This is a genomic window from Pseudomonas sp. UMAB-08, assembly GCF_900095225.1.
GTDB lineage: Bacteria > Pseudomonadota > Gammaproteobacteria > Pseudomonadales > Pseudomonadaceae > Aquipseudomonas.
In genome coordinates, this window is the sequence record NZ_LT607440.1 from 1 (window position 1) to 47,768 (window position 47,768).

The window sequence follows — 47,768 nt, forward strand, 5'->3', positions numbered from 1 at the left end:
AGGGTCAAACCTGTCGTAAGCCCGTGCCGGGCTTATTCGCAGACAAGTCAGCTCCTACAGATTGTAGAAACCCCACCTTACATTTCAATCAGTTACATCTAGTTTGATGGGAAGAGGCGTGCCTGCGAATAGATCATGAAATCCACTACAAAAGATACCTGACCAGTAAATACCGGGAAGCTTCCTACGTATCTAAAAGAAGTTCCTGATAGTCGGCCCTGCAATTAATAGCCAAATTCTCGCAACGTCAGCGAGAGGCTAAATTCCGATGCGTAAATCTTTAGTCGCTATCACTGTTTCATGCCTGACCTCCCCTGTCTGGGCCGACAGCTGTCCACTTCCACTCTTGCAATCAAAGGCGCTGCCTTATGAGCAGGGTCACGACATGCCCGTTACCACGGGCCCCTACCAATTTAATTTGCCTGAAAAACCGACTGCGCTTTTGGCGTTTGAAGGCGTGATGGCTGTCTATCCGGAAAAAGAATATGTCAGCTACCAGTTTGTCTCGGATAAAAGGGTCGCTCACATGCTGCCCCAACTCACCACTCGCAAGCTTTCAACCGCCGCACTTGATCGATACGTATACGGCGTTGACTCCCTCGACGATCTAAACGCAAGCGATCAGAAACTCATCGAAGGAATGCGCGCTGACCTGAACCTTGACTGTCATGCCGAATTGACGCTTTACAGCGTAGGCAAAGGCGTTGACGTCATATTTCAGGACGCATCCCGTTCCGATGCTGAATATAGAATGCTGTACTTTTCAAACGATTCGACCCACCTCATTAGCGTGAAGGGAACGAGAGAAAGAGCGTTAACCGTTCTAAAAAGCATCAAGAAAAGGAAGTTGTAAAAGCTAACCTGCCTGCGAAGAAGTCATCACGCCCACCATCTGACCCCACGGCATACAACTTGCTCCACCCCCGGTTGTTACCCACCGCCGGAATTCGCTCATGCTGCATTCCCATCTCACCACCCTCAACGCCGTGTCGCTGGTGCTCAGCACCTTCCAGGCTGAAGGTTTGTCCAGCGACGCACTGCTGGCAGGCAGCGGGATCACTGCTGCGGACTTGGGCAGGACTGATATTCGTATCGCCACCCACCAGGAAATGCAGGTCTGTGCCAATGCCGTCGCACTGCGCAAGGAGATCGGCCTGGAGTTGGGACGGCGCATGCATGTGTCGTCCTATGGCGTCCTCGGTTACGCCCTGCTCACGAGTGCCACCTTAGGTGACGCCCTGCGCCTGGCGCTGATGTATCCGGCGCTCTTGGGAACACTGTTCGAACTGCGCTTGCGTGACGATGGCGACCGCGTCTGGTTAAGTGCCAGCGATTATCGCGACAATGAATCGTTGGCAGTTTTTAACGCCGAGCTGTGCCTCGCCTCGCTGAAGGTCATTTGCGATGACTTGCTCGGCAAGCCGCTGCCATTGCTCAGCGCGCGTTTCGCCCACGATGCGCCTGATTACACCGCCAGTTATCACGAAAGCTTTGCCTGTCCGTTGCAGTTCAACACTCCGACCCGTGATCACGCCTTCGCCTTCGACAAATGCTGGCTTGAGCAGCCGTTGCCGCTGGCGGACCCGATCACCCATCGCGACATGCATGAACGCTGTCGGCGGCAAAATATCGAGTTCACAGGTCGCCAGGCCTGGCTCGAACGCATCCGCCAATTGCTCGCGGCTCAACTTGCCTGCGCACCTGGCCTCGGCGGTCTGGCGCAACAGATGAACTGCTCGGAGCGCACGTTGCGTCGGCACTTGCAGGCACTCGGTAGCAGCTACCAACAATTGCTCGACGAGCTACGCTTCGAGCGAGCCAAGCACTTGCTGCATGAGGCTCGGCTACCGATCCATCGCATTGCCGAAGAACTGGGCTTCAGCGAGACCGCGAGCTTTCGTCACGCCTTCCTGCGCTGGAGCGGCGTCGCGCCCAGCCACTTCCGATTCTGATGCCGTCTGCACCCTCGCCTCGGTTTAGGGCGTGATGCCTCAATAAGGGGCGATATCCGGTCAGTGTTATTGGCCATATTTATCCCCTTTTGGCCGTTGCCGTCGTTCACTGATCAGCAGTGCGCCGCAAGAATAAGGCACAGCCACAGCCCTAGGGGAGAATAAGAAGATGCTGACGATCTACTCGGATGATCATCACCTGCACCACGGTCGCTGCGAACTGATAGACGGGCAACTGATGCCCTGTTTTGAAATGCCCTCGCGCGCCGACCACATCCTGCAACGCGTACAGGCACGCCACCTTGGTCCGGTCGAGGCGCCGCGTGACTTTGGTCTTGAACCGCTGAAGCGCATTCACAGCGAGGCGTACCTGACGTTTTTCCAAGGCGCATGGCAGCGCTGGGCCGAGCTGAAACACGAAGGCGACTTGCTGCCCTTCACCTGGCCTGCCCGAACCTTGCGCGAAGTGATTCCCACCAGCCTGTTAGGCCAGTTGGGCTATTACAGCTTCGATGCCGGCGCACCGATTACCGCCGGCACCTGGCAAGCCGTCTATAGCGCAGCGCAAGTCGCATTGACCGCTCAGGCCGCCGTCGAAAATGGCGCTCGTAGCGCGTTCGCGTTGTGCCGACCGCCCGGCCATCACGCCGCCAGCGATGTGATGGGCGGTTACTGCTACCTGAATAACGCCGCCATCGCCGCTCAGGCATTTCTCGATCAGGGTCGGCAGAAAGTGGCGATTCTGGATGTCGACTACCACCACGGCAACGGCACTCAATCGATCTTCTATTCCCGCAACGACGTGCTGTTTACCTCGATCCACGGCCATCCCGAAGCCGAGTTCCCCTTCTTCCTCGGTTACGCCGACGAGCATGGCGAGGGGCCGGGCGAAGGCTTCAACTTCAACTATCCGCTGGCCGCCGGCAGTGACTGGGACCACTGGAGCGCCGCGCTGGAACAGGCCTGCACGCAAATCGAGGCCTACACCCCGGACGTGCTGGTGATCTCCCTCGGTGTCGATACGTTCAAGGACGATCCGATCTCGACGTTCAAGCTCGACAGCCCGGACTACCTGCGCATGGGCGAACGCATCGCCCGTCTCGGCTTACCGACGCTGTTCGTGATGGAAGGCGGTTATGCCGTCGAAGAAATCGGCATCAATGCCGTGAATGTGCTGGAAGGTTTCGAAAGCGTCTGACCCCACCGACTTATCAGGAAGATGACCATGAACAGACTCAAACGTCTTATTGCACCCGCCCTGTGTGCTTCCCTGCTCTGCGGCGTGGTCCAGGCCGAAGAACAGCGCACGCTGCGCGTTTACAACTGGTTCGACTACATCACCCCGCAGACGCTGGTGGACTTCCAGAAAGACACCAAGACCAAATTGATCTACGACATCTTCGACACCAACGAAGCGCTGGAAGCCAAGCTGCTGACCGGCAACTCCGGGTATGACGTGGTCGTGCCGTCCAACGTGTTCCTGGCCAAGCAGATCGAGGCCGGGGTATTCCAGCCGCTGGACCGCAGCAAATTGCCGAATTGGCCACACCTCGACCCCAAGCTGATGAAACTCCTGGAAGCCAACGACCCGGGCAATAAATTCGCGGTGCCCTACATGTACGGCACCATCCTGATCGGCTTCAACCCGGACAAGGTCAAGGCTGCACTGGGTGACAATGCACCGGTCGACAGCTGGGACCTGATCTTCAAGGAAGAGAACATCAGCAAGCTCAAACAGTGTGGCGTGGCCCTGCTCGATTCACCGTCTGAAATCATGCCGCTGGCCTTGCAGCACTTGGGCCTGCCGCCAAACAGCACCAAACCGGCCGACTACGCCAAAGCCGAAGCGCTGATGTTGAAAATCCGTCCGTACATCACCTACTTCCATTCATCGAAGTACATGGCGGATATCGCCAATGGCGACATCTGCGTGGCCGTCGGGTACTCGGGCAGCTTCTCGCAAGCGGCCAACCGCGCCAAAGAAGCCAAGAACGGCGTGGTCGTCGACATGCGCCTGCCTAAAGAAGGTGCCCCGATCTGGTTCGACATGCTCGCCATCCCTAAAGGCGCCAAAGACCCTGAGGACGCCTACACCTTCATCAACTACCTGCTGCAACCGAAGGTGATCGCACCGATCAGTGATTTTGTCGGCTACCCGAACCCGAACAAGGACGCCACTGAAATGGTCGATCCGGCGATTCGCAACAACCCGAATCTGTACCCGACCGAAGCGGCGATGAAAACCCTCTACACCCTGCAACCCCTGACGCACGATGCGGAGCGTGCACGAACCCGCGCCTGGACCAAGATCAAGTCCGGGACCTGATGCTGGAACGGACTTGCTCGTGATGCGGTATGGCTGACATGCCGCATCACACCTTTCATGAATAAATTCGCCCCCACTGGAAGCTCGTAAGGTTTGTCAGGCTTACGCTTTCCAGGCGTGCCGCAACGTGGCCAACGCCTCGTGAATACCGGGTTCGGGCACGGCCGCAAATCCCAATACCAAGCCCGCCCGGTCATCCACGGGTGCGCTTGAGTCCGGCAGCCAGTAGTCGCTCAGCGGGTTGATTTCGACGCCGACACCTGCGGCCTTGGCCACCAGTTCGCGCTCGCGCGCCAGGCTGTCCACGGGCACAGCGACATGCAGCCCCGCCACCACTTTAGGCATCGCCCCGCACCCAGGCACGTCTTCAGGCCAGCCTGCCAACAGCGCATCACGACGACTCAAGGCCGCACGGCGCATGCGCCGGATGTGCCGCTGGAAATGCCCGGCAGCAATGAATTCAGCCATCACGGCCTGAGTGCTGACTTCGGAGTGCCGCATGTCCAGGGCCCGCCGCTGACCGAACGCACTCACCAACCCCAACGGCAGCACCAGATACCCCAGGCGCAACGCCGGAAAGGCGATCTTGCCAAAGGTGCCGACATACAAAACACGCCCGTGCCGATCCAGTGCCGCCAAGGGTGCCAGGGGCGCACCGCTATAACGGTACTCGCCGTCGTAATCGTCCTCGACGATCCAGCCTTGGGTGCGCTCGGCCCAGGCCAGTAATTCAAGGCGCCGCGCCAGGCTCATCGTCACGCCCGTGGGGTATTGGTGCGACGGTGTGACGTAGGCCAGTGTGTAATCGCCTTGCGACAGCGAAGTGCACTGCATGCCCTCGTTATCCACTGCAATACCGTGCAAGCGCGCACCGGCGATGGCGAACGCATGGCCGGCTGCGCGATAGCCGGGATTCTCCACCGCGACCGCATCACCCGGCGCCAACAGCAGCTGTGCACAAAGGCTGATCGCTTGCTGCGCGCCACTGGTGATCACTATTTGCTCAGCGCTGCAGTGCAAACCACGCGAGCTGCGCAAATACGCTGAAATCAATTCACGCAGGCGCCAGTCCCCGGCCGGCTCACCGTACCCCAGCTTCCCCAGATCCGGCTTTCGCCAGAAAGCCGCGTGTAACTTGCCCCAAACATCGAACGGGAACAGGTCAAACGCTGGCACACCCACCCGAAAAGCCCGCGGCGCATCGCCCTTTGGCTGGGGCAAATGATGCTGCTGCAGAAGGTTGAGCGCCGGGCTGTGGATAACTTTACTGGGTGAAAAACCAGGCATTTCGAGTGTTTTTGTGGATAAACCTGTGGGTAAGACTGTTGATAACCCTGTGGATGGTTTTGTGGATAAGTAATTTGAGGTGCGCTTCGTTGCACTTGGCTTTGTGGGCAATTGCGCAACGTAAGTGCCATCGCCGATACGGCCTTCGATGAAACCCTCGGCGTAGAGCTGGTCATAGGCGCGCATCACACTGTTGCGCGAAATGGACAGCGACGTCGCCAGATCGCGAGTAGCCGGCAGGCGCGTGCCACTGCTCAAACCACCGTCGAGAATCCGCTGGCGCAAGAGTTGATACAGCTGCCGACTTAGCCCGCGGCGACGATCAAGTTCGATACCCGCAGGGTTGAACGGAAAAGACAGCGCGCTGGCGGACATGACATTGGCCCTACGAAATTGGCATGGAATGGCTCTTACAACCAACCAATAGCCTGCCTAGGATTTAGCCATCAGCCAAGGAAAAGCTTTATGTACATACCTCGCGCATTCAACGAAGACGACCTTTCAACCCTTCATCGGCAAATCGAAGGCACGCGTTTGGGCATTCTCGTGACCCATGGCGCACGTGGTCTTCTGGCCAACCACATCCCGCTGCTGCTCAGTCCTGAGCAAGGGCCTTACGGAACTCTGTATGGGCACCTGGCCAAAGCCAACCCGCAATGGCAGGAGATGGAGAGCGGTACCGAGGCCTTGCTGATTTTCCCTGGCCCGGATGCTTACGTCAGCCCGTCGTTTTACCCGAGCAAGGCTGAACACGGCCAAGCGGTCCCGACCTGGAATTACCTCGCGGTCCATGCTTACGGGCCTGCCGAGGTGTTCCACGATGCCCATCGCCTTCGCGATCTGGTTCGCGCGCTGACAGAGAAGCATGAAGCAGGTCGCGCCACACCCTGGACGCTAGAGGACGCACCTGCGGACTACATCGACAAGATGCTCGGCGCCATCGTCGGCTTTGCAGTGCCTATCAGCCGGCTGGAGGGCAAACGCAAGCTCACCCAGAACCGCAACGCACCCGATATTGCCGGCGTGCGTGATGGCCTCGCCGCGAGCTCCGCGCCCAATGACAACGAAATCGCCCGATTGATGCGCTAAGGAGAAGCCTGTGACCGCTATCCAGATCCGCCCCGTCACCCCGAACGATCACGCTGCATGGCTGCCGCTGTGGAAGGCGTACCTGACGTTTTACAACACTGAGCTCGCCGACAGCGTCACTGAAAGCACCTGGCAGCGCATTCTCGACCCCAGCGAGCCAACCAATGCCGCGCTGGCCTGGAGCGATGGCAAAGCCGTCGGCATGGTCCATTTCATCTACCATCGCTCCAACTGGAGCATCAAGAATGCCTGTTACCTGCAGGACTTGATCGTCGTGCCGGAGCAGCGTGGCACCGGCGTCGGGCGCCAGTTGATCGAATTCGTCTACGCCACGGCGCGCGAAGCCGGCTGCGACAAGGTTCATTGGTTGACCCACGAAACCAACGCCACGGCGATTCAGCTGTATGAACGCATCGCCGAACGCCCTGGCTTCATCCAATTTCGCAAAGCACTCTAGGACTGGAACCTGCTCATGCCCACCACTGAACTGCACTGGCAACCCGCGACGCTCCCGGACAAAAGTACGCTTGAAGGCCGCTTCATCCGCCTGGAAAAACTCGATCCGGCGCGCCACGGCGACGATCTATGGGCTGCACTTCAAGGCCCAACCTCGGACCCGGCGTTGTGGGACTATTTGCCCTACGGGCCGTTTTTCGAGCGAAGCGAATTCGATGCGTGGCTGAGTCGTCATGCCGCCGACATTGATCCGTGGTTCTACAGCGTGGTCGATCAGCAGACAGGCGTTGTCGACGGCTACCTGAGCCTGATGTCCATCGTTCCTACCCATGGCCGGATCGAAATCGGTCATGTCATGTTTGGCGCCGCCATGCAGCGTACGCCCAAGGGTACCGAGACGATTTACGTGCTGGCCAAGGCAGCGTTTGCCCTGGGCAATCGGCGCCTGGAGTGGAAATGTGACGACGGTAATCAGCGCTCCAAACGAGCCGCCGAGCGCTTCGGTTTCACCTTTGAAGGCACCTTCCGTCAGCACATGGTCATCAAAGACCGGAACCGCGACACCACGTGGTACTCAATCACCGACAACGAATGGCCAGCACTCCAGGCAGCGTTTGAAGGCTGGCTGGCAGTGGATAACTTCCGGGATGGCCAGCAAGAGAGAACGCTGGAGAGCTTCCGGAAGCGGTGAAAGCTCATCGCGGGCAAGCCCGCTCCTACGGCGCAGTTCATCGTGTAGGAGCGGGCTTGCCCGCGAAAAGGCCGGCACGGCCTTCCGGGGCCAGTGAAACCAACCCGGCTAGTAAAAAAATCCGAAAAAAAAAGGGGAGCCACATGTGCTCCCCCCAGAGTAAACCGTTAAACGCTTATCGAATCAGCCCTCAATTTCGACCAGGATCTCAACCAGGATTTCGCCCGGATTGACCCGGTCGCCTTTGGCGACGTGGATCGCGAAGACCTTGCCGGCGATGGAGGCCTGTACTTCGGTCTCCATTTTCATCGCTTCGCTGATCAGTACAGCCTGACCGGCTTTGACGATGTCGCCTTCCTTGACCAGTACATCGACGATATTGCCCGGCATGGTGGTGCTGACATGGCCCGGCGAACTGGCTTGAGCGCGTTTGCCGATACCGCCACCGACAAACTCGTTGAGGGGCTCGAACACCACCTCTTCCGGCATACCGTCGATGGTCAGGTAGAAATGACGCTTGCCCTCGGCCTTGACGCCGACGCCGGTAATGTCGACGCGGTAGCTTTCGCCGTGCACATCGATCACGAATTCGGTCGGTACGCCCTCGCCGCCCACCTTGCTCACGCCACCCGCTTCAGGGATCGGCAGCAACACTTCAGGGGTCAGGGTGCCGGCTTCGCGTTCTTCGAGGAATTTGCGTCCAATGTCCGGGAACATTGCGTAGGTCAGCACGTCCTCTTCAGACTTGGCCACCGCGCCGATTTCCAGTCGCAGCTTGGCCATCTCCGGCTTGAGCAAGTCAGCTGGACGCACATCGATCAGCTCTTCGTTACCGATGGCCTGACGGCGCAGCGCTTCATCAACCAGGCCTGGTGCCTTGCCGTAGCCGCCTTGCAGGTAGAGCTTCACTTCGTTGGTGATGGTTTTGTAGCGCTCGCCAGCCAGCACGTTGAAAAACGCCTGAGTACCCACGATCTGCGAGGTCGGGGTCACCAGCGGCGGGTAGCCGAGGTCTTTACGCACTCGCGGGATCTCGGCGAGCACTTCGCCCATACGGTTCAGCGCGCCCTGCTCTTTGAGCTGGTTGGCGAGGTTGGAAATCATCCCGCCAGGCACCTGATTGACCTGCACTCGCGTGTCGACCGAGGTGAATTCGCTTTCAAACTGGTGATATTTTTTACGCACGGCGTAGAAGTAAAGGCCGATTTCCTGCAACAGCTCCAGACTCAAACCGGTGTCGAATTCGCTGCCCTTGAGCGCAGCAACCATCGACTCGGTGCCTGGATGGCTGGTGCCCCACGCGAAGCTGGAGATCGCGGTGTCGATGTGATCGGCGCCGTTTTCAATCGCCTTGAGCTGACACATCGCGGCCAGGCCGGCGGTGTCGTGGGAATGGATGAACACCGGCAGCGACAGTTCAGTCTTCAGCGCCTTGACCAGCTCGCCCGTGGCATACGGTGTCAGCAGGCCCGCCATGTCCTTGATCGCGACCGAGTCGCATCCCATGGCTTCCATTTGCCTGGCCTGAGCCACGAAAGCGTCAATGGTGTGAACCGGGCTGGTGGTGTAAGCGATAGTGCCTTGGGCGTGCTTGCCCGCCGCCTTGACCGCTTCGATGGAGACTCGCAGGTTGCGCACGTCGTTCATCGCATCAAAAATGCGGAACACGTCGATACCATTGACCGCCGCCTTGGCGACGAATGCACGTACCACATCATCGCTGTAGTGACGGTAGCCCAGCAGGTTCTGGCCGCGCAGGAGCATTTGCAGGCGGGTGTTAGGCAACGCCGCGCGAAGCTGGCGCAGACGCTCCCACGGGTCTTCCTTCAAAAAGCGTACGCAGGCGTCGAACGTGGCGCCGCCCCAGACTTCCAGCGACCAGTAGCCGACTTTGTCGAGCTTGTCGCAGATTGGCAGCATGTCTTCAGTGCGCATGCGGGTGGCGAGCAGCGACTGGTGGGCATCACGCAGGATGGTGTCGGTTACAAAGATTTTTTTGCTCATTGTTGTATTCCTCACAGGCCTGCGTGGGCGGCAATGGCGGCGGCGATGGCCAAAGCCAGCTCTTCGGGTTTGCGCTTGATCGAGTAGTTGGTCAGTTCGGGATGGCTTTCAACAAAGCTGGTGTTGAACTGACCGCTACGGAATTCCGGGTTACGCAGGATTTCCTGGTAATACGCGGCAGTGGTCTTGACCCCTTGCAGACGCATGTCGTCCAGGGCGCGCAAGCCACGGTCCATGGCCTCTTCCCACGTCAGTGCCCAGACGATCAACTTCAGGCACATCGAGTCGTAATACGGCGGGATGGTGTAGCCGGTGTAGATCGCCGTGTCGGTACGCACACCAGGACCGCCGGGTGCGTAATAACGGGTGATCTTGCCGAAACTGGGCAGGAAATTGTTTTTCGGGTCTTCGGCGTTGATCCGGAATTGCAGGGCGAAGCCACGGTGAATAATGTCTTCCTGCTTGACCGAGAGCGGCAGGCCGGAGGCGATGCGGATCTGCTCACGGACGATATCGATACCGGTGATTTCTTCGGTGATGGTGTGTTCCACCTGCACCCGAGTGTTCATCTCCATGAAGTACACCTCGCCCTCGGCGAGCAGGAACTCCACGGTGCCAGCGTTCTCATAGCCCACAGCCTTGGCTGCGCGCACAGACAGGTCGCCGATGTAGGCGCGCTGTTCCGGGGTCAGTTGCGGGCTGGGGGCGATTTCGATCAGCTTCTGGTTACGGCGCTGGATCGAGCAATCGCGCTCGAACAGGTGCACGACATTGCCAAAGCTGTCACCGAGGATCTGGGCTTCAATGTGCTTGGGATTGACGATGCATTTTTCGAGAAACACTTCCGCAGAACCGAATGCTTTGGTCGCTTCCGAAATCACCCGAGGGAACGCCTGCTCCAGTTCTTCACGGCTGTTGCAGCGTCGGATACCCCGACCACCGCCGCCCGACGTGGCTTTGAGCATCACCGGGTAACCAATGCGCTCGCCTTCGACCAGAGCCTCAGCGATATCGGCGACGTTGCCTTCAGTACCGGGCGTCACCGGTACGCCGGCCTTGATCATGCTGCGGCGTGCTTCGGTCTTATCGCCCATGCGACGAATGACTTCTGCCGACGGGCCAATGAATTTGATCCCGCGTTCAGCACAGATGTCCGCCAGTTCGGCGTTTTCCGAAAGGAAGCCATAACCGGGATGCAAGGCATCACAACCGGTTTCTACCGCGAGGTTGACCAGCTTGCGCGGGTTCAAATAACCGGCGAGCGGTTCGGCACCAATGCTGTGCGCTTCGTCAGCCCGTTTGACATGCAAGGCATGGCGGTCGGCGTCGGAATAGACCGCAACCGAGCGAATGCCCATCTCGGCGCAGGCGCGCACGATCCGGACAGCAATTTCACCGCGGTTGGCGATCAGGATTTTTGTTATCACTGGCGTTTCCTCGACCGTTAGAACAGACGAACCGGCTGGGCCGGTCGGCGTGTAGCCGCGTGTTGCATACGGTTACATTGCGATAGCCACCCTATGCCTGAAGAGGGATTAACAAAAATCAATAAAAGTTGGGCCATGCATAAGTAAAACCTTATAGTTGGCTTTCCAGTCATCTTCAGAGGGAGGTAATTTATGCGTAAGTCATTGATGCGTATGACATTGCGTCAATTACGGACGTTCAATGAGGTGTGTGACCTAAGGTCTTACAGCCGCGCTGCCGATGAAATGGCCCTCACACAACCGGCCGTCAGCCTACAGATTCGTCAGCTGGAAGAGCTGATTGGTCAGCCGCTGTTCGAGTATGTCGGCAAAAAGCTGTACCTGACGGAGGCCGCCGAAGCGCTACAAGCCGCCAGCAGAGACATTTTTGGGCGCCTGGAAAACCTGGATATGCAGTTGTCGGACATGCAGGGCTCGCTGCAAGGGCAACTCAAACTGGCCATCGAATCCAGTGCCAAATACTTCGTGCCGCATCTGTTTGCCGCGTTTAAGCGCCAGCACCCCGAAGTGATGCTGAACCTCACGGTGGTCAATCGCGCACAGGTGATCAAACGCCTGTCGGATAACCGTGATGATCTGGCGATCATGTCGATGGTGCCGCAGGACATGGGGCTGGAGTTCATGCCCTTCCTCAACAACCCGATCGTCGCGGTGGCGCCGTCGGACCATCCGCTGTGTCAGGTCGAGCAATTGACGCTGAAGGACCTTGAACCCTATCCCCTGCTGATCCGCGAACCCGGCTCAGGCACGCGCAGAGCCTGCGAGGAGTATTTCAAGGAAAAGCGCGTGCACTTCACCCAAACCCTTGAGGTTTCTTCGGCTGAAGCCCAGCGCGAATGCGTGGTGGCGGGGCTGGGCGTGGCGTTATTGACTCGCCATGCACTGAACCTGGAGCTGGCCACCGGCACGCTGCGCGAGCTGCCGGTGGCCGAATTGCCGCTGTACCGCAGCTGGTGCGTGGTGCAAGCCAAGGCCAAACGGCTATCGCCGGTCGCGCATGCCTTTCTGGCGTTCATCCGCACCGAACGCGCGCAGATCAGCCAGCTTGCTGAGCGTTTCGACGGGAGCCTTCCGAGGCCGTCTGCCACACATTGAGTGAGCCAAACTCGCCAACATCACCCAACTCGACATAGTCGGAAAACTTCTGCGCCAGCTTGCGCTCCTCGGAATAGCTTTCGATCGCGCGACGGAATTCCATGCGTCGCTGATCTTCCTGCTGTCGCCGGGTATTTTTGGACGTATTAGCGGAGGTAGCGCTGGTGGCGCGCTGCTGCGAGTCATCGTAGTGCCTAGGCATATCCTGTCTCCCATTGCGTTTGCGGGAGCTTGAGCATGATCGCCGTCAATGACGGTTGCACGGCGATAAGATGACAGGACGATGAAGCTTTGCGCTGTTGCAATATTACGAAGACGAGACGCCGGGCAATCAGTCGTCGAGCGCCTTGACCGACTTGGGGGACAAGCGAAGGCTGCGCAGACTGCGCTTAACGCTTTTAAGGTGGTTGACCAGACTGGGGCCGCGCGCCATGGCAACGCCCATCGCCAGCACATCGATCACCACCAGGTGGGCGATACGCGAGGTCAATGGCGTATAGATCTCGGTGTCTTCGTGAACATCGATGGCCAGATTGATCGTCGCCAACTCCGCCAACGGGGTCTGGCTCGGACACAAGGTCACCAGCGTGGCGCCGCTTTCACGGACCAGATTCGCAGTGATCAGCAGGTCTTTCGAGCGCCCGGACTGGGAGATGCAGATCGCGACGTCGGAGGGCTTGAGCGTCACCGCCGACATGGCCTGCATGTGCGGATCGGAGTACGCCGCCGCCGTCAGCAGCAAGCGGAAGAACTTGTGCTGCGCATCCGCCGCCACCGCGCCGGAAGCGCCAAAACCGTAAAACTCCACGCGCTGGGCCGACGCCATTGCGGTCACCGCCAACTGCAACGCGTGGGGATCGAGATGCTCTCGAACCTCCATCAACGTGTGCAGGGTGGTGTCGAAAATTTTCAGGCTGTAATCGGCAACCGAGTCGTCTTCATGGATCGCGAACTGACCAAAGCTGGCGCCAGCGGCCAGGCTTTGCGCCAGTTTGAGCTTCAAGTCCTGAAAGCCGGTACAGCCAATGGCACGGCAAAACCGGACGATGGTGGGCTCGCTGATACCGACGTTGTGCGCGAGGTCAGCCATGGAGCTGTGCATCACAGCCGCAGGGTCAAGCAGCACGTGGTCGGCAACCTTGAGTTCCGACTTACGCAGCAGATGGCGTGACTGGGCGATGTGGTGCAACAGGTTCAAAGGGCTGGACTCGGTCAGTAAGGCTTGGGCGGGATGTAGCAGACTTGTAGTTATACTACATGCCCTGCGGCCCGCCCAGCTAAACGAGCTCGGTTTGGCGATCTGCAACCTTTCCGCGCCCTCATCATGCCGGCGCGGGCTTGCCTGCGAACCCGGCAAAGCAGTCCGTCAGGCACACCGAATCGGGGCCTTCGCAGACTCGTCAGCCCGGAGGGGACCATGCTTGCTGCGCATGCTCGCGCAACAAGCGTGTCGCAGCCTCCGCATCCACCGGACGACTGATAAGGTAGCCCTGCACTTCGTCGCACTCGTGAGCTTTGAGGAAGTTCAGTTGTGCCTCGTTTTCCACACCTTCGGCGACGACTTTCAATTCCAGGCTGTGGGCCATGGCGATGATCGCGCGGGTGATGGCTGCGTCTTCGGTGCCTTCGCCCAAACCACGAATGAACGTCTGGTCGATTTTCACGTAATCCACGGGAAAGCGTTTCAGGTAACTCAGCGACGAATAGCCGGTGCCGAAGTCGTCGATGGCCAGTTTCACACCCAACTCATGCAGCTGATGGAACGTAGCGATGATGTGCTCCACGCCATCGAGCAGCTGACTCTCAGTCAATTCAAGCTCAAGGTAGCGCGGTGCCAGGCCGGTTTCTTCAAGCACCTGGCGGACCAGACTGACCAACTTGCCTTGACGCAATTGATGGACCGACAGGTTGACCGACACCCTGATCGGCTCCAACCCCTGTCGCTGCCATTCACACGCCTGCCAACAGGCCTGGCGTAACACGAACTCACCAATCGGCCCGATCAGCCCGGTCTCTTCGGCCAGCCCGATAAAGTCCCCGGGCGGCACCATGCCCATCGTCGGGTGCAGCCAGCGCACGAGTGCCTCGGCGGCGTTCAAACGGCCGGTCGCCAGACACAGCTTGGGCTGGTAGAACACCTGCAGTTGATTGTCGTCGAGGGCCTTGCGCAGCTGATTTTCCAGCTGCAGACGCTCCAGCGTGCTGGCTTGCAGGTTTTCGGTATAGAACTGGAAATTATTGCCACCCAGATGCTTGGCATGCTGCATGGCCATGTTCGACTGACTGACCAGCGCCGAGATTTCTCGGGCCGAGTCTGGCAACAGGCTGATGCCCACTGACGCGCTGACCACCAGCTCATGCCCGGCCACCGACAGAGGCAGCCGTAACTTGGCCAGCAGGCGACTGGTGACCCGAGCCAGACTGGACAGGTTGCCGTAGGCATCGAACAACACCGCAAACTCATCACCGGATAACCGCGCAATGGTGTCAGCCTCGGGCAATGCGCTGGTCAGGCGCCGCGCCACTTGCCTCAACAGTTGATCGGCGACTTCGTGGCCCAGACTGTCATTGAGTAGCTTGAAGCGATCCAGATTGATGTGCAGCAACGCCAGGCTTCTACCGCCCTGTCGCACGCGCTGACTGGCTTCACGCAAGCGCTCCTTGAACAACGAGCGGTTAGCCAGGCCGGTCAACTCATCGTAGTGCGTCAAGTAGCGCATACGCTCTTCGAATTCGCGCCTTGCCGACAGGTCGGCGAAGAAGCCGACAATGTGGCTTACATTGCCCCGCACATCGCGCACTACGTTCAATTGGAGCCATTGCGGATACAACTCGCCATTTTTGCGAGTTTCAACCAGTTCGCCCTGCCAGCTATCGGTTTGCTCCAGCGATTCGTGGATCGCTTGAAAATGGCGCCGGGCATCGCGGCTGCACGCCAGCTCAGTGACCTTGCGTCCCTTCATGTCTTCCTGCGGGTAGCCGGTCACTCGGCTGAACGCCCGATTGACCGCCAGCAGGGTGTATTTCGGATCAAGGATGACAATGCCTTCGCTTGCGGCTTCGAAGACTGTGGCGGCCAAACGGCGCTGTTCTTCCAGCTGCTTACTCGCGCTGATGTCGCGGCGGGTGCCGAGCATGCGGATCACCCGGCCATCGCTGCTGCGCTCGACGGCGCGGCCACGGTCCTCGATCCAAACCCAACGCCCGGCGCCATGCCGGAAGCGATAGGCAACTTTATAATCGTCCGTACGCCCCTTCAGATGCTCGATCATCGCGTGTTGCATCAACGGCAAATCTTCGCGGTGTATGCGCGGTTTGAGGTGGCGGAGCATGGCGGTCACGTGTTCGGGCTCCAGGCCGAACAACGCTTTGATCTGCGTGTGGTGGACTTCATCGGTCTGCAGATTCCAGTCCCACAGGCCCAGCTCACTGGCCTCAAGTGCCAACGCCAGCCGCGCCTCGCTCTTGCTCAGCGCCTGATTGGCCTCGTCCAGCTCAAGGCTGCGCTGGACGACTCTGGCTTCGAGCCCGATCTGGGCCTCGCGCAATTCCCGCTCGGCCTTGCGTCGCTGTTCGATTTCCCGCGCCAACTCATGGTTAAGCTGCTCATCGTGGGCCTGCGCCTGTTGCAGATGCTCAATCAGCGCCTGATTCTGAAAGCGCTGAATCAGCCCTTGGCGGATCAAGCGATTAACCTGCAGGGCCACGACAATCAGCGCCACCAGCAACATCAGGCCAAACCAGCCCCAGCCATGCTGCTGCTCATCGCCATGCAAAAAAAGAAAGGTGATCGGGGGCAGCAGGCACGACACGGTAAAGGTCAGAAACGCCGGGATACTCACCGCGTAAGCAATACTGGCCGACAGCGTCGCCGCACCGATCAAGCCAAACACCCAGGCTTGCTGCTGAAAGCTTTCCACCGGAACCAGGGCGATCGCCGCACTCGCAAGGGTCAGGCCGCTGACGCCTGCGCCCAGCAGAAACATGCCACGCCAGATCGGTTGCGCCTGACGCAACAATGGCGCGGCGTTAAACGCCGCAACCTGGATGACGCGCAAACCCACCAGCGTCGTCAGCCACCCCAGCCAAATGCCGACCAGCAGATAGCGCTGCGGGCTCCAGAGCAACCAGGCGCAGACCAGACCGTTGAGTAACATGAACAGGGTGGGCAACAGCGAACCCTGATAAAGCAAACGTGTGCGTTCCACTGCAAGCTGAGTGGCAAATTGCTCGCGGATAACTCGACGCGATGCGGTTGAGGCACCCGAGGAGCTGAGACTAGAGGTCATAGGCAATGTTCTTATAATGGTGGAGCCTCAAACGTCGACGGAGCATACACAAGCCGCTCGACAGACCAAACTCTCTTGATTCATAAAAACCGCAAAGAGACCGTTCCACAGGGCCGTTTTCAAACCTCCCGGGCACGGCCTGCCATGCGTGCAGCCCTGACTTACCGGTCGTCATCGACAGGGCATTTATCGGCTTAAGCAAAGCTTGGTTTGCCCGACATAGCCCAGCACCCTAGAATGCGTCGATGCGCGATGATCTCTCCCTTCTGCTGAACTCCCTCAACGATGCCCAACGTCAGGCCGTAGCTGCCTCCGTGGGTCGTCAGTTGGTACTCGCCGGTGCTGGCTCCGGCAAAACCCGTGTGCTGGTGCATCGCATCGCCTGGTTGATCCAGGTCGAGAATGCCTCGCCACACTCGATCCTGTCGGTAACCTTTACCAACAAGGCAGCGGCCGAGATGCGTCACCGCATCGAACAGTTGATGGGGATCAACCCGGCAGGCATGTGGGTCGGTACCTTTCACGGCCTGGCGCACCGCTTGCTACGGGCGCACTGGCAGGAAGCCGGACTGAACCAGAGCTTCCAGATCCTCGACAGTGATGACCAGCAACGCTTGGTCAAACGAGTGATCCGTGAACTGGGGCTGGACGAGCAGCGCTGGCCGGTACGCCAGGCGCAGTGGTTCATCAACGGGCAGAAAGACGAAGGCCTGCGCCCCAAACATATTCAGGCCAGCGGCGATCTGTTCCTGGCCACCATGAAATCGATCTACGAAGCCTACGAGGCCGCCTGCCAGCGCGCAGGGGTCATCGACTTCTCCGAGTTGCTGCTGCGCGCCCTGGACCTGTGGCGCGACAATCCCGGCCTGCTGGCGCACTACCAACGCCGCTTCCGCCATGTACTGGTCGACGAGTTCCAGGACACCAACGCCGTGCAGTACGCGTGGCTACGGTTGCTGGCTCAGGGCGGCGACAGCTTGATGGTGGTCGGCGACGACGATCAGTCGATTTACGGCTGGCGCGGCGCCAAAATCGAGAACATTCATCAGTACTCGTCTGACTTCCCTGACGCCGAAACCATCCGCCTGGAGCAGAACTACCGCTCCACCGCGAGCATCCTCAAGGCCGCCAACGCGCTGATCGTCAACAACAGCGGGCGCCTGGGTAAAGAGCTGTGGACCGATGGCGGTGATGGCGAGCCGATCAATCTGTTCGCCGCGTTCAACGAACACGACGAAGCGCGCTACGTGGTCCAAACCATCGAAAGCGCGCTGAAGACCGGGATGATGCGCAGCGACATCGCGATCCTCTACCGCTCTAACGCCCAATCGCGGGTGCTTGAAGAAGCGTTATTGCGCGAGCGGATTCCTTACCGGATCTATGGGGGTCAGCGCTTCTTCGAACGCGCCGAAATCAAGAACGCCATGGCCTACCTGCGTTTGCTCGACGGTCGCGGCAACGACGCGGCACTGGAACGGGTGATCAACGTCCCGGCACGCGGCATCGGTGAAAAAACGGTCGAAGCGATTCGCGAACACGCCCGTCACGCCGACGTGTCGATGTGGGAGGCGATGCGCCAACTGATCGCCAATAAAGGCCTGACCGGCCGCGCAGCCGGAGCGCTGGGCGGGTTTGTCGAGCTGATCGAGAATCTGACCGCGAAAGTCATGGAGATGCCCCTGCATCTGATGACCCAAACCGTGATCGAGCAGTCCGGGTTGATCACCTACCACAAAGAAGAGAAAGGCGAAAAAGGCCAGGCTCGGGTAGAAAACCTTGAGGAATTGGTCAGCGCCGCGCGCAACTTCGAGAATGCTGAAGAAGACGCCGAGCTGACACCGCTGGCCGGGTTCCTTGGCCATGCGTCGCTGGAATCGGGCGACACCCAGGCCGATGAACATGAAGACAGCGTGCAATTGATGACGCTGCACAGCGCCAAGGGCCTGGAGTTCCCCCACGTGTTTCTGGTGGGCATGGAAGAAGGCCTGTTCCCGCACAAGATGAGCCTGGAAGAGCCCGGGCGTCTTGAAGAAGAACGGCGGCTGGCGTATGTCGGCATTACCCGCGCCATGCAGAAACTGGTGATGACGTATGCTGAAACCCGTCGTTTATATGGCAGCGAGACGCGCAACAAGGTCTCGCGCTTCGTCCGGGAGATTCCGCCACCCTTGATTCAAGAGGTGCGCCTGTCCAACAGCGTCAGCCGTCCGTTCGGCGGCACGCAGAATATGGGCACAAGCAGCCTGTTCAACGGCACCGGCATCCCGGAAACCGAGTTCAGCCTCGGCCAGCGGGTTCAGCATTCGGTGTTTGGCGAAGGGGTGATCCTCAATTTCGAAGGCGCTGGCGCTCAGGCACGGGTGCAGGTTAACTTCTCAGAAGGCAGCAAATGGCTGATGATGGGCTACGCCAAGCTCGAAGCAATATGAGCCACTGAACATGTAGGATCAGCCTCAATATCTGAGGCTGCAGAGATATGCCCTACAGGCCACTCTTTGTGAGCCTGTTATAGGCCCAAGCAAAAGCCAGAAACATTTAGGCGCTAGCCATTGTCATTTCTCCTGTGCAACATGGCGCGCGTGCAATCCATAAATGGGAATTCCTTTATGCAACGTTTTCTAAGCATCGCTCTGGCGCTGTGCATCGGGCTCACAATGAGCCTCGAAGCCAACGCAGCGCGCTTCGGTGGCGGCAAGAGCTTCGGCTCGGCGCCCAGCCATCAATCCCGTCAAGCTGCGCCGGCCTCTCCGTCGGCTGCGCCTAACGCCGCTGGTCGCCCTGCTGCCGCTGCTGCTGGCGGTGCTTCTCGCTGGCTCGGCCCGTTGGCTGGCCTCGCGGCAGGCGGTCTGCTCGCCTCGATGTTCATGGGCGGCGGCTTCCAGGGCATGCAGTTCTTCGACATCCTGATCATCGCAGTCATCGGCTTCGTGATCTTCCGGTTCATCGCCGCGCGTCGACGCAAGCAACAAGAGCACATGGCCCCTGCCGGTCATGCGCCGTTCCAGCGTGAAACCCTCGAACAACCGGCTCAGCCATCGGCTTTCGGCGGTTCGTCCGCAGCCCCGGTTGCCGCTCCGGTGATCAATGCACCGGCCTGGTTCAATGAACAACGCTTCCTCGAAGCCGCTCGCAGCCACTTCCAGTCGCTGCAACAGCACTGGGATGCCAACGAAATGGACAAGATTGCCGAATTCGTCACCCCACAAATGCTCCAGTTCCTCAAGAAGGAACGTGCAGACCTGGGTGATGGCTTCCAATCGACCTTCATCGACAACCTGACCGTGCAGCTTGATGGCCTGGATGATCGCTCGGATAAAACCGTGGCGACCCTGACCTTCTCCGGCGTGTCCAAGACTTCGCGCTTCGACCAAGGTGAAGTGTTCAGCGAAAGCTGGAACATGGAACGTCCGCAGGGTGACAACCAGCCTTGGCTGGTCGCCGGTATCCGCCAGAACGGCTGACGCTCGGCAGTGCTCGCAAGCGAATTGCACCGATAAGCAAAACCCCGGATAACCGGGGTTTTGTTTTTTTTGGGGCAACCGTTGTTTTGAGAAAACCTTACGCTACTGTATAACCCGCGCCATCAAGTTAGAGGATCCAGGCCGTGGAAGAAGTTATTGAAGAACTGCGTGAAAAAAACGAGCGGGTACCCGTACCCCTTGAGTTGCCAGAAGATGATGATCTGGTCGAGGTCGAAGAACAGCTGTTCATCAACATCCCCTTCGTCTTCAAAGAGTTTTTGCTGACTGTCAGCGACGTGGTATATGGCAGCCTGGAACCCGTGACCGTCATGGACCCGCAGTCCCATACCTACCTGCCCGAGGTTGCCGCAACGGCGTGGGATCTGGGCGTCCCTCGCGAGTTGATCCCGATCTGTCAGAACGGCGATGACTATTACTGCGTCGAAGAAGACGGCACTGTCGTGCTGTGGTCCGCGGAAGAAGAACTGGTGACCGAAGAAAGCTGGGAGTCAGTCTGGCACTGGGCCCGGGATGTCTGGCTGGAAAGCTGAGACCTGCAACTCAGCGCCGCACGCTGCGGCGCCGAAGGGAGTCGCCTCAATGCTCGGGCGGCTCCTGATGGTTACCCAAGGTTTCCAGCAAAGCGATCTGCATCCGCGTATGTACACGGATGCACCAGCGCCACAACACCGCGGCAACGATAGCGGCCACCACCCCAATCACCAGCAGTAATTCGTTAGTCGGCAGGATGCTCGCCGACAGCGCAGCCAGCAGCAGGAAAATCACCAAAAGCGACAGCAACGGGATCACTTCTGCGATCACCCGACGCACGCGTTCGGTATGGCGTCCGGCCATGGCGGGCTTAACGCTCATCTCGGCCAACAACATCGAAAGCGCCTTGAGCTTGCGGTAGGCCGCGATCAAGAACGGCAGCGACACCAGCAACGACGCGCCCCAGATCAACGCCTTGTGTTGGCTGTCATCGCGGGTCCAGTCGCTCAAATAGTCGCCAATGCCCTCGGCGAAATAACCGCCACAGAAGAAAATCGCCACCACCAGCGCCAGATTGACCCCGACCTGCAACAAAATCCTGCGGATCATCGACGCCAGCAACGCGCCCTGCCCTTGTGGCTGGATACTGCGCAGCCATTCCCCATACAGCCCGAAGACTCGTGCAATACGCGCAGGCATCACCGCCGCGAGCTTCATCGACAAAGGGTCCGCCGAGCGGATCAGGTAAGGCGTCAACAAGGTGGTGATCACCGATACCGCCACTGCCACCGGATAGAGAAAGTCACTGGTGACCTGCAGCGTCATGCCCAGCGCGGCGATGATGAACGAGAACTCGCCGATCTGTGACAACCCCATGCCAACCCGCAAGGACGTGCGCCCATCGTTCCCGGCGATAAAGGCACCCAGGCCACACGACAGCATCTTGCCCAGCACCACAGCGACACTGATCACGGCAATCGGCCAGGCGTAATCAAGGAGGATTTTCGGGTCGATCATCAAACCGATGGCGACGAAGAAAATTGCACTGAACATGTCGCGAACAGGTTCGATCAGCTGCTCTATTTTCAGCAACTGCCGCGATTCCGCCATGATTGCACCGATCAGAAAAGCGCCCAGCACCATGCTGTATTCAAGCTTGGCCACCAGCAGGCAAAACCCGAAACACAGACCGAGGACCGTCACCAAGAGCATTTCATTGCTTTCAAATCTGGCCACATACGCCAACAGGCGCGGGACCAGAAGAATGCCGATCACCAGCGCTACAACCATAAACAGCGACAACTTGCCGACGGTGGAAAATACCTCGCCGGAACTCACGGAGCCGCTGACAGCGATGCCGGACAGCAAGGCAATAATGCCAATACCGAGAATGTCTTCGACGATCAGGATCCCAAAAATCAGCTGGGCAAAACGCTGATTTTTCATCTTCAGGTCGTTCAACGCTTTGACGATGATGGTGGTTGAAGAAATCGCCAGAATCGCCCCGAGAAACAGCGAGTCCATAGCGTTCCAGTCGAAGAACCGCCCGATTTCGTAGCCGATCCAGATCATCAGCACGATTTCCAGGAAGGCCGCGATAAAGGCCGTGGCACCGACCTTGAACAGCTTGCGCAGGCTGAATTCCAGGCCCAGGCAGAACATCAGGAAAATCACACCCAGCTCGGCCAGGGTCTTGATTGTATCCTCGTCGTGGATCAGGCCGAACGGCGGTGTGTGCGGGCCGATAATGAAACCGGCAACGATATAGCCCAGGACCACGGGCTGTTTCAGACGATGAAAAAGGACCGTTACGACACCGGCGACCAGCATGATCACCGCCAGGTCCTGGATAAAACTGATGGCATGCATGGCGTGAAACTCCTTTTTTATACGCTGAAAAACCCGATTTCAATGTAGGAAATACCCGCGACAGAGGCTTTTTTCAGGTTAACACCGCACCTCTACGGAGAAAGTCGGTGCAATATATGGAAACAGATGGGCGCCTCGGCGTGACGGCGGCGGGTCCGCCAGCGTCCGGATAACTGATCCACAAGAACGCGAGCACCACCATAGGTGCACTTCTGACACACCCACCCTGTGAGCACGCTATGGAACCCGGAAACACCCAGCTGTCGATGACTGTATTGATGACCCCGGACATGGCCAACTTCTCTGGCAACGTGCATGGCGGCACCCTGCTCAAGTACCTCGATGAGGTCGCTTATGCCTGCGCCAGCCGTTATGCCGGGCGTTATGTGGTAACCCTGTCAGTGGATCAGGTGATTTTTCGTGAACCGATCCACGTTGGCGAGTTAGTGACCTTCCTTGCGTCAGTCAACTACACCGGCAATACCTCGATGGAAGTGGGGATCAAAGTCGTCACCGAGAACATCCGCGAACGCTCGGTGCGCCACACCAACAGCTGCTTTTTCACCATGGTGGCGATAGACGACGAGCGCAAACCGGCTGGCGTACCGCCACTGGAACCCGCCAACAGTGAAGACAAGCGTCGCTTTCTCCAGGCCAAGCAACGTCGGCAGATTCGTCAGGAGCTGGAAAAACGCTACCAGGACATCAAGGACGAAGCGCCTTAAGCACCATCAGGCCCGCTCGACGCGCACGCCTCGAGCGGACCGCAAGCAAAGAAAGCAACAGGGATGAAATTTAAGCTGCACGGTATGGCTGTAAATCGTCAGACCCAGTTAAGCTGGACGTTCTTTGTTGGAGCACTTTTTCATGCTGACCTTGGGCAACCTTTTTGTGCTGATGCTGCTGGCCACGGGCGGCGCCTGGCTGTGGCATTCCCATGGTTTGCGCGAGCGGGCACTGGCGCGAGTCAAGCAACACTGCGCCAAACTCGACGTCGAACTGCTGGACGGCAATGTTGCCCTGAGGCGCATCACGTTCGCCCGCGATGCCAACGGCAGAAAGCGCCTGGCCCGTGTGTATAACTTCGAGTTCACCGTCACCGGCGAGCAGCGCCACCCCGGCACCATCACCATGTTCGGCGCGCACACCGCACTCATCGAGCTGGCGTCCTACCCGTTCGAAATCAAAACCCCGCCACCCAGCGCCAATGTGATCGAGATGAGTCAATGGCGTCAGGAACACAACAAGTGGAAGCAGTGAGCCTGACGGTATAACCGATGGCCGTTGTGGATAACTCGTTTCAGAGCAAGCAGGCAGCCAGTCCCGCTTGCAACGCAGCCTCGTCCTGAGGCGCGGTGAATATCAGTTCCAGCCGTGAATCGCGGCGCCATTCACTGTTTTGCCAATGAATGGCCGCGCCATCCAGCGCATTACCGGACAACCAACCCGCGTTGCTGTGGATAACCAGCTTGGCTCGTCGCCAACCCTGGCTATTGAGCCACTGCTGCACGCGCATCAGCTCGAATTGCTGGCTCGGGTGCCAGCGCCAACCAATACTCCAGCCTTCCGCCTGGCCTTGGCTCAAGCAGATCGGCTGACGTGGGTCGGTCCAGATCGCCGGCAATTGCGCCAAACCCTTGGGTGCAACAAAGTTATCCACAGCCGCAGAGGCTTGTGCACCAATGCCCGGCAACTCGGATAACGGTAAAGCCGCTTGTTCGGTCCAGTACAACGGACGGTCCGGTAAGCGCCGGGCCAGCGCCTCGCGCGCTGCAACGTCGAGCAATGCGGACTTGTTCATCACCAACAAACCCGCATCGCCCAAGGCTGCTTGCTGACTGTCAGGCAAAGGCTGACCGGCCACCATCACGGTCGCATCCAGCACCAGCACACACGGCTGAACGGCCAGGACCCCTTCCCAAGGCGGCTCACGCAGCTGCTCCATAAGCTGTGCCGGGTGGCCTAACCCGGAGGGCTCGATCAGCAGTCGATCCGGCCGCGCCTTGCGCAACAGGCGCCCCAGGCCAACTTGAAACGGTGCGCCATTGACGCAGCACAGGCAGCCGCCGGCTACTTCGCCAAGTGCGATACCATCGTCAGCCGTGGTCAACAGCGCAGCATCCAGGCCGATCTGGCCGAACTCATTGATCAAGATCGCCCAGCGCTCGTTGGCAGGTTTTTGCGCCAACAATTGCTTGATCAGGCTGGTCTTGCCCGCGCCCAACGGGCCGGCGATGACATGGGTGGGGATGTTCTGCAGCATGAGGGCCAATTCTTCAGAGTGATGGTTACAGGGACAATCAATGCGCGCGATCTGGCTGGCAACACTGTTGTGGATAACATCGAGCGAGGCATGGGCTGAGGCCTGCGTCGTACACAGCCACGCCGAACGGCTCGACGTCAAAGTCTGCCAGGAAAATCGCAACATCCCGGCGAAGCTGTTTCACGACGGGTTTTGCCAGCCACAACTGGCCGGTCAGAAAATCGAAGTGGAATACGTCGATCAATGCCCCGCCGGCGCTTTCGGTGTGTGCAGCAATGCTCAAGTCGCCAATATGCCCTATCACCAGAACATTCACTATTACGGCGTCGCCAGCGATGCGCACTACCTTAAGACGTTTTGCGAGGGGCAGAGCCAGGGTCAGTGGCTTGCCCCTTAAGGTGCCGCCTCGTCGTGCCATGGGCCGAACGGATCCGCCAACAGCGCCCAACGCTCTACACCGCTGGCCATTTCCGCATCGGTCAGCAGGCAGCTGTCCAACTCATCGGTGAGCCGCGCGAAGTTGATGTGCTGCCCGATAAACACCAGTTCCTGACGGCAATCACCACTCTCGGCGGTCCAGTTTTCCATGATCGTAGCAGTGCTTTCCGGGTCCTGCGGCCATTCCTGTTTAGGCACAAAGCGCCACCAGCGACCGGCAAAGCCGTAACGCATCAAACCACCCGCCTGCGACCAACTGCCCGCGTCCTGATGCTTGCTCGCCAGCCAGAAAAAACCTTTGGAGCGCAGCAGTTTGCCGTTGATCCACTCACGGTTAATGAAGTCGAAAAAGCGCTGCGGATGAAAGGGGCGACGGGCGCGGTAAGCCGTCGAGGCAATGCCGTACTCCTCGGTTTCCGGCGTATGTTCGCCACGCAACTCCTTGAGCCAGCCCGGCGCCTGCGAGGCGCGCTCGAAGTCGAAACGACCCGTGTTCAGCACTTTTTTCAGCGGAATTTGCCCCATCACCATCGGGATGATTTCCGCCTGGGGATTGAGCCGCTCAAGTATCGCGATGAGCTCCAGGCGTTCGCTGGAACTGATCAGGTCTATTTTGCTGATCAGAATGACATCGGCAAATTCGACCTGCTCGATCAGTAAGTCGGTGATCGAACGCTCGTCATCCTCGCCCAGGGTCTCACCACGAGTCGCCAGGCTCTCGGCGGCCTGGTAGTCGATCAGAAAATTGATGCCGTCGACCACGGTGACCATGGTGTCCAGGCGTGCCATGTCGGCCAGGCTTTTACCTTGCTCATCACGGAAGGTGAAGGTTTCGGCGACGGGCAGCGGCTCGGAAATCCCGGTGGATTCGATCAATAAATAGTCAAAACGGCCATCCTGCGCCAGACGACTGACCTCTTCGAGCAAGTCCTCTCGCAAGGTGCAGCAGATGCAGCCATTGCTCATTTCGATCAGTTTTTCTTCGGCACGGTTCAGGCTCACATCGCGCTGAACCTCACTGCCATCGATGTTGATCTCGCTCATGTCATTGACGATCACGGCCACGCGCATGTTTTCGCGATTGCGCAGCACGTAATTGAGCAACGTGCTTTTGCCAGCCCCAAGAAATCCGGACAACACAGTAACGGGTAGACGGTCAGGCATCAGGTGTTCCTTATCGGGTAGCGTACGGCCTCAAAAAGGCATCGTCGACTTTATTGTTATAATATAACATATCTATTTTGCCCTGACGACGGACCTTCAATGAACGCGCTGACTCTGCCGGATATCGCTTCCCAAGCATCACGCCAAGCCTTACCGCTGGACTGGGTCGGCATGTGCGGCATCGCCCTGCCGATTGTGTTTAATGGCCAGCGCATGAGCGCCACCGCGGATGCGGGCGTGAGCCTCGACGATGGGGAAGCGCGCGGCATCCATATGTCACGGCTGTATCTGGCGCTGGAAATGTTCGAAGGAGAAGACCTCACACCCGCGCTACTGCATCGGGTTCTTCAGCGTTTTCTCGACTCGCACCACGGTCTTTCTGCCAATGCCTCTGTGCGCATTCACAGCCATTTGCTGTTGAAACGCCCGGCATTGGTCAGCCCGTTGGCAGGTTGGAAGTCTTATCCGGTAGGGATTTTTGCTCGGCTGGAGCGTGGAGTGTTCCACGTGGAACTAACATTCGACGTCAGCTATTCCTCGACCTGCCCGTGCTCTGCGGCCCTTGCCAGGCAGCTGATTCAGGCGCAATTCATCTCTGACTTCGCCAATCGGCCGCTGGAACATGCGGATGTGCTGACATGGCTCGGTACGAACCAAGGCATTGTTGCCACCCCTCACAGTCAACGCAGCAGCGCCCAGCTTGATGTTCAGCTGGACGCGCACGTGGAAGAGCTGCCGCTAATCCAACTTATTGATCACGTTGAGGCCACCCTTGGCACGGCGGTGCAAACGGCGGTCAAACGCGCTGATGAGCAAGCATTTACCTTGGCCAACGGGCAGAATTTAATGTTCTGTGAAGATGCTGCGCGGCGACTCCATCTGGCACTGAGCCAGGTCCCGGACATCAAGGGTTTCGACCTGAAAGTCATTCACGCCGAAAGCCTGCATGCGCACGATGCCGTCGCCCGGAGCCGTTGGCAGCGAGGAATCAAGTCCGCGGTTTAACCGTCCCGCACTGCTGACCCAGCCAGACGGCACGGGTGTCCATGCTGCCGTTTTGCTGAGCGCCTGTGGCGTTGAAGGTGCCAACGACTTTGGTGCTGAACTCGCGATCACTGGCGAACTGGGCGACCCCTGTGCCTTGCGCTTTGGGGCAGCTGAAGCGGAACTTCCACGTCTTGCCATTGCGGTCGGTGATCTGTTGGTTGCAGCCGGACTTAGGGTCTGTCAGCGGGATATTGTCAGTCTTGACCTGATCCTGAGTCAGGCAGACTCGCACACCCTTCCCGCCCAGCGTCACGCCCTGTTTTTGCATCATCTGTTCCATCATTGCTCGCTGCTCGGGCGGCAGGTTGTTCAACTGGCCAAGCATCAACTGCAGGTCAGGCAACTGCTGACCGTCTACCTGCATATTGCTCGACGTCAGTTCCCACAACCCTGGCTGCAACATCTGCGCTTGAGCGATCGGTGCAGCCAGACAAAACAGCAAAGCCAAAACGCGTTTGTTCATCTGAAAAATTCCTGAGTGTGAAAATGACCGGATGTGCTCCAGCCTGACGATGAGCCTTAGACGACGCAAGCGTCTACCAGTTGCATGCCGAATAAAATAGCGACAATCCCGACGGGCTGTGGTCTGTTAGAGATCTAAAAAGTTTAAAGCAAGGTTGCACATGGATTACCACAGCCCGCATTTCTTCGGCTACTTGATCGCTTTCATTCATCTGCTTGGCCTGATTGGTGCCATCCATGCGCTGCTCACCGTGCGCACCGCCCAAGGCTCGATTGCCTGGGCCATGCCACTGTTATTCATCCCCTACGTGGCCCTTATTCCTTACCTGGTCTTCGGCCGTAGTTCATTTGATGCCTACATCAAAGCCCGCCGCCAAGCTAACCGGGAGATGCACACGGCCATCGGCGATCTGAACTGGCGGCCCTGGATCGAAGAAGCCGTCACCGCGCGACGCAGTAACGCGTATGCCTCGTTACGGGCCATGCCCAAGCTAGGCCGTATGCCGTGCCTGGCGAACAACGAGGTAAAACTGCTGATCAATGGTGAAGCCACGTTTGCCGCGATCTTCGAGGCTATTCGCCACGCCAAAAAAGCGATTCTGATTCAGTTTTTTATCATCCATGACGACGATCTGGGTCGACGCCTGCAAACGCTGCTGCTGGAAAAAGCCGCCGAAGGGGTGGCCGTCCATGTCCTCTACGACGGGATCGGCAGCCACGCATTGCCCAACACCTACAGCGCCATCCTCCGCGACGGCGGTGTGCAGATCAAAGCCTTCGCCACCCGTAGCGGCTGGCTCAATCGCTTTCAGGTGAACTTCCGCAACCACCGCAAAATCGTCGTGGTGGATGGCCTGCGCGGCTTTGTTGGCGGGCACAACGTGGGCGATGAATACCTGGGCAAACAACCGCCGCTGGCCCCTTGGCGCGACACCCATGTGGAGGTAGTCGGTCCCGTGGTCGCGTGCTTGCAGGAATCGTTCGCCGAAGACTGGTTTTGGGCCACTCGACAGTTACCCCCCTTGATCCTGCCTGACACCTATCCCGAAAATGGCGTGCTCTGCCAAGTATTGGCCACCGGCCCGGCGGATGCTCAGGAAACCTGCTCGCTGTTTTTCGTCGAAGCCATCCATTCCGCCACAGAACGGGTGTGGATCACCAGCCCCTATTTCATTCCCGATGAAGCCGTGTTTGCCGCGTTGCGCCTGGCGGTAATGCGCGGTGTCGATGTGCGGATATTGTTGCCATCGCGTCCAGACCATTACGTGGTCTACGCCGCCTCTAGCCTGTTCGCGTTCGAGGCTGTGCGCGCAGGGGTGCGCATCTTCCGCTATGAGCCGGGCTTCTTGCATCAGAAGGTGGTGTTGGTGGACAGCGAGATAACCGCCATCGGCAGCGCCAATCTGGATAACCGTTCGTTCCGGCTGAACTTCGAACTGATGCTGCTGACGGTCGACAGTGACTTCGCCAGCGAAGTGGAGAAAATGCTCAACGACGACTTCGCCCTGGCCCACGAAATCGCCCTGGAAGAGAGAAAGCAAACCCATCATCTGCAGCAGCTCGGCATGCGCATTGCGCGCCTGATTTCGCCCATTCTCTAAAGACTGATGTCGCTACGGGATCACAAAACCCCGTAGCGACCACCCCTATAAACCGTCCCTGTCGAACCCTGCGATCAGCGGTAGATATCAGCCCGCGTCATGGGCAAATCGAGGCTGCCGTCGGCATACGGTTTGACTGCCAGAATCTGATGCAGATTGATCCAGCCCTTGGCAAACGCATACGCACAACCGGCCAGGTACAAGCGCCAGATACGCAAGGTTTGCTCTGGGACCATGGTCGCGGCCTCCCCCAACCGCGCTTCCAGACGCTCGCTCCAGTGTTCAAGCGTCCGAGCGTAATGCAGGCGCAGGCTTTCGACGTCGATGATTTCCAGACCCGCTTCACTGAGGTAAGCGCTGATCATCGACACGTGCGGCAACTCGCCATTCGGAAAGACATAACGCTCGATAAAACTGCCCGCGCCACGCCCCACCGGACGGCCATCGGTGTGCTTGGCGGTGATGCCGTGGTTCATGACCAGGCCGCCTTCGCGGACCGCACCGAACAGGCGTTTGGCGTACAGCTCCAGATTGGCGTGACCGACATGTTCGAACATGCCCACGCTGACGATTTTATCGAAGCGACCGTCCTGAGGCAGATCGCGATAATCCAGCAATTGCAGCTCAACCTTGTCCTGCAAGCCTTCCGCGTCGACCCGCTCACGGGCCAAGGCCAATTGCTCACTACTCAGAGTGATACCGAATACTTTCACCCCGTACTCGCGCGCGGCAAACCGCGACAGCCCGCCCCAACCGCACCCGACATCCAGCAGGTATTCGCCCGGCTGCAAACGCAACTTGCGACACAGGTGATGAAATTTGTCCTGCTGCGCTTGTTCGAGGGTCTCTGTGCCCGTCTTGAAATAGGCGCAGGAATAGACCATCTCGCGGTCAAGCCAGAGCTGGTAAAACGCGTTGGACAGGTCGTAATGGTAGGAAATCGACGCCGCATCGGTGGCTTTGTCGTGCTCCGAGCGCATGGGCACGTCGTCGTCATCCTCATTCAGCAGCGCTTGGCTCAATTCATCGCAGACCCGGATAACTTCCCGGATTGACCCCACCAACTCCAGTCGGCCCTCAACGAAGGCGCCACCGAGCAAGTCCAGACTGGGATGCGTGAACTGCGATACCAGTTGTGGATCTTTCACCACAATGGTGACGCTGGGCGTCGGACCAAGATCAAGCTCATGGCCGTCCCACAGTTTCAGCCGTAGTGGCAGGTGCAAATTCTGCAGGGCTGATGGAAGTTGCGCGAGCATGTAGTAAACCCCCTCATCCAGAAGCTCAGGAAAAGGGTAGTCCATAAGCAGCCCACGCGATGGGGCTGCACAGCTATTGGCTTTGTAGCTTCTGACGATGCCATGAAGCGTTGGGTTAACCGTCCTTAACCCGATATTACGAGCCAAACTCCAGCCTTCAATGGATCACCCATTGTAAGAATGACCCCTAATATGTAGCAGAGTTCTTCACCGCTCACGCTGATTTTTATACTTAACCGAGAGCTCTGGCTCGGCACTCTCGGCTAAAGGGTCGGATTTTCAGGCCTGTGGCTTGATTTCCAGTTTCAGCAGCGGCTCCTGGAAGCGCAGCAAACGACCTGCATTGCCAAGGACTAACAGAGTGCTGAGGTTATGCAGCACGGCCGCAATCATCGCCCCTTCCGCACCCAGCAAACCGAAAGCGGCAAGGGCCACGATAGCCAGCGTCCAACCCAGACCGATGATCACGTTGACGTGCAGGGTCTGCCGGCATTGGCGGCTCAAGCGCACGCAGGTGCCCAAGCGGCGCAGGTCACTGCCGATCAACACGATGTCGGCTGAAGCCAGCGCGATGTCCGCCCCCCCCGCGCCCATCGCAACACCCACTACGCCGGCTTTGAGCGCCAACGAATCGTTGATGCCATCGCCCACCACCATGGGCCGAAAGCCGCTGCTGATTTCGCCCATGACCCGATTGAGTTTGTCTTCGGGCAGCGCCTGGGCTTCGATATCACTGATACCGACTTCGCGGGCCAGGCTGTCGGCCACGCTTTGACGGTCGCCGGTCAACAGCAGTTGTCGACCCAACCCCAACGCCCGCAACTCGGCGAGCGCCTGGCGAGCTTCTGGCTTGAGGCTGTCGGCCAGCAACAGCCAGGCGAGGAAAACGCCATCGACCGCGAGCCCGGCAATCGGGCCGTCATGCGTTGGTACCGGTGACGTGCTGATGCCCAGCGCATCGAACAGCTCAGGGCGGCCCAATGCGGCTTCGCCATGCTCGGTTCGCGCCACCACGCCCAAGCCCTGACGTTCACGAATATCGGTCAGCGCCAACAACAGATCTTTGTCCACCAACCCGGCCAACGCACGGCTGACCGGGTGACTGCTGGCCGAGCCGAGGCTGGCGGCCAATGGCAGCACATAGGTCTGCGGCGTCGACGCCGCTTCGATGGACTGCAAGCGCAGGCTGCCGTAGGTCAGCGTGCCCGTCTTATCCACCACCAGTGAAGTCAGGTCCGCCAACTCTTCGAGAAAGGCCGAGCTACGAATCAAAATCCCGTGCCGGGCGGCGACCGCGATCCCGGCAATCGCCGTCGCAGGGGCCGACAACACCAACGCGCAAGGGCACGCGGCAACCAGCACGGCCAGCATCGCTTGCGCATCGTTGGTAATGAACCAGGTCACGGCCGCGATCATCAACACCAAGACCATGTAACTGCCCGCATAGCGCTCCAGCAGACGGGTAATCGGTGGCTTGGAGCGCTCGGCGCTTTGCATCAGCGCGATCACTTTGCCCAATGTCGATTCGTTGCCAATACGCGTGACCTCAATCCGCAACAGGCCATCGAGGTTGATCGCGCCGCCGAACACGTCCATGCCAACCTTGGCCTCCAGCGGCACCGACTCGCCGGTGATCGGCGCGGTATCAAGGCTGGCTTGCCCGGAACGCACGACGCCATCGGCCGGGACTCGATCACCGGCCCGCACCTCAACCTGATCGCCAGCGACCAAGGTTGAGTTATCCACTTCGCGAACCGTGCCATCGGCGTCAATCAGCCGCGCGTGGCTGCGGGTCAGCAGGCCCAGGGATTGAATCGCTTCCTGCGAACCGATGACACTGCGCTCTTCCAGCACATGGCCGAAGATCATGATGATCGGCAGCAAGGCGGCGGTCATCAGATCGCCCGTGGCCCAGGCGCCGAGCATCGCCAGCGCGATCAACTGGTCGGTAATGCCGTGCAGGCTCGGGTAACGCAGGCTGTGCCAACCGGCACTGACCACCGGCACCGCGACCAGCAGCGACGCGACGCCCAGCAATACCTGACTGACACCCGTCTGTTCGGGCGCAACAAACCGCCAGACCAGGCCCAGACCCAGCAAGCCCAGGGCAAGCATCGCCAGGGTCAATTGTCGAGCCGCGCTGCGTTGTTCCGAACCGGTCAGCATGCTGACCGCAGGTTCAGTCGACGCGGGCTCGGTGCTGGCTGCGTGGGCACTCATTGTTCTGCTCCCTGAATGATCAGGCGGGAATCGTCACGGGGATCGACGGTGGTCACCGAGCCTGCCTGGCCGAGAATTTTTGGCAGGCGCTCGCGGTAAATACGTAACAGCAGACCCGGGTCGCTTTTGTCATGAATCGACTGCGTCAGGCTGGTGACTGTTGCCGTGTCGGTCTGGGCTTTGGCCAGTCGCTCGGAGGCCTGGGCATGGGCCACTTGCAACGTGCGGTCGGACTGTTGTGTTGCGGTCTGGGTCAGTTTTTCGGCGTCGGTACGGGCGTTGGCCACCGCCTGATCTGCTTTCTGACTGGCCGTAAGGACAGCGTTAAAGGCAGCGACCGCTGTCGTGGGCAGACTTGACTGCACATCGACCCGAGCGACTTCGATGCCCAGCCCGACACCGGTCGCGGCCAGATCGGCCAAGCGCTGGTTGATGCCATGAACCAGATCGCCACGCAAGCGCTCACGGCGTTCAGCGGCCTTGCTGTCGGGGCTGACCATCTCTGGGCGGGCCACCAGAATCGTGTCCAGATCGCGGGCTGCGGTCAGCGCCACAGCACTGCGATTCACCAGCCGATCCAATGCAGGCAGCACATGCTCGCCCTGCAACACGAAGGCATATGGGTCGGTCACCTTGTAGTACGCCGTCACATCGAGCTGTACGACACCCGCATCACCGGTCAACAAAAAGCCGGAACCGGCCAGCGCATCGCTCATCGGCGTGGCGAAACTGGCGACCCGATCCGCATCAAGAGCCAGCCTGGATCGCAGTAACGTTTCGACCCGGCGCTCGATCACCCGGTCCGCAGAGGGCAACAACACCACCTGCTCGAAAGGTTGCGGCCATGCCGTGAGCAGTCCGGCGTTCTGGATGCGTTCCAGTGCCCCGAAACGCATGACCACGGCGCGGTTCTGCGGATCGATCTGGCGCACATTCGACAGCGCCCAGCCTAGCGCGGCCAACACCGTGACGGCATACAAACCGAGAAACGCCAGACGGCTCGCCTGCAGCCAGGGGCTGTTGACGGGGGGGCGTTGGGGCGTGACGTCACTCATGGTTGCGATCCGCTTTTGCCATCCAGCGTCGGCGGCCCATCGACCAGCACGCGGAACGGCGCCGCGTCGGTGCGCAGGATCAGCTTGGTGCCCGGTGTCACTACCGTGCCCAGGGTGTCCAGCGAGCGCAGCAGGTTGTACAGCTGTGGCGAGCCCGCGTAAGCACGACCGTAGATTTGCGCCGCTTCGACGCGCGATTGCGCTTCGATGTCAGCAGCCTTGACCGTCGCGTCGGCTTCGACGATGCGCGCATCCCGCTCGGCGGCGGCACGGATCTGCGCCGCTTCACGCTTGCCCACGGCTGTACGTTCGGTGGCAATGGTTTCCCGCTCGGCACGCATCCGGTCTACCGTCGCGTTCAGGGTCACAGACGGCAGGGTCAGACGCTCGATACCCACCTGCAAGACGCGGACGCCGTAAGTAGTGAGCAATTGCTGATCGATCTGTTGGCGCAACTGGTTTTCAAAATCGGCGATCCGCACCTGACTGGCGTCGGTATTGACCAGGCTGGCCAGATCGAAGCTGCTGGCAGTGGTCTCCAGTGCCGAGCCGACAAACGTGCGGATCTGCCGCGCGGCTTCGTCCGGCTGGTTCTGCACCGCGCGCATGAAGCGCTGCACGTTGTCAGGGTCGCCCTGAACCTGCCAGGCCACATAGGCCTGAACGATGATACGCAGGCCATCGCGGGTGCCGACATCCTGCAAGCCACTGGAGGTGGTGCGCAGGCGCAGGTCCACCGGAATGGTCGCCTCGAACGGTGCCGGCCAGCGCCAGCTCAGGCCCGGCTCGAGCAACACACGGGAGGGGTTACCGAAGCGCGTGATAACGGTGGCTTCGCCCGAGCGCACTTGCACCAGGCTCGCGGCGGCCACGGCAAACGCGATGAGCAACGCTGCCAGTGCGGTTCGACGCCACGGGAACCCGGCTGCCGCGGAGGCATCGCCATGATGATGGCCGTGGTGATGTCCTGCGTGGCCATGGTCGTGACCAGCGTGATCGTGATGATCATGGGAGTGAAACAGACTCAAGGGATGACTCCTTAATGAACGGCTTTACGCGGCGCCGTTGGGTCTGCCGGTAGCGTGAACGTGCGTAAATCGATGGTCGGCGCAGTGTCGCCGCCCAGTCGATGATCGAGAACCAGCAACTTGGCGTGGGCCAGGCCCTGGCTCAGCTGGGTCAGGTATTGCTCCAGCAGAAATGCCTGGCCGGCATGGGCATACGCCTGGCGCTCAGCGCTAAAGCGTAAATCAGCCCCTTGCGCCGCAGCCAACACTTCGCGTGCACCGGCGGTGGCCTGGTCTTGCGCCACGCTGGCATTGAGCTGCGCCAGATTGGACTGCTCGCTCGCGGCACCGCGCTCCCGGGAAATCAACGCCTGAGCACTGATCTGTGCGGCTTGCACGCCATGGTAGGCATTGGCCGCACCGGCTGGCGGATGAATCGACTCGACCACGGTCGCGAGAATTTCCACGCCGCTGTCCAGCGCCTTCAGATCCGCTTGCACCGCATTACCAATGTCGGCGGACAGCGCAGCGCGTTGCTCGCCGAGTAACTGATCGAGGGTCCGCGAGGCAAAATCATGCACCAACACCCGGCTCGCCGTGCTGCGAATCAACGTCGGCACGTCGGCGCTGTTGTAGGTCGCCGCCATCGCCGCCTGATCCGTCAGGCCAATGCGATAAACGAAGCGCACGTCCATGTTGACGATCTGGAAGCTCTGCTTCTGGGCAGAGGACCGGGTGCCGGACGGGTCACCTGTGCTGCTGGCGATCACCTGAGACTTTTCATTGATATGGCTCGCGTCCCACAAGCGGTTGGCGCTCAGGGGCGCCGGGCCTTCTGCAGGCTCACGAACCTGTTCGGTAGCACTGCCCTCGGTGACACTGGTCGCCAACTCATGCACCACACCGTTTTCCACCGCCAGCACCCGACCGAACGGCCATGGCAACCCCGCGTGCAATCCAGGGCCGAACACCTCCACCGGCTTGCCAAAACGCTCGTAGATGCCGCGCCTCTGCATGGGGATTTCATGCACACCGGTCAGCATCCAGCCAAGCGCCAACACCACGCCCATGACCGGCAAAAAGGCGCGGCGCATGTAGGTAAACGCCCAAATTTGACGCAGATCGATGCCGAACCGATTGTGCAATTCATTCTGCAAGGCCAGCAACGGCTGCGGCGGCCAGCGCAGCAGTCCAGCCATAAAGCTCTGGGCCAACAGGCGCGGCTCGATACGCTCATTGCGCGGGCTGAACAAGGACATCAACGCACGCAGCAACAACTCCAGGGCCACCAGACCGGGCAATAGCCCCATCAGCACAGCAAGCCGCGCCGGCCAAAGGCGGTCGGGCGTCGAGAAGAACAGGCACAGCGCACTGAGCAGCAGGCAGGCAATCGCCACCCGCGTCAGTTGTGCCAAGGGCTCGGCTTCAGGCCATTCAGCCCGGAGTTCATGGCTCAGCTGACGCTCCAGCACCAGCAGCCCGAAAGCCAGCAGGAGGGTGATCCCCCCCGCTACGTTGCCTGTCGGCCCAAGGCTCGAACCCACAAGGTTCAAGTTCCAGACCATCTTTACGGCAAACATCGCCAGCAACGCCCAGCCGCCAAGCCACAACGTTGGCAAACCAACCTGGGTCAGCAGCGACGACCCACTGCCGCTGATCCGGCCCAGCAAGCGCTCGTACCAGCCGGGTGCCTGTTCCGGAACCGATTCGTCCTCTTCGGGGGGTTGCTCGACGACGCCCGCGCCCTGCTCCGCGCCCAGGGTCTTCGCGCGCCAACGGGCAATCCAGTAAGCCGACTGCAAACCCGCGACCACCAACCACAGGGCTGCGGCATTGTTGACCAGCACGGCCGACCACAATGAAGTGGACGAAAAAAGCATGACAAACAACGCCAGGATAAAGGCGAACAGCCCCAAGCCTGCCAGGCCATAAGCCAGGCGCAACAAACGTCGGGCGTGAAACGCGGCTCTTTGAAAGCGCGGCAAGCCATCGAGGCCTGCACTTTCGACATCCAGATCAACCCGCATCGACACCCCAGACCTTGTTCAATAGTGAAGACAAACCGTCCATCAAAAACCGCCCCTTGCATCGACCCTGACGGCGTGTTGCCGGGCAACACTCTATGAACGTTACGATATAACAGAAATCGTGAAATTTTTGTCGACCGATTGCGCCTTTGCGGACACGCTGACTTGAGCCTCACGCGTCGCCCCAATCATCCATCAATATCTCCCTCTGATAAGTAGATATCGATTTTTTTCACCCATTTTGCGAACCCACGGCCCACTTTGTTATCTAGTAATGGGCAGTTCCATGCGGCCGAGGGCTTGATCGGGCGCATTTCCCACGCGTATGTGCAGGGCGGCACAGCATCACCTGAGAGGCTTCACCTTTATGAATCGCAGGAATCTTCTGAAAGCATCGTTGGCCCTGGCGGCCTATACCGGCTTGCCCGCTGCCGGGCTGTTTGCCGCGCGCGCCATGGCAGCCACGGCCGACGGCGAGATCGAGCATTTCGATTTCGAGGCCCTGCAAGCTCATGCCAAGCAACTGGCCGGCAACCCCTTCGTCGATACCAGCCAGCAATTGCCGCCGACCTTGGCGAAGATGACCCCGCAGCAATTCAACGCCATCCAGTACGACCCCGCGCACTCACTGTGGAACGACATCAAGGGTCAACTGGATGTGCAGTTTTTCCATGTTGGCATGGGCTTCAAACAGCCCGTGCGCATGTACAGCGTCGACCCCCAAACCAAGGAGGCGCGCGAGGTGCACTTCCGTCCGCAGCTGTTCAACTACGAAAGCAGCGGTGTGGACAAGGCTCAGCTCAAGGGCGATCTGGGGTTTGCCGGCTTCAAGTTGTTCAAGGCACCAGAAATTGCGACTCACGACGTTTTATCATTCCTCGGTGCCAGCTACTTTCGCGCAGTCGACAGCTCCGGGCAGTACGGCCTCTCCGCTCGCGGCCTGGCCATCGACACCTATGCCAAGCGCAAGGAAGAATTCCCCAACTTCACCAAGTTCTGGTTTGAAACACCGATCAAGGACAATACCCGCTTCGTCGTCTACGCCCTGCTGGACTCCCCCAGCGCGACAGGCGCCTATCGCTTCGACATCGATTGCCAGGCCAGCCAGGTGGTCATGGCCATCGACGCGCACATCAATGCGCGGCAAGCCATCGAGCAACTGGGGATCGCGGCGATGACCAGCATGTTCAGCTGCGGCACCCATGAACGGCGCATGTGCGACACCCTCCATCCCGAGATCCACGACTCCGACCGCCTGGCCATGTGGCGTGGCAACGGCGAATGGATCTGCCGCCCGCTGAACAACCCGGCCACCCTGCAATTCAACGCCTTTGCCGACAAAGACCCCAAAGGCTTCGGTCTGGTGCAGACCGATCACGAGTTCTCCAGCTATCAGGACACGGTGGACTGGTACAGCCGCCGGCCTAGCCTGTGGGTCGAGCCGACCACCGCGTGGGGCGAGGGCTCTATCGATCTGCTGGAAATCCCCACCACCGGCGAGACGCTGGACAACATCGTGGCCTTCTGGACACCGAAAGCCCCCGTCACTGCAGGGACTTCGCTCAACTTCGGCTACAAACTCTACTGGAGCGCCCTGCCGCCCGTTGGCACCCCGTTGGCCCGCGTACACGCTACTCGCTCAGGCATGGGCGGCTTCATCGAGGGTTGGGCTCCAGGCGAGCATTACCCGGAAGTCTGGGCCCGCCGCTTTGCCGTTGACTTCACCGGCGGCGGTCTGGAAAGGCTGGCCGAGGGCACAGGAATCGAGCCAGTGATCACGGTATCCAGCGGCGAAGTGAAGGACTTCAACGTGCTGCTGATCCCGGACATCAAAGGCTACCGCATAACGTTCGACTGGTACCCCAACAGCGACTCGGTCGCGCCGGTCGAGCTGCGTCTGTTCATTCGCACCCATGACCGGACACTGAGTGAAACCTGGCTTTATCAGTATTTCCCTCCCGCCGCCGACAAACGCCGCTATAACTAAGTAATCAAGGGCAGGATTTAAGGCTGACGCTTGCAAACGCGTCAGCCTTTTTTACACGTGTGTAAAATTTTAGAGCCATAGAGACCCTTTACTTCTGGTCTGCCGGTGCACTAAAAAACCACGTCAATTTTTCATCACCTATGTATTTCAATGACTTGAGACCATAAGCAATTGCACCCAAGCGACGTCCGTTAAAAGATTGACGAATTGATTTGACAGCACTCACAAGTGACGTTGATATACCGCTAATTACCTCTCACATCACACCCGCCGTCCTCGATTGAACCCCATTAGTGGCTGTTCTACAGGCGGTAGCTTTGCCGTGCGCGATGGCGAACAAACATCCTTTATCTACGCGCTTCAGAGGGCAGCAAAACATGATGTCGAACTCCCCTTCCGCCTCAACTGAAAAGCCTTCGATCCTTTCATTCAACAAATCGACATTGGTCATCTGGGTGGCCATCAGCCTGATCGTGGTCGAAACCTTCTCCGGCGCCCTACGCTATTACTTCGATATGGCGGGGATTTCCGCGCTGCTGTACCTGCCTAAAATGGGGTGTGCCGTGCTCTTCGCGCTGGAGCTGCTGACGTTCAAAACCTCGCGCCTGTTCTGGATCGGGTTGCTGTTACTGCTGTTGTCCAGTCAGTTGGCCCTCCTCCACGGCGCCAGCCTGAACAATGTGGGTTTCAGCCTGTTCGCCATCAGCCCGTTCCTGTTCGCGATGGTCTGCAGCGAGCACCTGATCAATCAAAAAAGCCTGTTAGGCAAGTGTGTCGCCCTGTGCCTGGTCGCCTCGGTGGTCGGCCTTCTTTTGGATAAATACACCACGGTGCCCTGGAAGGGTTACACCTACCAACTCGGATCGATTGAGCTGAGTGCCAACCGTGCCTGGACTGCGGACGACATCGATCGACTCGCCGGGTTTGCTCGGGTGTCCAACGTGTTGTCGATCATGATTGCGATCTTCAGTCTTTATCTGCTGATGTTCATCCGCTCCCGGATATTGTTCGCCGCAGTGTGTGTCGTGGCGTTTTTCAGCATTCTCCTGACCACCAGCAAAACCCCGACCGTGGCCTTTCTATTCACGCTTGGGCTGCTGGCCCTCATTCGCTACCGCTGGACCAGTGCGTGGATTTTCGTGATCGCCGTGTCGATGGGCGTAATTTTGCCCGCCATGGGGGTGATACACGACTTTGACCCCAATGCGGCCAGCAGCAACAGTGGCGGAGGCCTGGCCTCGTTTTATGATCGCCTGGTCAATACCTGGCCACACCTGATCATCCTGATCACCAATGAAGGCTGGAGCTGGCTGGGCGTGGGTTTCGGCATGTTCGGCAGTGCTGTCTTTGTGTCCCCGGTGCCGCATGCCGATATGCTCGGCACATCGGACAATACCGCCGTTTATCTGTGGGCTATTTTCGGCTTTGCAGGGGTGTTCCTGTACATGCTGCAATTGCCGCTACTGTTCCTGCTGCGTGATTACTCGACAACCCGTATGGACCGCGCCTTGTTGGCCGTCACCTTTTGCATCTGCGTGATCAGTTGGACCACGGACATGTTCGAGGTCACCATGTCCAACCTGTTTCTGGGGCTGGCCATCGGTCATACGCTGAACCGCACACTCAGCCCCCAAGACAACGCCAGCCCCGCACTGGCGCTCACGCCTCCCCTCGACACCCTGTCGTCTGCCCTGCCCGACCAGCGTTGAGAAGCCCAATGAAAGCAAACGTTCGCCTCAGTATTTTCGTAGGCCTTATGGGCCTGCTGCTAACCGGCACAACCCGCGCCGAAGACGTCTTCATCGTAGGGGTCGGCACCCACTTGATGGAGTCCCAAACCCTACAGAAACGCGCCCTGCAATCCGCCGCAGATGCGGGCATCACGTCCGTGCGCGACGATGCCTTCTGGTCGACGGCCGAACCTGCGCGCAATCAGCTGCGTATCCTTCCGTCGTGGGAAACGTACCTCAACGGCGCCAGAAACCTGCAGTTGAGCACCATGCTGATTTTTGGTTACGGCGCCGTTCCCTATGACGGCGCCAAGCCGCGTACGCCCAACGTCACAGCCGCCTACCATAACTACATCGATTTCGTGAGTCGCCGGTTTGGAAACAGGGTCGATTTTTACGAAGTCTGGAACGAGTGGGACATGGAAGGCACGAAAGACCCGGCATTGAGCACTGACTATGCCGCGCTGGCCAAAAGCGTCGTTCCCTGGGTTCGCAAAAACAATCCGCAAGCAAAAGTACTCGCCGGCGCCGTGACATCCAAAGGCATGCTCGACGGCTTCGTTGATCGCCTGATCGATGCCGGGACGCTGAACGAGGTGGACGGTCTGTCCCTGCATCCTTACGTGCATTGCATGAGCCTGGCGCGCAACACCCCTGAAAGCTGGGCCAACTGGATGCGAGGCTACGAAGCGCAAGTGCGTGACCGTGCCAAAAAAGCCGTTGCGATTTACCTGACTGAAATGAGCTGGCCCAGTCACCAAGGCAACTGCGGGATCAGTGAAGCCAAACAATCGTCCTACCTCGCGCGCAGCTATTTCCTGGCGCGGACCATCCCCAATATCAAAGGGATGTGGTGGTATGACCTGCTCAACGACGGCCAGGACAAAGGCGAACAAGAACATAACTTCGGCCTGCTGCGACCGGACCTCCAGCCAAAACCCGCTTACAGCGTCCTCAAGGCCATCAGCCCGATACTGCGCGAATACACCTACGACGCCGACGCCAGCGTCCAGGCCGACGACGTCTACCTGCTCAACTTCCACAAAGGCCCGGAGCGCGTCGTCGTCGCCTGGACAGCCAGCCGATCACGGCAGAAAAGCGTGCTCGGCAGCACCCAGCTCACAGGCAACGTTCAACTCATCGACACCGCAGCGCCAGGCAAAGGCCTGCATGACAGCGGCGAACCTTGGGCCTGCAATGCCTCCGGGTGCAGCGCGTCAGTGACCCTGAGCGACTTTCCGAAAATCATTCGATTGGGCACGACAAGCGTGGTGTCCAAACGCTGAGTGTTCCGCCATTCGATATGAATTAACCCAGCCCCGACAAAAATGCCCGGCAGACCGAAACGTCTGCGCGGGCATTTTTTTGGGCGCAGAAAAATCCATACCGAACTCCAGCGCCCACTTTATTGTTTCTATTCCATTCAAATATCCCCCCCAACAACCCAAAACCGCCGTTCTCACGAACAGCGGTTTTTTTGTTGGTCAACATTTCAGACCTTTCCTGCAACACGACACGGATTTGGCCTACAGACGATAAAAAACCTTTCACCGAACATGCCTTGGACAACTCTTCTTACAAAAGCCAGGACAGCGGAATGCCGACATTAGCTAATCAGCCAGACTTTAGCCTGACCATTGCCAGGCTCAAGCGGGATTACAACCTGCAGGTTCTTCAATTCATGGGGCAGGAAGGGTTAAACCAGCCATTTTGTTTCGATATTGAACTGGTCAGTGATCGCCCGGCACTGGACCTGAATGACTATCTGCATAAGTCCGCGTTCCTCTCCCTCGGCGGTAAAAAGGGTTATGGCTTTCATGGCCTGATCCACGAGTTTGTTCAGGGCCAAACCCACTGGAAAGCCACCCATTACCACCTGAAACTGGTGCCACAGCTGCTTTACCTTGAGCACCGGACCAACCAGCGCATCTTTCAAAAACAAACGGTGAAACAGATCATCGCCCAGGTGCTGGAAGAGCACGGCATCCTCTCGGATCGCTATCGCTTCGAGCTGGATGCCCGACACTACGAGCCCCGGAACTATTGCACCCAGTACAAAGAGAGCGACTTGTATTTCGTGCAACGCTTGTGTGAGGAGGAAGGCCTCAGTTTTCGCTTCGAACACAGTCAAAACAGCCACATCCTGGTCTTCGCTGACCACCAGGACCGGTTCAATCGCCTGCCTGAGTCCACGGTGTATGTGCCCGACAACGGCATGAACGCCGAGACCGTGGCCGTCAAGTCGTTCAGCGTGGGCATCAAAGGCAGAACCTCGCGGGTCACCCGCCGTCACTACGATTTTGAAACATCGAGCCGTCCTCTGGAATCGGCCTCAAGAGGCGATGATCGCGAGGCGTGGGATCACTTTCAGGAACTGGAAGACTTCGCCTACCCCGCCTATTTCAAAACCGCAGACCACGGTCGGCAGGTTGCGCGTAAATCGCTGGAAAGACTCCAATTGAACGCGTGCGTGGCGCGCGGGGCGAGCGATCAGCCGATGCTCCTCAGCGGCCACTTGTTTGCCCTCGAGGACCATCCGCGCAAGGACTGGAACGCTCACTGGCTGCTCAATCACGTCACCCACCGTGGCCGGGCTCCGCAAGTGATGGAAGCCCTTAACAGCACGGCCCCCGAGGCCGAGGACGGTTTTGTCCAGGGTTATCGGAACACCTTCACCGCCACCCCTGAGCACGTGATTTATCGACCGCCACTGGATCACCCCAAGCCCGTGGTACTGGTCAGCCAGACCGCCACGGTCTGCGGCCCCAAGGATGAAGAGATTTACTGCGACGAATACGGCCGGGTCAAAGTTCGTTTCCGGTGGGACCGGTCCGGCTCAACCGACGAACTCAGCAGCTGCTGGGTGCGCGTGGTCACTGGCTGGGCGGGCAGTGGCTACGGCAGCAGCGTCATTCCACGGGTCGGCATGGAAGTGGTCATCGGCTATGACGAAGGCGACCCGGACTCGCCGATGCTCACCGGTTACCTGTTCAACAAGGCCAACACCGTGCCTTACCCGCTGCCCGCCAATAAAACCCGCAGCGTGTTCAAATCATTAACGTCTCCCGGAGGGGGAGGCTCAAATGAAGTTCACATTGAGGATCGCAAGGGCAAAGAATGCATCTACCTGCACGCCCAACGCGACTTCCTGACCCACGCCCGCAACGACCACACCCTTGAGGTGGATAACGAACAGCGCACCGCCATCAAAGCCAACGCCTACAGCGAATACCACGCCGAAGAACACCACACCACCCATGGCCTGCGCAAAACCCAACTCAACGGCGACGACTCGCTGAACATCGCCGGCAGCAGCTACACCCAGGTCGGGCAAGCTGCAGTCATCCGCGCCGGGCAGGATCTGCACCTGCAATCGGGCATCAACGTGGCCATCGACGCCCAGGGCTTTCTCACGCTCAAGGGCGCAGGCCAGCACTTGGTGTTCACCCCGGCCGGGATTTTCAGCAGCAGCCTGATCACCGTCGGCGGTGCCCCCATCCCCGGCACCCCACCCGCGATTCAACTGCCGCAACTGCCCGGCGAAAGCGCACAAGAAGCCGCCGGCCGATTGATGGCGCTGTCGCCGTCGTTGCCGGAATTTTCCTGGGAGCACGAACCGGAGCCCGCTGAGGTGCTGCCGGAGCCGGTGGTGTGTGAAAAGTGCTTCCAGGCGGCTCAAGACGAACTCAAGGGATTTGCGACCCGCTAATGCATAGGTTCTTTTTCCTACTACCTTCGGGACCCCACCATGGACTTTGAAATCCCCGCGTGTCTGCGCGACGTGAAACAACACGCCGACGCAGCAAGCCTCGACTACCTCGACATGATCATCAACGCCACGTTGCTGGATTATCCCTTGCTGCAACGGCTGGCCGAACTCGACCCGCCGCCCTTGCACACACCGTTGCTTGAGGGCACGCCTGAACACGCACTGGCCGCACAAGGCCCTGTGCATGTTCGCGTGTTCTGGGCACATACGGCCCAGGTGAACTGGCTGGGGGCGTTTGTCAGGGCGTTCGAACGCGAGTCCCGCGTGCTGTCGCTGTTAAGCCCGTGGCCGTTCGACGCGTTGAGTGAGCACCTGCGCTATTACACTCAGGCGCATTGGGACAAAGGCGCCAAGAGCGGCATCCTGCGTTACTACGACAACCGGTTGTTCAAGCACATCAGTGGCGTGTTTATCGAAGACGCGGCTCGCGATTTCCATGCCCCCGTCATCAGTTGGCACTGGACCGACCGCGATCACAAAGCGCAGATCATCGGTGGCTACAACCTCCCCTTTCACGAATTTACCCGCCCCAGTACGCCCTTGATGATGGACGCGTATCAGGTCGAGTCCGTGTGCACCTGGAGTGCTGCCGAGCAATGGGAGGAAACCCACGGTCTGTCCAAACGGAACTACCGGGTCGGCAAGGAACAACGAGTCTCCGTGCTTTATTTGGGGCACCTCGCCGCCAGTGACCGCCGCCTTAAGGGCGAGGAACACCGGGCATTTATGATCGAGTGGCTGGCCCGACACTTGCCCGAAGACCTGCCGCAGACCGGTGGTTTGGCATGAGTCGCCCGTTCGCGCTTTGCCTGCTGACCTGCCTTGCGCTGCAAGCCTGCAGCCAATCATTGCCCGACCGACTCGGCGCGCCCATCGAGGGGTACAGCCATACCTCGGCGGCGATCAATTACTTCATGGTCAACGGCAATGGCGGTCCGAACATCAGCCCTTACGGCGGGGGCGGCAAGCAGAACTGCTGCGTGAGCATGCCGCGCCAGTGGCATCCCGGCCTGACCGTGGTGGTGGAGTGGGAGAAGGATCCAAATACCGGTGACTCAGTTAACTGGCCCAAACCTCGCTACTCAGATGCTTGGCGAAAGGCTGCAAGAGAACACCAATCCAAGTACACCCGCCATCGCGCCGTCGGGGAGGTGGCGCCGTATGAAGAACTCGGCGTCATCGATGTTCATTTCCTGCCCTGCAACCAAGTTGCCGTTTCGGCTGTCGCGGTTACTCCCGGCCAAGCCGGTTATCCCTTCAACTACCCGTCCAAAATGGAAGAGCCTGCCGTATGTCCCGCACCCTAAACCCTGGCGCCCTACGCCGAAGGCCAGCGCTTTGGGCGGCGGCGCTCGCCTGCCTTGCGCTGCAAGCCTGCAGCAAATCACTGCCCGAGCGCCTCGGTATTCCCATCGAGGGGTACAACCACACCTCGGCGGCGATCAATTACTTCATCGTCAACGGCGGCGGGCCGAACATCGGCCCTTACGGCGGGGGCGGCAGCCAGAACTGCTGCGTGAGCATGCCGCGTAAGTGGCATCCCGGCCTGACCGTGGTGGTGGAGTGGGAGAAGGATCCGAATGTTGGTGCCTCGAGGTATTGGACCGAACCTCGATTCTCCGACGCATGGTTCAAGCGAATGGACGAACACGAAACCAAATACACCCGCCATCGCGCCGTCGTGGAGGTGGCGCCGTATAAAAAACTGGGTGCAATCACGGCGCATTTCCTGCCCTGCGACCAGGTAAAGATCTCCGCGGGCCCTACCTATCTCGGCATGCCTGATCACCCCTACAACTACCCCCTCAAGATGGAAGTCCCTGCCGTATGTCCATTACCTTGAATTCAGGTTCTCAACGCTCGGCCCCGGCGCCTTTAACGCCGACCCCGCCGTTCCCGAAAGAGGGGCTGCTGCCGCGCACGTCCGAGGATGTGGCGCTTAACTACCGCACACAATTTCGGCCCGAGCTTCTGGCCGGCTATGCGGCTGAACGCGCCGCTGAGGCGGCGGGTGAAACCTATACCGGCCCGCCGTGCATGAATGTGCTGAACATCAGCCTGTGTTTCGACGGCACCAACAACCACGAACCCTCGGACAAACTCGGTCAGCCCCCGAGCACCAGCAACGTGGCACGGCTTTACCACGCCAGCGTCGGTGCCAACCAGGGCACAGAGCAGAGCCGGGCGAACGACATGGGCTTCTATCGTTATTACATGCAAGGGGTCGGCACCGAGTTCAAGGAAATCGGTGAGTTCGAACCACGAGATCTAGGGCTGATCGGCGCGGTCGGCGGCGAGAACCGGATCAATTGGGGCATCACGCGCCTGCTGGATGCGGTGGGTCGGGCTTGCGGAGAAGACCCGCTGACCGTGGATACAGCCTTCGAACTGGTACAAAAAATGGGCACCTCGTTCACTGAAGAGATGCTCGGCGCGACGTTGCTCAAGAGCGGTGACAGCCGTCGGCGAGAGGCCCTGCAAGCGCCATTGCTGGCATTGCAAAAAAAGGTCGATTTCGTGCATGCGCGCAAGACCCAACCCAGAATCATCGGCCTGCGCCTGTACGTGTATGGCTTTTCCCGGGGCGCCGCCGAAGCCCGGGCCTTTGCCACCTGGCTGGAGAGCCTGACCCAGGTCGAAATCGAGGGTGAAACCTGTTACCTGTTTGCTGGCCTCCCGATCTGCATTGCTTTCCTGGGTTTGTTCGACACCGTGGCCTCCACCGGCATGGCCTATGCGATGCCCTTCGCCGAGGGCCATATGGGGTGGGCCGATGACTCCATGCGCCTGTCGGACTCGGAGACGTTTCTGGAGCGCTGCGTGCATCTGGTCGCCGCCCATGAGCAACGCACCTGTTTCCCGGTGGACTCGATCCGGCGCAAGAACGACCCCGATGACCCGAGTTGCCCTTCGACCTACCGCACTAACACTGCCGAATACCTGTGCCCCGGCATGCACTCCGATGTCGGTGGTGGGTATTCGCCGGGCGATCAGGGCAAGTCGCTGGGCGGTCCACAGGACGTGATGTCACAAATCCCATTGCAGCACATGTATGCCGAAGCCTACGCAGTCGGCGCTCCGTTACAGGCACCTCCTGATGCGCTTAGCCTTGAGCAAGAAGAGAAATGGCCCTGGCTAAAAATGTCCGACACGACTTCTGATGCCTTCGACGTCTCCGAAACCCTCACCCTCCGCTTCAACACCTGGCTCGCCCACCACAAAACCGGCCCGCTGGAAGGCG

At 59.3% G+C, this 47,768-nt stretch carries 40 protein-coding genes; 24 read left to right on the top strand and 16 right to left on the bottom strand.

Annotated elements, in window-relative coordinates:
* The first annotated feature begins 268 nt into the window (after positions 1-268).
* The 4 genes from K0F75_RS24690 (at position 269) to K0F75_RS24705 (ending at position 4,278) form a co-directional block, all read left to right on the top strand.
* Entirely contained in the window at positions 269-853 is a 585-nt protein-coding gene (locus K0F75_RS24690; RefSeq protein WP_219064585.1) for a hypothetical protein, read from the top strand.
* Between the two features lie 100 nt (positions 854-953).
* Positions 954-1,952: an AraC family transcriptional regulator gene (locus K0F75_RS24695; RefSeq protein WP_219064586.1), complete on the top strand. Its 999-nt coding sequence runs from the start codon at positions 954-956 to the stop codon at positions 1,950-1,952.
* 169 nt (positions 1,953-2,121) lie between these two features.
* The gene (locus K0F75_RS24700) at positions 2,122-3,150 is read left to right on the top strand and encodes a histone deacetylase family protein (protein ID WP_219064587.1); all 1,029 of its coding nucleotides are present in this window, start codon (positions 2,122-2,124) and stop codon (positions 3,148-3,150) included.
* Between the two features lie 27 nt (positions 3,151-3,177).
* A complete protein-coding gene (locus K0F75_RS24705; RefSeq protein WP_219064588.1) occupies positions 3,178-4,278 on the top strand; it encodes a polyamine ABC transporter substrate-binding protein in 1,101 nt (366 codons plus the stop codon).
* A gap of 102 nt (positions 4,279-4,380) precedes the next feature.
* On the opposite strand, the gene K0F75_RS24710 is transcribed toward K0F75_RS24705, so the two are convergent.
* On the bottom strand, positions 4,381-5,940 hold the full coding sequence (locus K0F75_RS24710) for a PLP-dependent aminotransferase family protein (protein WP_219064589.1): 1,560 nt from the start codon (positions 5,938-5,940) through the stop codon (positions 4,381-4,383).
* A gap of 90 nt (positions 5,941-6,030) precedes the next feature.
* Between K0F75_RS24710 and K0F75_RS24715 the strand changes: the two genes are divergently transcribed.
* From K0F75_RS24715 to K0F75_RS24725, 3 genes are read left to right on the top strand one after another with little or no spacing between them, the layout of a single operon-like run.
* Positions 6,031-6,654, top strand: a complete 624-nt coding sequence (locus tag K0F75_RS24715; protein ID WP_219064590.1) for an FMN-binding negative transcriptional regulator — start codon at positions 6,031-6,033, stop codon at positions 6,652-6,654.
* Between the two features lie 10 nt (positions 6,655-6,664).
* Positions 6,665-7,111, top strand: a complete 447-nt coding sequence (locus K0F75_RS24720) for a GNAT family N-acetyltransferase (protein ID WP_219064591.1) — start codon at positions 6,665-6,667, stop codon at positions 7,109-7,111.
* Positions 7,112-7,126: 15 nt separating this feature from the next.
* Positions 7,127-7,801 carry a GNAT family N-acetyltransferase gene (locus K0F75_RS24725; RefSeq protein WP_219064592.1) on the top strand — a complete coding sequence of 225 codons (675 nt, stop codon included), beginning with the start codon at positions 7,127-7,129 and terminating at the stop codon, positions 7,799-7,801.
* A 183-nt stretch (positions 7,802-7,984) separates the two neighbouring features.
* Here K0F75_RS24725 and oadA read toward each other — a convergent pair whose 3' ends face one another.
* Both oadA and K0F75_RS24735 read right to left on the bottom strand, forming a co-directional pair.
* The gene (gene oadA, locus K0F75_RS24730; RefSeq protein ID WP_219064593.1) at positions 7,985-9,805 is read right to left on the bottom strand and encodes a sodium-extruding oxaloacetate decarboxylase subunit alpha; all 1,821 of its coding nucleotides are present in this window, start codon (positions 9,803-9,805) and stop codon (positions 7,985-7,987) included.
* Positions 9,806-9,816: 11 nt separating this feature from the next.
* Entirely contained in the window at positions 9,817-11,232 is a 1,416-nt protein-coding gene (locus K0F75_RS24735; protein ID WP_219064594.1) for an acetyl-CoA carboxylase biotin carboxylase subunit, read from the bottom strand.
* A gap of 192 nt (positions 11,233-11,424) precedes the next feature.
* Here K0F75_RS24735 and K0F75_RS24740 point away from each other — a divergent pair, with 192 nt between their 5' ends.
* Positions 11,425-12,387, top strand: coding sequence for a LysR family transcriptional regulator (locus tag K0F75_RS24740; RefSeq protein ID WP_257604481.1), 963 nt, complete (start codon positions 11,425-11,427; stop codon positions 12,385-12,387).
* Here the strand turns inward: K0F75_RS24740 and K0F75_RS24745 are convergent.
* From K0F75_RS24745 to K0F75_RS24755, 3 genes are all read right to left on the bottom strand, one after another.
* A complete protein-coding gene (locus K0F75_RS24745; RefSeq protein WP_219064595.1) occupies positions 12,329-12,589 on the bottom strand; it encodes a PA3496 family putative envelope integrity protein in 261 nt (86 codons plus the stop codon). The two genes, K0F75_RS24740 and K0F75_RS24745, sit on opposite strands and share 59 nt — an antisense overlap.
* A gap of 129 nt (positions 12,590-12,718) precedes the next feature.
* The gene (gene hexR / locus K0F75_RS24750; RefSeq protein ID WP_219064596.1) at positions 12,719-13,585 is read right to left on the bottom strand and encodes a transcriptional regulator HexR; all 867 of its coding nucleotides are present in this window, start codon (positions 13,583-13,585) and stop codon (positions 12,719-12,721) included.
* Between the two features lie 202 nt (positions 13,586-13,787).
* Positions 13,788-16,676: a bifunctional diguanylate cyclase/phosphodiesterase gene (locus K0F75_RS24755; RefSeq protein WP_219064597.1), complete on the bottom strand. Its 2,889-nt coding sequence runs from the start codon at positions 16,674-16,676 to the stop codon at positions 13,788-13,790.
* Between the two features lie 245 nt (positions 16,677-16,921).
* Here K0F75_RS24755 and uvrD point away from each other — a divergent pair, with 245 nt between their 5' ends.
* The 3 genes from uvrD (at position 16,922) to K0F75_RS24770 (ending at position 20,688) form a co-directional block, all read left to right on the top strand.
* Positions 16,922-19,105: a DNA helicase II gene (gene uvrD / locus K0F75_RS24760; RefSeq protein ID WP_219064598.1), complete on the top strand. Its 2,184-nt coding sequence runs from the start codon at positions 16,922-16,924 to the stop codon at positions 19,103-19,105.
* Between the two features lie 177 nt (positions 19,106-19,282).
* Complete coding sequence (locus K0F75_RS24765; protein WP_219064599.1) at positions 19,283-20,137, top strand: Tim44 domain-containing protein; 855 nt, start codon at positions 19,283-19,285, stop codon at positions 20,135-20,137.
* A 143-nt stretch (positions 20,138-20,280) separates the two neighbouring features.
* Positions 20,281-20,688, top strand: coding sequence for an SMI1/KNR4 family protein (locus K0F75_RS24770; protein ID WP_219064600.1), 408 nt, complete (start codon positions 20,281-20,283; stop codon positions 20,686-20,688).
* Between the two features lie 46 nt (positions 20,689-20,734).
* Here the strand turns inward: K0F75_RS24770 and K0F75_RS24775 are convergent, their stop codons facing one another.
* Positions 20,735-22,498 (bottom strand): cation:proton antiporter, encoded by a 1,764-nt coding sequence (locus K0F75_RS24775; protein WP_219064601.1) that lies wholly within the window; start codon positions 22,496-22,498, stop codon positions 20,735-20,737.
* A 239-nt stretch (positions 22,499-22,737) separates the two neighbouring features.
* Between K0F75_RS24775 and K0F75_RS24780 the strand changes: the two genes are divergently transcribed.
* Positions 22,738-23,223, top strand: coding sequence for an acyl-CoA thioesterase (locus K0F75_RS24780; protein WP_219064602.1), 486 nt, complete (start codon positions 22,738-22,740; stop codon positions 23,221-23,223).
* Positions 23,224-23,365: 142 nt separating this feature from the next.
* The gene (locus K0F75_RS24785; RefSeq protein WP_219064603.1) at positions 23,366-23,758 is read left to right on the top strand and encodes a DUF3301 domain-containing protein; all 393 of its coding nucleotides are present in this window, start codon (positions 23,366-23,368) and stop codon (positions 23,756-23,758) included.
* 40 nt (positions 23,759-23,798) lie between these two features.
* On the opposite strand, the gene K0F75_RS24790 is transcribed toward K0F75_RS24785, so the two are convergent.
* The gene (locus K0F75_RS24790) at positions 23,799-24,761 is read right to left on the bottom strand and encodes a GTP-binding protein (protein WP_219064604.1); all 963 of its coding nucleotides are present in this window, start codon (positions 24,759-24,761) and stop codon (positions 23,799-23,801) included.
* Between the two features lie 40 nt (positions 24,762-24,801).
* Here K0F75_RS24790 and K0F75_RS24795 point away from each other — a divergent pair, with 40 nt between their 5' ends.
* Positions 24,802-25,158: an NADH:ubiquinone oxidoreductase gene (locus tag K0F75_RS24795; protein WP_219064605.1), complete on the top strand. Its 357-nt coding sequence runs from the start codon at positions 24,802-24,804 to the stop codon at positions 25,156-25,158.
* Here K0F75_RS24795 and zigA read toward each other — a convergent pair.
* The gene (zigA, locus tag K0F75_RS24800) at positions 25,155-26,363 is read right to left on the bottom strand and encodes a zinc metallochaperone GTPase ZigA (protein WP_219064606.1); all 1,209 of its coding nucleotides are present in this window, start codon (positions 26,361-26,363) and stop codon (positions 25,155-25,157) included. The two genes, K0F75_RS24795 and zigA, sit on opposite strands and share 4 nt — an antisense overlap.
* Positions 26,364-26,462: 99 nt before the next feature.
* On the opposite strand from zigA, the gene folE2 reads away from it, so the two are divergent.
* On the top strand, positions 26,463-27,368 hold the full coding sequence (folE2, locus tag K0F75_RS24805) for a GTP cyclohydrolase FolE2 (protein ID WP_219064607.1): 906 nt from the start codon (positions 26,463-26,465) through the stop codon (positions 27,366-27,368).
* On the opposite strand, the gene K0F75_RS24810 is transcribed toward folE2, so the two are convergent.
* A complete protein-coding gene (locus K0F75_RS24810) occupies positions 27,352-27,873 on the bottom strand; it encodes a DUF3617 domain-containing protein (protein WP_219064608.1) in 522 nt (173 codons plus the stop codon). The two genes, folE2 and K0F75_RS24810, sit on opposite strands and share 17 nt — an antisense overlap.
* A gap of 160 nt (positions 27,874-28,033) precedes the next feature.
* Here K0F75_RS24810 and cls point away from each other — a divergent pair, with 160 nt between their 5' ends.
* The gene (gene cls, locus K0F75_RS24815) at positions 28,034-29,473 is read left to right on the top strand and encodes a cardiolipin synthase (RefSeq protein ID WP_219064609.1); all 1,440 of its coding nucleotides are present in this window, start codon (positions 28,034-28,036) and stop codon (positions 29,471-29,473) included.
* 74 nt (positions 29,474-29,547) lie between these two features.
* Here the strand turns inward: cls and cfaB are convergent, their stop codons facing one another.
* The 5 genes from cfaB to hflK (K0F75_RS24840) all read right to left on the bottom strand — a co-directional run bounded on the left by cfaB (position 29,548) and on the right by hflK (K0F75_RS24840) (position 37,041).
* On the bottom strand, positions 29,548-30,732 hold the full coding sequence (gene cfaB, locus K0F75_RS24820) for a C17 cyclopropane fatty acid synthase CfaB (RefSeq protein ID WP_219064623.1): 1,185 nt from the start codon (positions 30,730-30,732) through the stop codon (positions 29,548-29,550).
* 279 nt (positions 30,733-31,011) lie between these two features.
* Entirely contained in the window at positions 31,012-32,952 is a 1,941-nt protein-coding gene (locus tag K0F75_RS24825) for a cation-translocating P-type ATPase (RefSeq protein WP_219064610.1), read from the bottom strand.
* Complete coding sequence (gene hflK, locus K0F75_RS24830; protein WP_219064611.1) at positions 32,949-34,007, bottom strand: protease modulator HflK; 1,059 nt, start codon at positions 34,005-34,007, stop codon at positions 32,949-32,951. Before hflK (K0F75_RS24830) ends, K0F75_RS24825 begins: the two co-directional genes overlap by 4 nt.
* Entirely contained in the window at positions 34,004-35,035 is a 1,032-nt protein-coding gene (hflC, locus tag K0F75_RS24835) for a protease modulator HflC (protein ID WP_219064612.1), read from the bottom strand. The genes hflK (K0F75_RS24830) and hflC overlap by 4 nt, the downstream gene beginning before the upstream one ends.
* Positions 35,036-35,046: 11 nt before the next feature.
* Positions 35,047-37,041 carry a protease modulator HflK gene (gene hflK / locus K0F75_RS24840; protein ID WP_219064613.1) on the bottom strand — a complete coding sequence of 665 codons (1,995 nt, stop codon included), beginning with the start codon at positions 37,039-37,041 and terminating at the stop codon, positions 35,047-35,049.
* A 367-nt stretch (positions 37,042-37,408) separates the two neighbouring features.
* On the opposite strand from hflK (K0F75_RS24840), the gene K0F75_RS24845 reads away from it, so the two are divergent.
* The 3 genes from K0F75_RS24845 to K0F75_RS24855 all read left to right on the top strand — a co-directional run bounded on the left by K0F75_RS24845 (position 37,409) and on the right by K0F75_RS24855 (position 42,044).
* Positions 37,409-39,028: a glucan biosynthesis protein D gene (locus K0F75_RS24845; RefSeq protein WP_219064614.1), complete on the top strand. Its 1,620-nt coding sequence runs from the start codon at positions 37,409-37,411 to the stop codon at positions 39,026-39,028.
* Positions 39,029-39,405: 377 nt separating this feature from the next.
* A complete protein-coding gene (locus tag K0F75_RS24850) occupies positions 39,406-40,737 on the top strand; it encodes an O-antigen ligase (protein ID WP_257604482.1) in 1,332 nt (443 codons plus the stop codon).
* Between the two features lie 8 nt (positions 40,738-40,745).
* A complete protein-coding gene (locus K0F75_RS24855; protein ID WP_219064615.1) occupies positions 40,746-42,044 on the top strand; it encodes a hypothetical protein in 1,299 nt (432 codons plus the stop codon).
* A 22-nt stretch (positions 42,045-42,066) separates the two neighbouring features.
* Here the strand turns inward: K0F75_RS24855 and K0F75_RS24860 are convergent, their stop codons facing one another.
* Complete coding sequence (locus K0F75_RS24860) at positions 42,067-42,249, bottom strand: hypothetical protein (RefSeq protein WP_219064616.1); 183 nt, start codon at positions 42,247-42,249, stop codon at positions 42,067-42,069.
* 106 nt (positions 42,250-42,355) lie between these two features.
* On the opposite strand from K0F75_RS24860, the gene tssI reads away from it, so the two are divergent.
* From tssI to K0F75_RS24885, 5 genes are all read left to right on the top strand, one after another.
* Positions 42,356-44,467 carry a type VI secretion system tip protein TssI/VgrG gene (gene tssI / locus K0F75_RS24865; protein WP_219064617.1) on the top strand — a complete coding sequence of 704 codons (2,112 nt, stop codon included), beginning with the start codon at positions 42,356-42,358 and terminating at the stop codon, positions 44,465-44,467.
* 39 nt (positions 44,468-44,506) lie between these two features.
* Entirely contained in the window at positions 44,507-45,316 is an 810-nt protein-coding gene (locus K0F75_RS24870) for a DUF4123 domain-containing protein (RefSeq protein ID WP_219064618.1), read from the top strand.
* Entirely contained in the window at positions 45,313-45,834 is a 522-nt protein-coding gene (locus K0F75_RS24875; protein WP_219064619.1) for a DUF3304 domain-containing protein, read from the top strand. Before K0F75_RS24870 ends, K0F75_RS24875 begins: the two co-directional genes overlap by 4 nt.
* Entirely contained in the window at positions 45,819-46,370 is a 552-nt protein-coding gene (locus tag K0F75_RS24880) for a DUF3304 domain-containing protein (protein WP_219064620.1), read from the top strand. The genes K0F75_RS24875 and K0F75_RS24880 overlap by 16 nt, the downstream gene beginning before the upstream one ends.
* A partial coding sequence (locus K0F75_RS24885) for a DUF2235 domain-containing protein (RefSeq protein ID WP_219064621.1) occupies positions 46,355-47,768 on the top strand: 1,414 nt, incomplete at its 3' end. The genes K0F75_RS24880 and K0F75_RS24885, both read left to right, overlap by 16 nt.

What these genes read in the sequence shown, in the direction of transcription:
- K0F75_RS24690 (WP_219064585.1), top strand. Translation starts at nt 269, where the DNA reads ATGCGTAAATCTTTAGTCGCTATCACTGTTTCATGCCTGACCTCCCCT.
- K0F75_RS24695 (WP_219064586.1), top strand. Translation starts at nt 954, where the DNA reads ATGCTGCATTCCCATCTCACCACCCTCAACGCCGTGTCGCTGGTGCTC.
- K0F75_RS24700 (WP_219064587.1), top strand. Translation starts at nt 2,122, where the DNA reads ATGCTGACGATCTACTCGGATGATCATCACCTGCACCACGGTCGCTGC.
- K0F75_RS24705 (WP_219064588.1), top strand. Translation starts at nt 3,178, where the DNA reads ATGAACAGACTCAAACGTCTTATTGCACCCGCCCTGTGTGCTTCCCTG.
- K0F75_RS24710 (WP_219064589.1), bottom strand. Translation starts at nt 5,940, where the DNA reads ATGTCCGCCAGCGCGCTGTCTTTTCCGTTCAACCCTGCGGGTATCGAA.
- K0F75_RS24715 (WP_219064590.1), top strand. Translation starts at nt 6,031, where the DNA reads ATGTACATACCTCGCGCATTCAACGAAGACGACCTTTCAACCCTTCAT.
- K0F75_RS24725 (WP_219064592.1), top strand. Translation starts at nt 7,127, where the DNA reads ATGCCCACCACTGAACTGCACTGGCAACCCGCGACGCTCCCGGACAAA.
- oadA (WP_219064593.1), bottom strand. Translation starts at nt 9,805, where the DNA reads ATGAGCAAAAAAATCTTTGTAACCGACACCATCCTGCGTGATGCCCAC.
- K0F75_RS24740 (WP_257604481.1), top strand. Translation starts at nt 11,425, where the DNA reads ATGCGTAAGTCATTGATGCGTATGACATTGCGTCAATTACGGACGTTC.
- K0F75_RS24745 (WP_219064595.1), bottom strand. Translation starts at nt 12,589, where the DNA reads ATGCCTAGGCACTACGATGACTCGCAGCAGCGCGCCACCAGCGCTACC.
- K0F75_RS24755 (WP_219064597.1), bottom strand. Translation starts at nt 16,676, where the DNA reads ATGACCTCTAGTCTCAGCTCCTCGGGTGCCTCAACCGCATCGCGTCGA.
- uvrD (WP_219064598.1), top strand. Translation starts at nt 16,922, where the DNA reads ATGCGCGATGATCTCTCCCTTCTGCTGAACTCCCTCAACGATGCCCAA.
- K0F75_RS24765 (WP_219064599.1), top strand. Translation starts at nt 19,283, where the DNA reads ATGCAACGTTTTCTAAGCATCGCTCTGGCGCTGTGCATCGGGCTCACA.
- K0F75_RS24775 (WP_219064601.1), bottom strand. Translation starts at nt 22,498, where the DNA reads ATGCATGCCATCAGTTTTATCCAGGACCTGGCGGTGATCATGCTGGTC.
- K0F75_RS24780 (WP_219064602.1), top strand. Translation starts at nt 22,738, where the DNA reads ATGGAACCCGGAAACACCCAGCTGTCGATGACTGTATTGATGACCCCG.
- K0F75_RS24785 (WP_219064603.1), top strand. Translation starts at nt 23,366, where the DNA reads ATGCTGACCTTGGGCAACCTTTTTGTGCTGATGCTGCTGGCCACGGGC.
- K0F75_RS24790 (WP_219064604.1), bottom strand. Translation starts at nt 24,761, where the DNA reads ATGCTGCAGAACATCCCCACCCATGTCATCGCCGGCCCGTTGGGCGCG.
- K0F75_RS24795 (WP_219064605.1), top strand. Translation starts at nt 24,802, where the DNA reads ATGCGCGCGATCTGGCTGGCAACACTGTTGTGGATAACATCGAGCGAG.
- zigA (WP_219064606.1), bottom strand. Translation starts at nt 26,363, where the DNA reads ATGCCTGACCGTCTACCCGTTACTGTGTTGTCCGGATTTCTTGGGGCT.
- folE2 (WP_219064607.1), top strand. Translation starts at nt 26,463, where the DNA reads ATGAACGCGCTGACTCTGCCGGATATCGCTTCCCAAGCATCACGCCAA.
- K0F75_RS24810 (WP_219064608.1), bottom strand. Translation starts at nt 27,873, where the DNA reads ATGAACAAACGCGTTTTGGCTTTGCTGTTTTGTCTGGCTGCACCGATC.
- cls (WP_219064609.1), top strand. Translation starts at nt 28,034, where the DNA reads ATGGATTACCACAGCCCGCATTTCTTCGGCTACTTGATCGCTTTCATT.
- cfaB (WP_219064623.1), bottom strand. Translation starts at nt 30,732, where the DNA reads ATGCTCGCGCAACTTCCATCAGCCCTGCAGAATTTGCACCTGCCACTA.
- K0F75_RS24825 (WP_219064610.1), bottom strand. Translation starts at nt 32,952, where the DNA reads ATGAGTGCCCACGCAGCCAGCACCGAGCCCGCGTCGACTGAACCTGCG.
- hflK (WP_219064611.1), bottom strand. Translation starts at nt 34,007, where the DNA reads ATGAGTGACGTCACGCCCCAACGCCCCCCCGTCAACAGCCCCTGGCTG.
- hflK (WP_219064613.1), bottom strand. Translation starts at nt 37,041, where the DNA reads ATGCGGGTTGATCTGGATGTCGAAAGTGCAGGCCTCGATGGCTTGCCG.
- K0F75_RS24845 (WP_219064614.1), top strand. Translation starts at nt 37,409, where the DNA reads ATGAATCGCAGGAATCTTCTGAAAGCATCGTTGGCCCTGGCGGCCTAT.
- K0F75_RS24850 (WP_257604482.1), top strand. Translation starts at nt 39,406, where the DNA reads ATGATGTCGAACTCCCCTTCCGCCTCAACTGAAAAGCCTTCGATCCTT.
- K0F75_RS24855 (WP_219064615.1), top strand. Translation starts at nt 40,746, where the DNA reads ATGAAAGCAAACGTTCGCCTCAGTATTTTCGTAGGCCTTATGGGCCTG.
- K0F75_RS24860 (WP_219064616.1), bottom strand. Translation starts at nt 42,249, where the DNA reads ATGTTGACCAACAAAAAAACCGCTGTTCGTGAGAACGGCGGTTTTGGG.
- tssI (WP_219064617.1), top strand. Translation starts at nt 42,356, where the DNA reads ATGCCGACATTAGCTAATCAGCCAGACTTTAGCCTGACCATTGCCAGG.
- K0F75_RS24870 (WP_219064618.1), top strand. Translation starts at nt 44,507, where the DNA reads ATGGACTTTGAAATCCCCGCGTGTCTGCGCGACGTGAAACAACACGCC.
- K0F75_RS24875 (WP_219064619.1), top strand. Translation starts at nt 45,313, where the DNA reads ATGAGTCGCCCGTTCGCGCTTTGCCTGCTGACCTGCCTTGCGCTGCAA.
- K0F75_RS24880 (WP_219064620.1), top strand. Translation starts at nt 45,819, where the DNA reads ATGTCCCGCACCCTAAACCCTGGCGCCCTACGCCGAAGGCCAGCGCTT.